Here is a 52,242-nt window from a genome sequence, read left to right as displayed (position 1 = left end):
CGCTACGACAAATACGCCACCACCTACCTCGGCGGTGTCCTCCTCGGCTGCATGATCATCCATCACCGCGTCCGCAGTTAGCAGACACGCTCTAGGCTGCGGCGCATGTCAACGGGGGCCGGGCGACTGGACGTCGCCCGGGTCCGCGGCCTTTTCCCGGGCCTGTCCGACGGCTTCGTGCACGCCGACGCACCCAGCGGGTCACTGGTCCCGGAGAGCGTGGTGCGCGCGGTCGCCCAGGCGATGCGGGTGCCGATCGCCAACCGCGGCGGGGTCTTCCCCTCCTCGGCGCGGGCCGAGCAGCTGGTGTCCGGTGCCCGCTCGGCGGTCGCCGACCTCGTGGGCGGGACGGCGGCGGGGGTGGTGCTGGGGCCCAGCATGACCACGCTGACCTACGCGATGGCTGGCGGCCCGGCGACGAGGTCGTGGTCAGCCGGCTGGACCACGACGCCAACGTTCGCCCGTGGATGCAGCTGGCCGCCGAGACCGGAGTGCTGGTGAAGTGGGCGGAGGTCGACATCGAGACCGGCGAGCTGCCGGCCTGGCAGTACGACGAGCTGCTCACCCCGCGCACCCGGCTGGTCGCGGTCACCGCGGCCAGCAACGCGATCGGCACCCGTCCCGACGTCGCGGCGATCGCCGAGCGGGCCCACCGGGTCGGTGCACTGGTCTACGTCGACGCGGTGCACGCGGCACCGCACGTCCTGCTGGACATGGGCGCGCTCGGCGCGGACTTCCTCGCCGTCTCGGCCTACAAGTGGTGCGGGCCGCACGTCGGCGCGGTGGTCGCCGACCCCGAGCTGCTGGCGGAGTTCCGGCCGCACAAGCTGGTGCCCGCCCCGGACCGGGTGCCCGACCGCTACGAGACGGGCGCCCCTCCCTTCGAGCTCTACGCCGGCGTCGCCGCCGCCGTGGAGCACCTGGCAGAGTTGTGTCCCGACGCGTCGGGCACCCGCCGCCAGCGGCTGGTCGCCTCGATGGCCACCGTCGGCCGGTACGAGGGGGAGCTGTTCGCCCGGCTGGACCGCGCGCTGCGCGCCATGCGGCACGTGCAGGTGCTCGGGTCGCCGCTGGACAGCACGCCGACGCTGTCGTTCACCGTCTCCCGGATGCGTCCCCGGCAGGTCGCGCGCGAGCTGGCCCGCCGCAAGGTCTGCGCCTGGGACGGCGACTACTACGCCCGCGAGCTGTTCGACGCGATCGGGGTCAACGAGACCGGCGGCGCCGTCCAGCTGGGGCTGATGCACTACAACACCGCCGACGAGGTGGACCACGTCGTCCAGTGCGTCGCCGACCTGGCCTGAAGAAGGACCTGGCTGCCCCCCACGACTCGCACGCTCGTCGCGGGGCCCTGCAGCCGGGCGGATGCAGCGGGGTTCTTCTTCAGTCCTCGGGGAGGAGGAGCACCTTGCCGATGTGGTCGCTGGCCTGGATCAGGGCGTGCGCCTCGCCGGCCCGCGACATCGGCAGCCGCCGGTCGACGATCGGCCGGACGACGCCCCGCTCGACGTCGGGCCACACGTCGTGCCGGACCGCCGCCACGATCTCGGCCTTGCCCCCCGGGCCGGTCGCCGGCCGCGAGCGCAGCGTGGTCGCCGCCACCGACGCCCGCTTGCGCATGAGCACCCCCAGGTCCAGCTCTGCCTTCGTGCCGCCCTGCATGCCGATGCCCACCAGCCGGCCGCCGGTGGCCAGCACATCGACGTTCCGGGCCAGGTACTTGGCGCCCATGATGTCCAGGACGACGTCCGCACCGTGCCCGTCGGTGGCCGTCCGCACCGCCTCGACGAAGTCCTCGTCCCGGTAGTTGACCAGCACCTCGGCGCCCAGCTCGCGGCAGAAGGCCAGCTTCTCCGCGCTGCCGGCGGTGGTGGCCACCCGGGCACCGGCCCGCACGGCGAGCTGGATGGCCATCGTGCCGATGCCGCTGCCGCCGCCGTGCACCAGGAAGACCTCACCGGCGCGCAGCCCGGCCAGCATGAAGACGTTGGACCAGACGGTGCAGGTGACCTCCGGCAGGGCGGCGGCGGTCGCCAGCTCCACACCGGCGGGTTTGGGCAGCAGCTGCCCGGCCGGGACGGCGACCCGCTCGGCGTACCCGCCGCCGGACAGCAGCGCGCACACCTCGTCGCCGACCGACCAGCCGGTCACGCCCGGCCCGACCTCGCTGATAACGCCGCTGCACTCCAGGCCCAGGACGTCGCTGGCGCCCGGCGGCGGCGGGTAATGGCCCTGCCGCTGGAGCAGGTCCGCCCGGTTGACCGCCGCGGCGACGACGTCCACGACGACCTCGCCGCGCTCGCAGACCGGATCGGGGACCTCCCCCCAGCCCAGGACGTCGGGACCGCCGGGTTCGCTGATCGTGACCGCACGCATGCCCCGACCTTAAGGCCCTCTCCAGGGCACCGCCCCGAGCTTGCGAGGGGTGGGGAGGAGAGGGTCCTTCACCCGAGCGCGGCGCCCATCTCGTGGCACAGCTCGGCCAGTGCCTGCGGAGCGGAACGGCACAGCCGCGGGAAGCTCAGGTACCCGTGCGGCATCCCGACGTACTGGGTGGTGCGCACGGGGACGCCGGCGGCGCGCAGCGTGTCGGCGTACCGCAGGCCGTCGTCCCGGATCGGGTCGTGCTCGGCCACCTGCACCAGCGCCGGCGGCAGACCGCGGTGGTCGGGAGCGTGCAGCGGGGAGGCGTAGGGCTGGTGGGGGTCCTGGCCGCCGAGGTAGTGGTCGCGGAAGGCGACGACGTCGTCCCGGGTCAGGATCGGCGCGTGCGCGTTCTCCTCGATCGACGGGCTGCCCAGGCCGAGGTCGGTCGCCGGGTAGAGCAGGGCCTGGAAGCCGATGACAGGTCCGGACCGGTCGCGGCTCATCAGGCTGACGACCGCGGCCAGGTTGCCTCCGGCGCTGTCGCCCATGACCGCCAGCCGGGATGGGTCGGCGCCCAGCTCTCCGGCCCGCCCGGCCAGGTCCACCAGTGCCGCGTAGCAGTCCTCGGCGGCGACCGGCCAGCGGTGCTCCGGGGCGAGCCGGTAGTCGACGGACACCACGACCGCCGGCAACGCAACCGCGACGTTGCTGCACAGCCAGTCCGCCGAATCCAGCGAGCCGATCGTCCAGCCACCGCCGTGGAAGTTGACCACCAGCGGCAGCGGCCCCGCGCCAGCCCCGTGCGGGCGGTAGACCCGCACCGGGAGCGGCCCCTCGGCGCCGGCCACGGTCTCGTCGGCCAGCTCCACGCCCCCGGCTACCGACCCGAAGACCAGGTCGGTCAGTGGGTTGTGGCCGACATGGTGCTGCTGGACGCGCGCGAGCCGGGTGTCGTCCATCCGCGCGATCGAGAAGCGACCGAACAGGCGGCCGGCCAACCGCACGCGCAGGTCGAGCCCGGCCCCTCCCCGGCGTGGCCTGAGCTTGCGAAGGACTCGGGGGAGGGGTCCTTTCTCAGGCACGGGCCTTGAGGTCCTTGCGCAGGATCTTTCCAGCGGCGGACTTCGGCACGGCATCGATGAACTCGACCAGCCGGATCTTCTTGTGCGGGGCGACCCGCTCGGCGATGAAGGACTTCACGCCGTCCCCGGTCAGCTCCGAGCCCGGCACGCGGACGACGAAGGCCTTGGGCAGCTCCTCGCCGCTGTCGCGCTCCAGCACACCGATGACGGCGGCGTCGGCGATCTCCGGGTGACCGAGCAGCACGGCCTCCAACTCGGCCGGGGCGACCTGGTAGCCCTTGTACTTGATGAGCTCCTTGACCCGGTCGACCACGGTGTAGCGGCCCTCGTCGTCGACGACCGCCACGTCGCCGGTGTGCAGCCAGCCCTCGGCGTCCAGGGTGTCGGCGGTGGCTTGTGCGTTGTTCAGGTAGCCGGACATCACCTGCGGTCCGCGGACCCACAGCTCGCCGCGCTCGCCGGAGCCGGCGTCCTCGCCCGTGGCCGGGTCGATCAGCCGGCACTCGGTGTTGGGGATCGCGTAGCCGACCGACCCCTTCGGGGTCGGGCCGGTGCCGGCCGGCTCGAGACCGACCTCGGGAGTGGTGTGCGAGACGGGGGAGAGCTCGGTCATCCCGTAGCCCTGGCCGACGGTGACGCCGCTGTCGGCGCCCTTGCGCAGCCGGTCCTGGGCGGCCTGGGCCAGCGACTCGTCCAGCGAAGCGGCGCCGGAGGTGATGCTCCGCAGGGAGGAGAGGTCGAAGGAGTCGACCAGCGGATGCTTGGCCAGCGCCAGCACGATCGGCGGAGCCACGAACGCCCGGGTGATCTTGTGGTCCTGGATGACCCGCAGGAACTGCTCGAGGTCGAAGCGCGGCAGGGTCACCACCGCGCCGCCCCACTGCAGGCCCTGGTTCATGAGCACGGTCAGGCCGTAGATGTGGAAGAACGGCAGGACGGCGATGATCCGTTCCTCGCCGTCGACCACCCCGGCCAGCGGACGCGACTGGCTGACGTTGGCCACCAGGTTGCGGTGGGTCAGCATCACGCCCTTGGGCAGCCCGGTGGTGCCGCTGGAGTAGGGCAGCGTGACCAGGTCGGTGGCCGGGTCGATGTCGATGGAGACCGAGGGGGCGTCGGAGCCGAGCAGGTCGAGCAGCGAGGCGTGCCCCTCGGCGCCGTCCAGGACGACGATCTCGTCGACCGGCTGCTTCTCCACCGCGGCCTGCGCCCGGTCCAGGAACATCGAGATGGTCACCAGCACCTTGGCGCCGGAGTCCTTCAGCTGGAAGGCGATCTCGTCGGGGGTGTACAGCGAGTTGATCGGGCTGGTCACGCAGCCGGCGGCGGCGATGCCGTGGAAGACCACCGGGTACCAGATGGTGTTGGGACACAGCACCGCGACGACGTCGCCCTTGCGCAGGCCGCGGGCGTGCAGCGCGGCGGCGAACCGGTCGACGTGGGCGGCCAACTGGCCGTGGGTGATCGTCTCGCCGGAGAGGCCGTCGATCAGTGCCGGGGCGTCGGCGCGGTCAGCGGCACCAGCCAGCACGAACTGCGGTACCGACAGCTCGGGGATCTCGACATCGGGATAGCGGCTGGCGAACGCCACGGTGGGTCCTCCTCGACTCGGTGGGGTGACGCCAGTCTCACACCCGGCGGAGGCCGCTAGCCATGCGGGTTACCAGTCAGTACCCGACCGGAGGACGGCGGTGCTCAGCGCGGCCACAGCACCGACTGGGTGCAGCGGAACAGCGCCATCGTCTTGCCGGTGGCCTCGTTGGTGACCACCGCGTCCCAGACCTGCGTCGTCCGGCCGGCGTGCACGTTGGTCGCGACGGCTGCGATGCGGCCCTCCCGGGCGGTGCCGAGGTGGTTGCTCTTGAGCTCGATGGTAGTGAAGCCGGTGGACCCCTCGGGCAGCAGGGCCCGGGTGGGCAGGCCGCAGCTGGTGTCGGCGAGGGCGACGACGGTGGCCGCGTGCAGGTAGCCGTTGGGGGCCAGCAGCTCCGAGCGGATGTCCAGGTGGGCGGTCAACCGGCCGGGCTCGTGGGTGTCGACGACGATGCCGAGCAGGCCCGGCAGCGTGCCCGGCAACATCGCGTTGAGCTCGTCGGCGGTGTGGAACCCGGTGTCAGCCATGCCGGGCAACCTATCGAGTGGGCGTCAGGGCGGTGCGGCGGTTGCCTACAGCCCGACGACGGTGCCCTCGCCGGTCGCGCTAGGCGGCGAAGCCCAGGTCGCCGACCGGTTGCCTGCCTCGAACGGTGGCGCCGCCGAGCAACTCCACCAGAACGCGCTGGCCCCGCTCGTCGCCACCGGGCATTCTACCGGCCCATGAGCGACCTGAAGGACGACCTGCTCGCCTACCTGCAGCGCGCCCGCGAGGTGGTGGTCTGGAAGCTGGAGGGCGCCTCCGAGCTCGACGTCCGCCGGCCCCTGACGCCCACCGGCACGAACCTGCTGGGCCTGGTCAAGCACCTGGCCGCAGTGGACGCCGGCTACCTGGGGGAGGTCTTCGGCCGGCCCTTCCCCGAGCGGCTGCCGTGGGCCGCGGACGACGCCGAGCCGGAGGCGGACATGTGGGCCACGGCCGAGGAGACGCGGGAGGAGATCGTCGCGCTCTACCGCCGGGTGTGGGCCCACGGCGACGCGACCGTCGCTGCGCTGGACCTGGACGCGACCGGCCTCGTGCCCTGGTGGCCCGCCGAGCGCCGGGAGCCGACGCTGCACCGGGTGCTCGTGCACCTGGTCGCGGAGACCCACCGGCACGCCGGCCACGCCGACATCGTGCGCGAGTTGGCCGACGGCGCCGTCGGCGCGCGGGAGGGGCTGTCGAACCTGGGCTCCGAGGACCCCGCCCACCGGGTCGAGCACCGGGCCCGGGTCCAGGCCGCAGCCGAGCAGGTCGACCGCCGGGGCTGACCGTCAGGCCCCGGCGCCACCTCGGCCGGCGCCGCGCGTTTGTGCAGTCATCGGGGTCTCGTCATCCGCTGAGACCCCGATGAGCGCACGACGACGGCTGGTCAGGCGAGCCCGCGGGTGGTGCGCAGTGGCGGCCGGTCGCCGCGGATCGCGGCCACCATGTCCAGCGTCTGCCGGGTCGCCAGCACGTCGTGGGCCCGGAACACCCGGGCGCCCAGCCAGGCGCTGACCGCGGTGGCCGCGAGGGTGCCGGTGAGCCGCTGGTCGAGCGGGACGTCGAGGGTCTCCCCGACGAAGTCCTTGTTCGACAGTGCCACCAGCACCGGCCAGCCCGTGGCGACCAGCTCGTCGAGGCGCCGGGTGGCCTCCAGGGAGTGCCGGGTGTTCTTGCCGAAGTCATGGCCGGGGTCGACCAGCACCCGTTCGGGGTCCACGCCGGCGTCCACGGCGGCCCTGGCGAGCGCCGTCGTCCGGGTGATGACGTCGGCCATCACGTCGGGGTAGCTGACCCGGTGCGGGCGGGTGCGCGGCGGCAGCCCGCCGGCGTGCGTGCAGACGATCCCGGCACCGGTCTGCGCGGCCACGGTGGCCAGCTCGGGGTCGACCCCGCCCCACGCGTCGTTGACCACGTCGGCGCCGGCGGTGAGCGCCTCCCGGGCCACCTCGGCCCGCCAGGTGTCGATGGAGATGGGCAGCTGCGGGTGGGCCGCGCGGATGGCGGCGACCAGGTCCACGGTGCGCCGGACCTCCTCCGCCGGCGAGACGTCCTCGCCCGGGGCGGCCTTGACCCCGCCGACGTCCACCATGTCCGCGCCTTCGGCGACCACCTGCCCCACCCGGGCCACCGCTGCGTCGAGCTCGTACGTCGCACCGCGGTCGTAGAAGGAGTCCGGGGTGCGGTTCACGATCGCCATCACGACCAGTCCGCCGTCCGGCACGTCGAGGGAACCCAGTCGCAGCACGAGGTCAGCCAAGCAGAGGGGCAGGATCACCCAGGTGACGACACCGCCGCAGTTCCCGCCCGCACCCGATCGGGTCGACCCGCCGTTCCGGGACGGCGAGCGGGCGGCGGTGGAGGCCTGGCTGGAGCTGCACCGGGCGACCCTGCTGGTCAAGTGCGCGGGGCTGACCGCCGAGCAGCTGGGCAGCCGGTCGGTGCCGCCGTCGACGATGAGCCTGCGTGGGCTGGTCCGGCACCTGACCGAGGTGGAGCGCGCCTGGTTCCGGCGCGTCCTCGACGGCCAGCAGGCGCCGCCGCTGTACTACGGCCTCGATGACGACGACGGCGACTTCGACGCGGTGGGCCGCGACACCGACCACCCGGACCCGGACACCGCCGTCGCCCGCGAGTTCGCCGTGTTCGCCCAGGAGCTCGAGGTCAGCCGGGCGCTGGCCGCCCAGCACGACTCCCTGGACGACGTCGGCGCCGGGCTGCGCCGCGGCCAGGCGGTGTCACTGCGCTGGATCTACCTGCACATGATCGAGGAGTACGCGCGGCACAACGGCCACGCCGACCTGCTGCGGGAGTGCATCGACGGCGTCACGGGGGAGTAGAGGACCCCGTCCTCCCCGAGTCGGCGGCCCCCTTGCAGGGTTCCGCCGCGAGCGTGCGAGTGGCGGGGGGCAAGGGGGTCCTTGAGCTAGCGAACGGCGCCGTCCGGCAGGACGGCGTGCACCCCCACGACCTGGTTCACCACCTGCGTCACGCGCAGGCTCACCACCGTGCTGGCCAGCGCCAGCGCGTCGGAGCGGCCGATGCCGTGCAGCGCGGCCAGCACGTCGAGCATGGCGTCCAGCGCGATCGCCATCGCCTCGTCCAGGTCGTCGGCGACGCCCATGGTCACCCAGCCGGCGGGGGTGTGGGCCACCGGCGTCCGCACCGGGGCGCCGAACAGGTCCGGCAGCACGTCCAGAGTGAGGTCGACGCGCTCCATCGGGCATTCGATCGCCGTCCCGGACACCTCGCCGTCGCCCTGCGCGGCGTGCCCGTCGCCGACCGACAGCAGCCCGCCGGGCACCGTCACCGGCAGGTAGAGCGTCGAGCCGGCGACCAGCTCGCGACAGTCCAGGTTTCCGCCGTGCCAGTAGGGCGGGGTGGTCGAGTGCCGCCCGGGCTCGGCCGGCGGCACGCCCATCACCCCCAGGAAGGGCCGCAGCGCGACGCTGTGCCCGGCCTGGTTACGGCCGATGGCGGCGGCGCCGTCCAGCGTCCAGCGGTGCACGACCGGCGCGGCCAGCACGCCCAGCCGCTCGTTGAGCGCGGTGGGCCGCAGCCCGCAGTACGTCGTCCCGAAGGCGCCGGGGACGACGTCGTCGATCCGGATGGTGAGCACCTGACCCGGCTCCGCGCCCCGGACGGCGACCGGCCCGGTGAGCGCGTGGCCGAAAGCACCGTCGTGCGCCGGGTGCCGCGGCCGGGCAGCGAGGCCCTCGGGGGTGTCCGGCCCGGTGTAGGGGCCGGTCGACCAGCCGGAGTCCAGCGTGCCGATGCGCACCGTCGTCCCCGGGTCGACGGTCAGTGCCGCCGGGAGGCCCGGGTCGAACCAGCCGTGCAGCGTCCGCTCGTCGGGCTCCAGGATCTCCATGACCCCATCTTGACGCCTGGGAGGGCGGACGGGCGCGGGTCAGACGAGCGCCTGGTTCACCAGCTGCCGCAGGTACGACCGGATCGGCAGCGTGCTCGAGGGCAGCAGCTGCGTGTAGAAGGTCACCGTCAGGTCCTCGACCGGGTCGACGTAGAACGCCGTCGACGCGGCGCCGCCCCAGCTGTAGTCGCCCACGCTGGCCACCGTGCCGTAGCGGGCCGGGTCGAGCACCATCGAGAAGCCCAGCCCGAAGCCGACGCCGCGCAGCGGGGACTCGGCGTACAGCGGCCGGCCGTAGGTCTCCAGGTCCACGCCGCCGGGCAGGTGGTTGCGCACCATGTGGGCCACGGTGCGGGAGCCGAGCACCCGGCCGGCGTCCGGGTCGTTCCGGACCGAACCGCCGCGACGCAGCATCTCGACGAACCGCAGGTAGCTCCCGGCGGTGGAGACCAGGCCGCCGCCGCCGGACAGGAACGCCGGCGTGGAGTGCGCGGCCTCCTCGAACGGTGCCGGCATCGGGACGACGCCCGGGCCGTACAGGCGGGCCAGGCTGTCGACGTCGTCGCCGGGCCGCAGCCCGAAGGACGTCTCGGTCATGCCGAGGGGTGCGAACACGCGTTCGGCGAACACCTCGTCCAGCGGCTTGCCGGCGATCACCTCGACCAGCCGGCCGAGCACGTCGGTGGACATCCCGTAGTTCCACTCGCTGCCCGGCTGGAACAGCAGTGGCATGGCGGCGAGCTGGCGGCTGACCTCGGCGTTGTCGGCGCCGGGCGGGGTGCCCCACTCGTAGCCGCGCAGCCGGTAGAGGGTGTCGACCGGGTGGGCGTGGTGGAAGCCGTAGGTGATGCCGGCGGTGTGGGTGAGCAGGTGCCAGACGCGGATCGGCTCGACCTGGGGGACGGTGACCGGCTTGAGCTCGGAGCCGGCGACGTAGACCGGGGTGTCGGCCCACTCCGGCAGCCAGCGGCTGATCGGGTCGCCCAGCTCGAAGGCGCCCTCCTCGTACAGCGACATCGCCGCCACGGAGGTCACCGCCTTGGTCATCGAGTAGATGCGCCAGCGGGTGTCGTCGGTGACGGGCCGGCCCGCCCCGACGTCGCGGTGCCCTCCCCGGCCGACGTGCACGAGCTGCCCGTGCCGGGCGACGGTGACGAGGAAGCCGGGCAGCTGCCCCTCGTCGACCCACCGGGCCAGCCGGCGGTCCAGCCGCTTCAGCCGGTCGGCGTCGAACCCGACCTCCGCAGGGTCGGTGGTCACGGACAGGTCGGTCAACACGTCAGTCACGGACACCCCCGAGTCGGTGGCCGGCTCCCCGATGAGCGGCGCCCCCGCCCGCATCCTGACACGGGGCCAGGAAGTGGACGGGGGCGCCGGGTGGTGCTCGGTGCTGGAACGGCCCGGCTGCAGGGCCCCGCTGCGCGCGGAGCGCGTCGTGGGGAGCAGCCGGGTCCTTCTTCAGTCGACCGGGACGGCGCTCGCGGCCTTCTTGAGGTTGGAACCGGCGGTCACCTTGACGGTGTTCGCCGCGGCGATCTCGAGCGACTCGCCGGTCTGCGGGTTGCGGCCGGTGCGGGCGGAGCGCTGGGTGCGCTCGACGGTCAGCAGGCCGGGGACGGCCACCTTCTCGCCGCGGGTGATCGCCTCGACCAGCTCCTCACGGAGGCCGTCGATCACGGAGTCGACGGTCGACGCGGGGACGTCGGCGCGCTTGGCGATGGCAGAGACGAGTTCGGCCTTGTTCATCGTGGTCCTCTTCCTGGAGTCTCGGGCGGTCTGCCCCGGTGCGGGGTGGACGCCGTTGGTCGTCGTGCCCGGCTTCGCACCGGGCACTCACCCTGGTCGTCCGGGAGCGGACGCCGGGGCCTCCACCGTGCCCCGTGGTGCTGACAGGAGCATCCCGCGGGGCCCGGTGGGCGGGTCTGGCCGACCACGTCGTCGACCAGGAACGCGGCGCACGCTGCCATGCCGACCCCCGTCCTGGCCAGCGCTGTCCCCGGATTCACGGGGTTTTCCGACCCGTTGGTCACAACCGTCACGTTCTGTGCACCCCGGGGGTCCGCCGCGCGACGTCGCCGCGGTCGACCTAGCGTGGGGCGCATGCCACAGCTCCCTGGGACCGATCTGACCGTCAGCGACCTCTGCCTGGGCGGCAACGTGTTCGGCTGGACGGCGGACGAGGCGACGTCCTTCGCGCTCCTGGACCGCTTCGTCGACGCCGTTCCCAGCACCCAGTCCCCGTTCGTCGACACCGCCGAGATGTACGGCAACGGCCTGTCCGAGCAGATCCTCGGCCGGTGGCTCACCGAGCGCGGCATGCACGACCGCGTGGTAGTGGCCACCAAGGCCTCACCGGGGGACAAGGAGCACCCGCTGTCCGCCCCGGAGGTCCGGGCCGCCGCGGAGCGTTCGCTGCGCAACCTGCAGACCGACACCATCGACCTCTACTACGCCCACTACGACGACGAGACCACGCCGCTGGAGGAGACGCTCACCGCCTTCGACGAGCTGGTGCAGGCCGGCAAGGTCCGCCACATCGCGGCGTCGAACTACTCGGCGAAGCGGGTGACCGAGGCGCTGGAGACGTCGCAGCGGCTGGGTGTCGCCCGGTACGTGGGGCTGCAGCCGCACTACAACCTGATGGAGCGAGGCGCCTACGAGGCCGAGTTGCGCGACGTCGTCGCCGAGCACGGGCTGGGGTCGATGCCCTACTTCGGGCTGGCGCGGGGCTTCCTCACCGGGAAGTACCGGGCGGGGGAGCAGATCGACTCGCCGCGGGCCAAGGGCGCGTCGCAGTACGTGGGGGAGAAGGGTGACCGGGTGCTGGCCGCGCTGGCCGAGGTGGCCGGCGCGCACGGCGGAACCGGTGCGGCGGTGGCGCTGCGGTGGTTGGCCGACCAGCCGACGGTGACCGCGCCGATCGCCAGCGGGCGCTCGGTCGACCAGCTGGCCGACCTGCTGCCGATGCTGGACCTGGTGCTCACCGACGAGGAGCGGCAGCTCCTCACCGACGCGAGCGCCTGAACCGGCAGCGACCCCGCCGGCGACTGTCGACGGGGTCCTTTCACACGCTGACCAGGGCGCCGCGCGCCGCCTGCACGAGCTCCGGTGGGACGGTGGCGAGGCCGTGGTCGGCGCTCGCGTGCGCAGCCACCAGGCTCGGCACGGCCGCCTCGTCGACAGCGGTGAAGTGGGCGGTGCAGCCGGGGACGACGTCCCCACAGGCGAAGGTCTTCATGTGGGCTCCTCATGAGCTCTACAGCTGCCGGGCCGCCGGTCGGTGGTCCGGGATGGTGCGACGCGGAGCGGGTCAGGGTTCCCGGGATCAGCGGGTCAGGCCTTGGCGGCGCTGGCCGAGGCCAGGTCCTCCACCCGCAGCAGGCCGAGCACCTCGCCGTTGCGGGCGGTGCACAACACTGGGTCGAAGCGCTGCGCCGGGGCGCGGGTCAGCGCGCGCTGCAGGGTCTCGGCGACCCCGGCCGACGGCGGGACCCGCAGGGTCACCGGCGCACGGTAGGCCTGCCCGGTGCGCAGGTCGCTGAGCACCAGTTCGGTGGGCATGTCCGTGCGGTCCAGGACGACGTAGGGCGCCGGGGCGCCGTCGTCGTCCCCGGCCTCGTGCTGGCGCACCGGCCGCAGCAGGCTCGCCACGCTCTCGGCCAGCGTGGCGCGGGCGACCTGGCCGCGGATCAGGTCGACCACCTGGGGGGTCAGCGTGGCGAAGCCCGGGCCGGGCCGGCCGAACAACCAGCCCTGGGCCAGCGGCACACCGAGCCGGGCGAAGGCGGCGAGCTCGCCGACGGTCTCGATTCCCTCGGCGAGCAACCAGGCGTCGATCCGGCTGCTGAACGCGCCGACCATCTCGGCCAGGGCCATCTTCACCGGGTCGTTGTCGATGCCGGCCACCAGGGACCGGTCCAGCTTGACCAGCTGCGGGCGCAGTTCGGCCAGCTGCTGCAGGCCCGACCAGCCGGAGCCCGCGTCGTCGATGGCGATCAGCGCACCGCGCCCGCGCAGCGCCGCCGTCTGCTCCCGCAGCACGGCGAGGTCATCGACCGGGCTGTGCTCGGTGAGCTCGATGACCACCCGGCGCAGCGTCGGCACGGCGGCGAGGGCGGCCATGACCGGGGCGCTGCCCAGCAGCTGTGGGCTGACGTTGATGGCCATGAACGTGTCGGCCGGCAGGTCCGGCAGTGCGGACAGCGCCCGGATGATGGCCAGCGCCTCCAGCTCCGCCCCGAGCCCCGCGTCGGCGGCCGCGGCGAACCAGACGTCGGGGGTGGCCGTGCCGGGGAAGCGGGCGAGCGCCTCGTACCCGGCGATGCCGGCCGACGCCACGTCGACGATCGGCTGGAAGACGACGGTCAGGTCGTCGGGATCGGCGAGCAGCGGACGGCAGTCCGGCAGGCTGATCGTGCGGGTGTCCAACATGACGTCCCATCGGTCGCCCGCCGTCCGGGCTTGACCTGCGGGCGCGCGGCTCACCCCGCGGGGTGAGCCGTCGCGCGGGGCACCTCCCCGCTGCGCCCGGCTGGCCGTGACAGCATGAGCGCAGATGGGACACGTCCGGCGTGGCCGGCCGACCGGAGGGGAGCCCGTGTCCGCGCTGCCCGCATCGAGCCCGGCCGAAACCGACGCGCTCGACGACCCGCACCGCGTCGCGTCCGCGCGGCGGCTGCTCCTCGAGGTCCCCGGCCCCGCCGCCTTCGACCGGCTGTCCGCCCTGGCCGCGCGGCTGGTCGGCGCCGACCATGCCAAGGTCACCCTCTTTCCCGACCATGACGTCGTCGTCGGCGGGTACGGCCTGCCGGACGGCGCCGTCGGCGGGCCGGCCCTGCTGACCGGCGCGCTGTCGGCCCTCATCGTCCGCCGCGGAGCGCCGCTCAACCTGCCCGAGGCGGCCCGTGACGAGCGGGTCGCGGGCCTGCCGGCCGTCACCTCCGGTGAGGTCGCGGCCTACCTCGGGGCGCCGCTCATCGCCGCCTCCGGCCACGTCGTCGGCGTGCTGGCCGTCTACGACCCGGTGCCGCGTGCCTGGTCGGCCGACGCCGGGGAGCTGCTTGAGCAGCTGGCGACCTCGGTGGTCGCCGAGCTCGAGCTGTCCGCCGCGCAGTCCGCGGTCGGCGCCTCCCTCGCCCGGTTGGAGGTGGCGCTGGAAGCGAGTTCGGTCGGGATCTGGGAGCGGGACCTGCGCACCGGCACCGTTCACTGGGACGAGCGCTGCGCGGCGATCTTCGGCATCGACGGTGCGGTCGAGCTGGCCTCGATGGAGCGGCTGCTCGGCCACGTCCACCCCGACGACCACGCGGCGGTGCAGGAGGCCATGCGGGTGGCCCTGGTCGAGCGCGGCGAGTACGCCGTCGAGGCGCGGGTCCTCCGGGTCGGCGGCGACGTGCGGTGGACGGTGTCGAGCGGCCGGGTGGTGACCGATTCGCGCGGGGAACCGGTCCGGGTGCTGGGCACGACCGTCGACGTCACGGACGCCCGGGACCAGGCCGCGCGTCGGCTGTCGTCCCTGCAGCGCACGACCGCGATCGCCGAGGTGGCCGCGGCCCTGGCCAGCGCGACCCGCATCGACCAGCTGGCCCACATCACACTGCGCGGTGCCGAGGTGCTGGGCGCGTCGACCGGTGCCCTCGCCGTCTTCGACCCGGGCTCCGGCGCGCTGCACGTGCACATGGGCCGCCGCTTGGCGGACATCGTCGAGGTGCGGGCGACCGAGGCGGGGGTCGAGGTCCCGGCCGACGGGGTCGAGATCCAGCTGGACGACGAGCTGCCCACCCAGTGGGTGGCCCGGCACGGCGAGCCGGTGCTGCTGGCCGATCCGGAGGAGGCGGCCGCCCGGTTCCCGCGGATGGCGGAGATGACCCGGCTGCTCGATGCCCACGCCCTCGCCGCCCTGCCGCTGCGGGTGGAGGGCCGGTTGCTGGGCAGCTTCGTGGCGGTGTGGGGCACCGAGCACCCGTTCGACGACGACGACGTCGAGGTGCTGGAGGCGTTGACGGCCCAGATCGCGCTGAGCGTCTCGCGGCTGCAGGCCGACGCCGAGCGCGACGCCGCGGTGGCGGCGATGGCAGCGGCCAACGCCCGGTTGCAGCTGCTCGCCGAGACCGGGCGGGTGCTGTCGGGAACGCCGGACATCACCGAGCAGATCAGCCAGCTGACCGAGCTCGTCGTCCCGGCGCTGGGCGACTGGTGCTGGGTGCTGGTGAACGACGAGCGCGGCCGGATGCGGGACATGGCCACCGGGCACCGCGACCCGAGCCGGGCGGCCGAGCTGGAGCGGTACGTGCGGGTCATGGTCGCCGAGATGACCGAGCATGCCGCGGCGCGGGTCGTCCTGCGCACCGGGCGCCCGCTGGTGCTGCCCTCGATGGACGCGGACTTCATCGCCCGCGCGCTGCCCGACCAGGCTGCCCGGGACGCACTGGAGGGGCTGGGGGCGTCAGCCGGGCTCGCCGTCCCGCTCATCTCCCGCGGGCAGACGCTGGGTGTGCTCGGGCTGTACACCGGCAGCGACCGCGGTCCGCACACCCAGGCCGAGATCGACACCGCGCTGGAGGTCGGTCGCCGCGCCGGGCTGGCGCTGCATCAGGCGCGGTTGTTCGGCCAGCAGCGCCAGCTCGCCGAGACGCTGCAGCGCAGCATGCTCACCGCCCCACCGGCGCCGGACCACTGCGAGATCGCCGTGCGGTACGTGCCCGCCGCCGCTGGCGCGGAGGTCGGCGGCGACTGGTACGACGCCTTCGTCCAGCCCGACGGCGGCACGGTGCTGGTGATCGGCGACGTCGTAGGGCACGACAGCCGGGCCGCCGCGTCGATGGGCCAGCTGCGGGGGCTGCTGCGCGGCATCGGGTACCACACCGGCGGCACGCCGGCCGAGGTGCTCACCGGGCTCGACCAGGCCGCCCGCGGGCTGGACCTGGACGCCATGGCCACGGCCGTGGTGGCCCGGCTGGAGCAGGACGACCCGGAGCTGCAGGAGGGGACCACCCGGGTGCGCTGGTCGAGCGCCGGGCACCCGCCGCCTGTCCTGCTGTCTCCCGACGGGAGTGTGACCCTGCTGGACGAGGACCGGCCGGACCTGCTGCTGGGCGTGGAGCCGGCCACCCCGCGCGTCGACCGGGTGGCCACGATCGCCCGCGGTGGCACGCTGCTGCTCTACACCGACGGGCTCGTCGAGCGACGCGACCGTGATCTCGACGCCGGGACCGACGAGCTGCGCCGGGTAGTGGGCGAGCTGGGCTACCTCCCGCTGCAGCAGATGTGCGACCGGTTGCTGGAGCGGATGTACCTGCCCGACACCGAGGACGACGTCGCTCTGCTCGCCGTCCGACTGCACCCGCAGGACGCCCCGCGGCCGCCGGAGGCCGGTCCGCAGCGGGTGCCCCCAGGCATCGGGCCCTCCCCGGCCGTGCACGACGAGGCGCCGGAGTTCCACTCCGCGGGTTGATCAGGGGCGCCGGCGCCGCTGGCGCCCGGGCCGACGCAGCAGCAGCCGGCTACGGGCCCGTTGCGGCAGGTCGACCGCGACCGGTGCTTCCCAGCCCCGCCACACCGACAGCACCCGCAGCCCGGCGACCAGCACGATCACCAGCACCGCGACCGGCAGCGGTGGCAGGGCCAGCGGGCCGGCCAGCACGGCCAGCGCACTGGCGCCCAGCAGTGCCGCGACGGCGTTGTACGGGCCGGGCTGCACGATGTCGGCCCGCTGGGCGAGCAGCACGTCGCGGATGACCGCGCCGCCCACCGCGGTCAGCGTGCCGATGAAGACCACCGAGGCGCTGGGCAGCTGCGCCAGTTGGGCCTTCTGCGCGCCGATGACGGTAAAGAAACCGAGGGTCAGCGCGTCCAGCACCACCAGCAGCCCGGTCAGCCGGGACAGCCAGCCGGAGAAGTAGAAGGTCACTGCCGCGGTGACCGCCACGGTGGGCAGGTACGCGGGGTTGGTGAGCGCCACCGGCGGGCCGTCGGCGAGCAGGACGTCGCGGATCAGCCCGCCGCCGAGGCCGCCGCTGACCGCCAGCAGCAGGACGCCGGAGACGGCGAACCCCTCCCGGGCCGCGAGCAGCCCGCCGGTGAGCGCGCCGACCACGATCGCGGCGAGGTCGACCGCCGCCGGCACCCGTAGCGTCTCGGCTGTTGCCGCCAGGAGCTCCACGGCGGACATCCTCCCGCCGATGACTTCGCCCGCCGGCGGCGGTCTTGCTTGTTGTGTGCACCGACGACGTCCGAGGCGAGCTCTAGCGGAGACCGGGACCGCGCCCGACGGGACGACCATCGCCTACCAGGTCACCGGCACGGCCCGGCGCTGGTGGTGGGGGCGTTCTGCGACCGGATCACCACCGCGGACCTGGCCGCGCTGCTCGCCGATGCGTTCACCGTGTACGAGTACGACCGCCGCGGCCGCGGCGCGAGCGGGAACACCGCTCGGCGCGCGCCGGAGCGTCAGGTCGAGGATCTGGCCGCCGTCATCGCCGCCACCGGGGGGACGCCGTACGTGTACGGCCACCCCTCCGGTGCGGTCATCGCCCTGGAGGCCGCGGCCGCCGGCGTCCCGACGCGGGCGCTGGTGGCATACGAACCGCCTACACCGCCGAGGACGACGCGGGTGGTGGGTCGGACGGCCTGCTGGAGCGGGTGCGAGCGCGGATCGAGGCGGGGGACCGGGACGGCGCCGCGGTCGCGTTCCTCACCGGCATCGGGACACCCGACCAGGTGGTGGCGATGATGCGGACCGGCGCGGGCTGGCCACGGATGTGCGAGCTGGCCCCGACGCTGGTCTACGACCTCACCCTGACCAACGGCGGGGTGGTGCCGGTCGAGCGGCTGGCACGCATCGCCGTCCCCACGCTGGTGCTGGCCGGCGGGCCAGCCCCCCGTGGGCCGCCCGGTCAGCGGCGGCCGTCGCCGCAGCCGTCCCCGGTGCCGCGGAAGTTCTTCGAGGCGGTGGCGGGCGGGGCCGGTCCCCGCTAGCTTGCGGGCACCCAGGCACGCCCGCGCCGGGCCCTGCGGAGCCCGCCGTCCCGTAGGAGATCGCCATGGCCGTACGCCGCCCGGACATCGAGGACGTCGCCGCGCTCGCCGACAGCTACGGAATGCACCCGAGCGAGGCCGACGTGGCGACGTACACGGCGCTGCTGGACGGCGCGCTGAGCTCCTACGACGCGGTCGAGGAGCTCTACGCCGACATCGCGCCGCAGGCGCCGGCAGGGCGGTCGGGGCAACGGCCCGACGACTCGGACAACCCGCTGGGCGCCTGGTACGTGCGCACCGAGATCGCCGGCGCAGCGGAGGGCCCGCTCGCCGGGCGGACGGTGGCGGTCAAGGACAACACCGCGGTGGCCGGCGTCCCGATGATGAACGGCTCGCGCACCCTCGAGGGCTTCGTGCCCAGCCGGGACGCCACCGTCGTCAGCCGGCTGCTGGCCGCCGGCGCGACGATCACCGGCAAGTCGGTGTGCGAGGACCTGTGCTTCTCCGGCGGCAGTCACACCTCGGCGACCGGACCGGTGCGCAATCCCTGGGATCCCAGCCGGACCACCGGCGGGAGCTCCAGCGGCAGCGCTGCCCTGGTCGCGGCCGGGGAGGTGGACCTCGGCCTGGGCGGAGACCAGGGCGGATCGATCCGGATGCCGGCGGCGTTCTGCGGCATCGTCGGGCACAAGCCGACGCACGGCCTGGTGCCCTACACCGGTGCCTTCCCGATCGAGGTGACCATCGACCACCTCGGCCCGATCACCCGCACGGTCGCCGACGCGGCGCTCGCCCTGGACGTGCTGGCCGGTCGGGACGGGTTGGACCCGCGGCAGCCGGCCGACCTGGTGCCCGGGCAGTACGCGGCCGCGCTCGGCGGGGACGTCGCCGGGCTGCGGGTGGGCGTGGTCGGTCAGGGCTTCGGCTGGGAGGGGCTGTCCGAGCCCGGCGTCGACGACACGGTGCGCGCGGCCGCCGCCCGGCTGGGGGAGCTGAGCATCGAGGTGGTCGACGTCGACCTGCCCTGGCACCGGCACGCCCTACACGTGTGGAACGTGATCGCCACCGACGGCGCCGCGGTGCAGATGGTCGAGGGCAACGGCTACGGGCACAACTGGGAGGGGCTCTACGACCCCGAGCTGGTCGAGTACTACGGGCGGCAGAGCCGGCAGGTCGCCGACCAGTGGTCCCCGACGGTGACTTTGGTGGCGCTGGCCGGTCGCTGGTCGGCGCAGCAGGAGCAGACCCGGCACTACGCGATGGCGCGCAACCTCGCCGTCGAGGTGCGGGCCCACTACGACGCGGCGCTGGCCGACGTGGACCTGCTGGTGATGCCGACCGTGCCCATGGTCGCCCCGCCGATTCCTACTGCGGACGACCCGCTCGAGGTCCGGGTCGCCCGGGCGCTGGAGATGATCGTGAATACCGCGCCGTTCGACGTCAGCGGCCACCCGGCGACCAGCGTCCCGGCCGGGCTCTCGCAGGGACTCCCGGTCGGGATGATGCTGGTCGGGAAGCGGTTCGCCGACGCGACCTGCCTGCGGGTCGCGGACGCGTTCGAGCAGCTGGTGGGCGGCTTCCCGGCCCCGCCGGCCGGCTGACTCGCTGATCTCCCGTGATCATCGGCGAGTGGCTGCTCCCGACGGCGTGTCGAGCAGCCACCCGCCGATGGTCAACGAGGGGGCGGCGTCCCCGCACCCTGCGGCGGGTGGGCGATCACCCGCGGCCGCTGCGGCTGGGCCGGCGTCCCTGGCGGGAGCCGGACCGCGCGCCGGGCCGGCTGTTCCGCCCGTGGTCGCGCCCACCGTCCCGGCCGCCGGTGCCCGCGCGGGGCGCGCCGCGGCCCGGACCGCCGAAGCTGCACGGCTTGCAGGTGGTGAACCACGGGGCGATCGCCCTCCCGCAGTCGGAGCAGGTGCCCGAGCGCTGCAGGGCGATGGCGCCGGGGAGCAGCTCGGTGATCGACTCCGCGCACTCCTCCTCGAGCCAGGCGGCGTCGTCGCTGGTCAGCCCGCCGACGCCGGGGAACTGCCGGAGCAGCGTCTGCGCGTCGCGGGCGGCGGCCGCGGCCTGCTCGAACTCCTCGACGGTGCCGTCGACCGGGACGTCGGGCAGCACGGTCTCCGGCGGAACGGGCAGGCCGATGGCGTGCTCCAGCGCGGCGCGGGCCAGCACCAGCCAGCGGGTGCGCCGCGGCGGGTTGTAGTCGATGGCCAGGTTGACCAGGCGCCAGACCGTGTCGAGGTCGCCGGCGGCACCGAGCGGGCCGCGCAGCAGCGGGAGCAGCGCCTGCACGCGCATCACCAGGGTGGTGACGTCATCGGCGGTCATCGCCTCGTCCCGGGTGGCGGCGCGGGCCCAGGCCGCCCAGCGGGTGAGCGCCTCCGGCAGGTCGACCGCCTCGTGGGCGCCCAGGTCGGCGAGCTCCGGCCGCAGCCGGGGCGCGCGCTTGGGCAGGTCGCTCACCGCGTCCCCGCGGGCCACCTCGGCGCCGGCCATCAGCAGCCCGGACGACGGCTTGAGCCCGGTGACGCCGATGAGGATGCCGACCTGGCCGTGCCCGGTGAGCCCGTAGCGACCGGCACGGCCGGCGATCTGGGCGGTCTCCCAGGTGCGCAGCGGACGCAGCTCGGTGCCGTCGAACTTCGTCGTCTCGGCGAACAGCACGGTGGTCGCCGGCACGTTGATCCCGTGCCCGATCACGTCGGTGGTGACCAGCACCTCCAGCTCGCCGCTGGTGAAGCGCTCGATGACCTCGCGTCGGGTGGCCGGCGGCAGCGCGCCGTAGAGGACGCCGACCTTGCCGGGCCGGTGCTGGTCCAGCTCCGCGGCCACGGCGTAGACGGCCTTGCGGGAGAAGGCGACGACGAGCGTCTGTGGCCGCACCGCGTCTGGGCGCACCGGGGCGCGCAGCACGTCGAGGCGGGACAGCCGCTTGTGGTTGACGACGGTGACGTGCTTTGCGTCGGCGACCAGCGGCTTGAGCAGCAGGTAGGCCTCGGCGGCGGAGATGAGGTGCATCTCCCGGTAGTCGCTGGTGAGCAGCAGGCGGGCCCAGTGGTGGCCGCGGTCGGGGTCGGCGACCCAGTGCGACTCGTCCAGGACGAGCATCTCGCCGCGCATGGGGGCCTTCTCCACCGTGCAGCACACGATGGGCGCCATCGGGTCGATCTCCTCCTCGCCGGTCGAGAGGCCGACCGTGCCGGGCGGGAGCTGCTCGGACAGCCGGGCGTACGCCTCGTGCGCCAGCTGCCGAAGCGGGGCGGCGTAGACGCCGGAACCGGTGCGGGCCAGGGCGAGCAGGGAGTCATACGTCTTGCCGGAGTTCGTGGGTCCGAGGTGGAAGACGACCTCCTCGGGGCGGGAGGCGCGCACCGGCAGGGAGGGGGCGGCGCCGTCGACCCAGATCTGCTGGGCGCGCTTCTCGTCGCGCGCGTCGGCGCGGTCGGCATCGCGAGCTGCGGACTCGCGTGCGGCGCTGCGCTCGCGGCGGCGGTCCGGGGACGGCGGGGGGACGGTCACAGGCAGGCAGTGTCCTTGGCTCGGGGTGCGGGTCGGGGGAGGTCCACGCAGCTCTCGCCGCGGACCATCACAGGGGAAACGCCGGTGCAGCCACGATCATGCCCGGTTGTGAGCACTGACCAGCTGTGCGGCCAATTGAGCAGTAGTTGTCCCTGGTTGAGTGATTGCGGATCTGGACTGGCTTCATCAACTGGCCAATCCCGCCGACTAACTGGACACATGTAAACACATCGCGATCTGATAACGCGGTGCACCATGGGCCCGGTGGCGCGTCGCTGGGCATGGGGTGAGTGGTCAGGTGCTCCCTGCATCGGCAGGCGGCTCTGGCCAACGGCACCCACCACCTCGTTGCAGCCGGCGTCGACGTGAATGGCGACCCGCGCTACCTGGTGACCGAGGTGCCCGTCTCCGGCGGCACCGCGGTCGTGACCGCCGCCGGCCTGGCGTACACCGGCTTCACCCCGCTGCCGTTCATCGGTGCCGGCGCGCTGGCCCTCCTGGCCGGTGCCGGCCTGCTCGTCGCCTCCCGGCGCCGCGCCAGCTGACACCAGCACCGCCAGCACCGTCGGCACTGAGCACCACCAGCACTGACCGGCTCCGGCCCCGATCCGCACCTGCGGGCCGGGGTCGGAGCCCGTCGTGGGGTGCGCGTTACCCTCGCAGCGCCAGGAGGGCTCGCCTAGTGGCCGATGGCGGCGGTCTTGAAAACCGCTAGGGGTTCACAGCTCCTCGTGGGTTCGAATCCCACGCCCTCCGCTCGCTCGTGACCGTGGCGGCATCCGCCGTCCACCGCGCTCCCGGTGACGTCGTCGGTGGAGGGTGGATCTCGTGTGGACGTGACGCTGTTGGTCGCCGGTGCTGTCGTCGTTCTCGGTGCGAGCTTCCTCGGCGGGGTCACCGGCTTCGGGTTCTCCCTCGTCTGCGCCCCGCTGCTGCTGCTCGCAGGGTTCGGGCTGGCCGACGTCGTCGTCATCAACCTGGTCATCGGTCTGGTGACGCGCCTGGCGGCCGCGGTGCGGCTGCACCACTCGGTCAATCGGCGTCGGTCCACCTACCTGGTACTCGGATCCCTTCCCGGACTGCTCCTCGGCTTTCTCACCCGCGACGTGATCGGCGGCGACGGGCTGAAGGCCGCCGCCGGGGGTGTGGCGGTCGCCGCGGCCGCCTACCTGATGTTCCGCCCCCCGGCTCCTCGCGCGGACCTGCCCGAGAGGGTGTCCCCGCTGTCCTCCGGCGCAGCCGGGATGCTGGGCGGCTTCCTCGGCATCACGACCTCGCTGAACGGCCCGCCGCCGGTGATCCTGCTCGCGCGGCAGAACGCGGAGCCCCGGGAGTTCGTCGCGGACCTGGCGGTGTACTTCATCTTCTGCAACGCGCTGGCCCTGGTCCTGATCGGCCTGGGTGGTGGGCTGTCGCTGAGTCGGGTCGGAGTGCTGCTGGCGTGCTGGCTGCCCGGCGCCCTGGTGGGGAACGCGGTGGGCCTGACCTACGGCTCCCGGTTGCCCGTCGCCCTCTTCCGCCGGCTGACCCTGGGCCTGGTCATGGTCACCGGGCTGATCACCGTCGCCACCTCCGTCGCCGGGTCGTGACGCCCCACCCAATGGGGTCGCCGGAAGCCCAGTTGCGCACAGCACGACCGCGGGATGTCGATCTCAGAACGGCGAGGACGATGAGGGGCCGCCATCCCCAGGCGGTCGCCCGCACGGCTGTCCCGATCATCCTGGTGTGCGCCGTCGTCCCGGCCGCCTTCACCACCTTCGGCCCCAACTCGGCCAGCGCCACCACTCGTGCGGCGACCTGGTTCAGCGTCCTCCTGCTGTTTGGTCCGGCCGCGGTCTTCGCCTTCGTCCCGCCCGGCTCGACCGCACCGATGCTCTGCTCGCTGGCCCTCGGCGGCGTCGTCCTGGTCGACGTCATGAACGTGGTCACCCAGGACCCGTCCGCTGCCGCCCAGGCGTTCCTCTCCTTCCCGGTGCTGTGGGCCGCCGCCCACCTGCGCCGGGGCGCCGTCTTCCTGGTGCTCGCCCTGTCGGTCGTGACCGACGCCGTTGTGCTGGGGCTCCTGCTGCCCTTCGCCGCGACGCTCACCGACTTCGCCCTCTCCGGCACCGTGCTGGTGGTGATCGCCGTGATGCTGGTCCGGGCCGCCGACGAGCAGAGGCGCCTCATCGCCCTGCTGCAACACCAGGCCGCGGTCGACTCGCTGACCGGCCTGGTGAATCGCCGGGTCCTGGACGCCGCCCTGGACCGCGCGATCAACCGGCCGGCCGGCGCCCAGGGCGCCGCCCTGCTGCTCGTCGACGTCGACTCCTTCAAGTCCATCAACGACCAGTACGGCCACCCGATCGGCGACGAGGCCCTGGTCCACGTCACCTCGGTGCTGCGCTCGGTCGTGCGCACCGGCGACGGGGTGCTCAGCCGGATGCGCGGCGACGAGCTCGCCGTCCTGCTGCCGGAGTGGTCGTCCGACGTCGCCGTCCGCCGGGCCGGGGAGGTCCGGCAGGCCGTGCGCGGCACCCCGCTCCAGCTGCCCGACGGCACCCTGCTGGCCATGTCGGTCAGCCTCGGCGTCGCCCACGCCCCGGCGCACGCCACCGGACTCGAGGAGCTGTACGCCGCGGCGGACGCCGCGCTCTACGCCGCCAAGCGCGGTGGGCGCGACCGGGTCGCGGTCGCGGCCGGCGGAGGTCAGCGCAGCCGGCGCGCAGCGCCGACCAGCGTGCGCGCGGTCAGCCGCCCGTCGGCCAGCCCCAGCGCGACGACATCGTCGAACACCCGCTGATCGGCCGCAGCCGCCCGGACGGCGGCGTCCATCACCGCCGGCCACCGGCTCAGCCGGGATGCCGTCCCCGACGCGCGCAGGTGCGCCCCGAGCCGGCGGCGCAGCAGCCGCCGGTGTACCGCGCCGGCCCGCGAGCCGTGCGCGGCCGCCGCGCCGGCCAACGCCCCGGACAGCACCGCGTAGAAGATGCCTTCCCCGGTCAGCGGGTTGATCAGCGACTGCGCATCACCGGCGAGCAGCACCCGTCCGTCGGGCAGCCGCGGCCGGCCGGTCGACAGCGGCAACCGGTGCGCGCGCAGCCCGCTCGGCTCGACGCCGGGCAGCAACCGGTGCAGCCCCTCGACCAGCTCTGCCCGGGTCACGCCGCCGGCGACCAGCTCGCCGTAGCCGACGTTGGCCCGGCCGTCGCCGAGCGGGAAGGACCAGGCGTAGGCCGGCCAGCGCAGTGGAGTGGTGGCGATGACCTGGACGCCGTCCTGGCCCGGCAGCTCGGGGGCGTAGCCGCGGATCGCCACGGCCAGCCGGTCGGGTGCGTTGACGCCCAGCCCGAGTGCCCGGCGGACGACGGACTCTGCGCCGTCGGCCCCCACCAGCACGCCGGCGGTGAAGCGGCCATCCACGTCCACGTGCGTGGGGCGCACGGTGACCCGCCGCACGGTGTGCCGCCGGAACCGCACGCCGCGGCCGAGGACCTGGTCCAGCAGCCGACCGTCCAGCACCGCGCGGGGCATCACGACGGCGGGGCGGTGCATGGCCCGCTCGACCGTCGTCCCGCCGGGGGAGGACAGCCGCAGTCGTGGCACGGCGGGGAAGCCGGCGGTCAGGGCCGCGGTGTCGAGGCCCAGCCCGGCCAGCACGTCGAGTGCTTCGGGGGCGATGCCGTCGCCGCAGACCTTGTCCCGGGGGAAGTCCGAACGGTCCAGCACCAGCACGCTGCTGGCCGGGGAGGAGCGGCGGACAGCGGCGGCGCACGCCGCACCGGCCGGGCCGCCACCGACCACGACGACATCGGCGTGCTCCACGGGCGTCACGGTAGGCGGGTTCAGCGGGCGGGCTGGGTCCACTTCCGGGCCGGGTGCTCGTAGCCGGCGACGAAGGCAAGCAGCTCCTCGGCGCTGTGCACCACGCCGAGCGCGTCCAGCCGGCGGGCGTCGAGGTAGCCGTCGTCGACCATCCGCCGCAGTTGGGCGAGCAGCGGCTGCCAGAAGCCGTCGACGTCCAGCAGCAGCGTGGGCTTGGCGTGCAGCCCGAGCATCCCCCAGGTCCAGGCCTCGAACAGCTCCTCCAGGGTGCCGGCGGCGCCAGGCAGCGCGACGAAGGCGTCGGAGAGCTCGGCCATCCGAGCCTTGCGCTCGTGCATGTCGGCGACGACCTCGAGGCGGGGCAGGCCTGGGTGGGCCAGCTCGTCGTCCACCAGGTGCTGGGGTATGACGCCGACGACCTCGCCGCCGGCGGCCAGCGCCGCGTCGGCGACGACGCCCATCAGGCCGACGTGGCCGCCGCCGTAGACGACGCCGGCGCCGGCCCGGGCGAGGTCCGCGGCGAAGGTGGCCGCGGCCTGCTGGTGGGCCGGCGGGCCGGCCTGGGACCCGGTGAAGACGGCGATGCGCACGGCGCCGACCTTAGGGAGCCCGGGCAGCGCGCCTCGCGGGGGGAGAGGCAAAGGATCCCTTCCACCCACTTTCCGCCCGAATACCGGGTGGAAAGGATCCTTTGCCTCAGGAGGGCGTCAGCCGCCGTAGGTGCGGAAGAGCAACTCGGCGATGCAGACCGGCTTCTCGCCGCCCTCGCGCTCGATCACCGTGGCGATCGTCAGCTGCAGGCCGCCGGCGACCTCCTCGACGTCCTTGAGCGTGGCGGTGAGCCGGATCTTCGAGCCGACCGGCACCGGTGAGGGGAACCGGACCTTGTTCAGGCCGTAGTTCACGCCCATCTTCGCGTCGCTGACGCTGAGCACCTGGGAGTACATGGGCACCACCAGCGACAGGGTCAGGTAGCCGTGCCCGATCGGGCCGCCGAAGGGGCTCTCGGCCTTGGCGCGATCCACGTCGACGTGGATCCACTGGTGGTCATCGGTGGCATCGGCGAAGGTGTTGACCCGGTCCTGGGTCACCTCGAACCAGTCGCTGGTACCGAGTTCGGTGCCCTTCAGGCCGGGCAGTTCAGCGATGGTGGCCGTCGTCCGCTTCGGTGCGGTCATAGGTTCTCCTCCGTCGGTGCGTACTGAGCGCGCAGGTCCGTCTTCCGGATCTTGCCAGTGGCCGACATGGGCAGTGCGCCGGCGGCGCAGCGGCCGGGAACCGGTGCCGCATCAGGAACCGGCGAGCCCCAGCGCCCGGACGGCGTTGTCCTTCATGATCAGCGGCCGGACCTCGTCGCGGATCTCGAGCTTGGCGAAGTCGGCGACCCACCGCTCGGGCGTGAGCAGCGGGTAGTCCGAGCCGAACAGCACCTTGGTCCTGAGCAGCGTGTTCGCCGCCCGGACGAGCTGTGGCGGGAAGTACTTCGGCGACCAGCCGGACAGGTCGATGTAGACGTTGGCCTTGTGCTGGGCGACCGAGATCGCGGCGTCCTGCCAGGGCACCGAGGGGTGCGCCATGATGACCGTCAGGCCCGGGAAGTCGGCGGCGACGTCGTCGAGCAGCATCGGGTCGGAGTAGCGCAGCTTGATGCCGCGTCCGCCGGGCAGCCCCGAGCCGATGCCGGTCTGGCCGGTGTGGAAGAGCGCCGGGACGCCGAGGCTCTCCAGCTCCGCCCACAGCGGGTAGTGCCGGCGGTCATTGGGCTCGAAGGCCTGGATCGACGGGTGGAACTTGAACCCGCGGACGCCGTGCTCCTCGACCAGCCGACGGGCCGCGCGAATGCCGGACACCCCACGGGCCGGGTCGATCGAGCCGAACGGGATGAGCACGTCGGGGTGTTGCGCCGCGGCCTCGGCGATCTCCTCGTTGGACAGCGTCGGGTGCCCGGTGGCCATCTCCGCGTCGACGGTGAACACGACCGCGGCCATCTGCTGGGCGCGGTAGTGCGCGGCGATCTCCGGCACGGTCGGGTGGTGCGGCTCGGCCTTGAAGTAGGCGGCCGCGGCCTCGAGCAGTTCGTCGTCCATCGACAGGTGGCCGTGCAGGTCGGCCTCCACGTGCACGTGGATATCGATGGCGACCAGTGAGTGGAGGTCCACGGGAACTCCTTCGTCCGCTGCGTCGGCCGGGTACTGGTCCTGGTTCAGCCGGCGAGCACGTCCCGGACGAAGCCGAGTTCCATGCTGCTGATGCACGCCGGGAAGGTCTCGAAGACCTGCGCCCGCTCGGGGGAGGCGGTGTAGGTGGCCTCGACCGCACGGAACTCGGCCTCGTCGCCGTCGTGCTCGACGGCCCAGGTGAAGGTGTCGGCGGCCTCATCGGCGTAGGCGAACAGCAGCCGGAAGCCGTACTGCTCCCGGACGGGACGCAGGGCCGGGAACCAGGCCAGGAAGTCGGCCATCCGGCCCGGCTCGACCTGGTAGCGGCGCAGCTGCACGGTGGTCACGCCGCCATCCTGCCCCGGCGGGATCCCGGGCGCGCCGTGCGGGATCCCCGCTTCCCAGGTCAGGACGACGGCGGCGCGTAGAACTGCAGGTCGTTGCCCTCGGAGTCCTGGAACGGCGCGATCCGGCCCCACGGGTGGTCGCTGATGCCGCCGGCGAACTCCACGCCCTTGCCCTTCAGCTCCTCGACCTCGGCCTCGATGTTCCCGTCGGGCTGGAAGGTGATCACTGCGCCGCCGTGCGAGTGCCCCGTCCCCTTCCGCGCGTTCAGCCCGATCATCAGCCCGTTGGCGTCGAACTCGCTCCAGTCCCCGGTCGCCTTCTGCTCGCTGAGGCCCAGGGTGTCCCGGTAGAACGCCCGCGCCCGGTCCATGTCGTCGACCGGGACCCACACACTCGCCACTCCGCTGGCCACGTCGCCGCTCCTCTGCCTCGATTGCGCTGCGCACGGCCCGTGCCCAGCCGGGGCCCCGGGCAATCACGCCGCCGAGAGGGCAGACTCGGGGCTGTACGCACCCGACAGCACGAGAGGACGGCACGTGGCCGACCGGACCTGGGGCTTCCGCACCCGCGCACTGCACGCCGGTGGCGCGCCCGACCCGACGACCGGCGCCCGGGCGGTGCCGATCTACCAGACGACGTCGTTCGTGTTCGAATCCGCCGACGACGCCGCCAACCTTTTCGCGCTGCAGAAGTACGGCAACGTCTACACCCGGATCGCCAACCCCACGGTGGCCGCCTTCGAGGAGCGGATCGCCTCACTGGAGGGTGGGCTGGGCGCGGTCGCCACGTCGTCCGGGCAGGCCGCGCAGTTCCTGACCTTCGCCGCGCTGGCCGGCGCCGGTGACCACATCGTCTCCTCGGCGTCCCTCTACGGCGGCACGATCACCCAGCTGAGCGTGACGCTGGGCCGCTTCGGCGTGCAGACGACCTTCGTCCGGGGTGGCGACCCGGCCGACTACGCCGCGGCCATCACCGATCGCACGAAGCTGGTCTTCGCCGAGGTGGTCGCCAATCCCGGCAGCGAGGTCGCCGACCTGGCCGGGCTGGCCGAGGTCGCGCACGCGGCCGGCGTCCCGCTGGTGGTCGACGCCACCACCGCCACGCCGTACCTGTGCCGGCCGATCGAGCACGGCGCGGACGTGGTGATCCACTCGGCGACCAAGTTCATCGGCGGCCACGGCACGACCCTCGGCGGCGTGGTCGTCGACTCGGGCACGTTCGACTGGGGCAACGGCCACTTCCCGACGATGACCGAACCGAGCGACTCCTACGGCGGCATCCGCTGGTGGGACAACTTCGGTGAGTACGGCTTCCTGACCAAGCTGCGGTCGGAGCAGCTGCGCGACATCGGCGCCGCTCTCTCCCCACTCAGCGCCTTCCTGCTGCTGCAGGGGGTGGAGACGTTGCCGCAGCGGATGCGCGAGCACGTGGCCAATGCCCGCCGGGTCGCCGAGTGGCTGGACGCCGACGACCGGGTGGCCTGGGTGCGCTACTCCGGCCTACCGGGCCAACCCGACCACGACCGGGCGCAGCGGTACCTGCCCGAGGGCCCGGGCGCCGTCTTCAGCTTCGGGGTCGTCGGCGGCCGGGACGCCGGCCGGCGGTTCATCGAGAACGTCGAGCTGTGCAGCCACCTGGCCAACATCGGCGACGCCCGCACGCTGGTCATCCACCCCGGCTCGACCACCCACGGGCAGTTGTCGGTCGAGCAGCTGGAGACCGGCGGGGTGTCGGCGGACCTGATCCGCATCTCGGTCGGGCTCGAGGACGTCGAGGACATCCTGTGGGACCTGGACCAGGCACTGACCGCAGCGACGAAGGAGCAGGCGTGAGGACGTGGCAGGGGCCCGGCGCCCGGGAACGGCAGCAGATCCTCGGCCGGACGAGGACGGTGGCCGTCGTCGGCGCCTCGGACAACCCGGCCCGGGCCAGCTTCTTCGTCGCCACCTACCTGCTGTCGACCACGCCGTACGAGATCTGGTTCGTGAACCCGCGGGCCACCGAGATCCTCGGCCGGCCGGTCTACCCGTCGCTGGCCGACCTGCCGGGCGTCCCCGACGTCGTCGACGTCTTCCGCAAGCCCGCCGACCTGCCCGCGGTGCTGGACGAGACCCTCGCCGCCGGCGCCCCCACCCTGTGGCTGCAGCTGGGGCTGTGGGACGAGGACGTCGCCGTCCGCGCCGAGGCCGCCGGTCTCGACGTCGTGATGGACCGCTGCCTGAAGATCGAGCACGCCCGCTTCGCCGGGGGTCTGCACTGGGCCGGCTTCGACACCGGGGTGATCAGCTCGCGCCGCACCCGCGGCCTGCCCACCACCCAGGCATAGGAAGCTCTCCACCCGGTATTGCGGCCCCGACCGCATGGAAAGGATCCTTTGCCTCAGCGCGCGGCGACCGACGGGTGGACGACGTGCGCCCTCGGTCACCGGCACTGGGGGCTGGCCGGCGCCGCCGGCCTCCTGCTGCACCGCCCCGCCCCGGACGGCGTCGAGGTCCTGCTGCAGCTGCGGGTGGAGTGGTCGCACCACGGCGGCACCTGGGGCACCCCCGGCGGCGCCCTGCACCCGGCGGAGGCGGCGGCGGACGGCGCGCTGCGCGAAGCGGGCGAGGAGCTGGGCCTGACCCGGGACGATGTCATCCTGGGGGCGGAGTCGATCGATGACCACGGCGGCTGGAGCTACACCACGGTGCTGGCCGCGCCGTCCGGGCTGCTGGACGCCGGGGAACTCGCGCTGAACCCGGAGAGCATCGCGGCCGGCTGGTTCCCGCTGTCCGCGCTGGCCGACGTCCCGCTGCACCCGGGCTTCGCCGCCAGCCTACTGACACTGGCGCCCCTCCTCACCTGACCGCGTCCGGCCAAAGTGGCCACTTTGGCCGCTCAGGGAGTGCGACGGTGACGGTGACCAGCCGGTGGTCGCCGACCGGCAGCACCCGGACGTCCGGCGCGGTCGCCGTCATGGGCCCGAACGTCAGCACGTGGTCGTACTGCAGGCGGGGGTTGCTGCCGGGATAGGTCGGCCCGGAGACCAGCCGGGTCGCGCCGGTCACCCGCTCGGGCACCGGTCCGGCGAGGTTGAGGTCGCCGGTCAGCAGCACCGGTCCGGGCAGCTCCCGTGCCCAGCGCCGCAGCCGCAGCAGCTGTCGGACGGCGGTGTGCGGGGCGAAGGACAGATGCGTGCCGACGACGGTGCACCCGTCCAGCTCGGCGGCCACCGCCAGCCGCGGCTCGTCCGGAAACCACCACCACCGGGCGCGGCCCGTTCGCGGGTCGGGGGCCCGGACCGGCAGCCGTGCCCGCCCGGTGCCCAGCGCCTGCACCGACCAGCGGCGCACCGGCCGGCGGGAGAACAGCGCGATGCCGTAGCGAGGGCCGGCGCCGGCGGCGTCGTCCGGACCGGTGAGCACCGGCGGATCGACCGGCTGCCAGCTGCGGAACGGGTCGGGGGTGCCGTCGACGGTCGCGGCGAACCGCCAGTCGCCGGCGCCCAGCGCAGCGGCCACCTCGGCCGGCTGGGACAGGCCGTGCGAACGGGGCTGGCCGACGTCGATCTCCTGGACGGCGAGGACGTCGACGTCCACGTCGGCCAGCGCGGCCCGCAGCGCCGCAGCGTCCACCGAGCGGCCCGTGCCGTCCCGCCCGGAGGCGAGGTTGAGCGTCCCGACCCGCATCGACCCGACGGTATCGGTCTCGACCACGTCATGAGAGCGCGAATTCGACCTCGGCGGCGGACGAAACATCGAGACCGGTCGCTCACCGACGTTCGGCGAAGAACCGGTACAGGCCGTACCCGCCTGCGAGTGCCGCGGAGATGGTCCAGACGGTGATGTGGGAATCCCGGTGAACTGCCGCTCGCGGTACAGCTGGCGCGCAGCGTGGGCCATTGCCGCGCCACCTCGACCCGACGGCGCGCACGCTGGGCACCCGCCGCTCGACATTGGCTGGGCGGCGACGGGATCGGTGGCCCGCTAGGTTCCCTTCCGTGAGCGCACGGGCGGACGTCTCGGAGATCTTCGACGCTGCTGCCTGGGCGGAGGTCGAGGGCTTCGAGCAGCTCACCGACCTGACCTACCACCGCGCGGTGGACGCCGGCGTCGTCCGCATCGCGCTGGACCGGCCGGAGGTGCGCAACGCCTTCCGCCCGCAGACGGTCGACCAGCTGCTCGCCGTCTTCGAGCACGCCCGGCTGTCCACCGACGTCGGCTGCGTGCTGTTGACGGGCAACGGCCCCAGCGAGAAGGACGGCGGCTGGGCCTTCTGCTCCGGCGGTGACCAGCGGGTCCGCGGCAGGTACGGCTACGAGGCCGGCGCCGGTGTGAGCGGGCGGCTGCACATCCTGGAGGTGCAGCGGCTGATCCGCTTCATGCCCAAGGTGGTCATCTGCGTCGTCCCCGGGTGGGCCGCCGGCGGCGGGCACAGCCTGCACGTCGTCTCCGACCTGACCCTGGCCAGCGCCGAGCACGCCCGGTTCAAGCAGACCGACGCCGACGTGGGCAGCTTCGACGGCGGCTTCGGCTCGGCCTACCTCGCCCGCCAGGTGGGGCAGAAGTTCGCCCGGGAGATCTTCTTCCTCGGCGAGGAGTACTCCGCCGCCGACGCGCAGGCCATGGGCATGGTGAACCGGGTGGTCCCGCACGCCGAGCTCGAGGCCACCGCGCTGGACTGGGGACGGCGGATCGTGGCCAAGAGCCCGACCGCCCAGCGGATGCTCAAGTACTCCTTCAACCTGATCGACGACGGGCTGGTCGGTCAGCAGCTGTTCGCCGGGGAGACCACCCGGCTGGCCTACATGGCCGAAGAGGCGGTGGAGGGCCGGGATTCCTTTCTGGAGAAGCGCGACCCGGACTTCTCCCGCTTCCCCTGGCACGTATAGGACCCCCGCGCCCCCCACCGCTCGCAGGCTCGCGGCGGGACCCGGCACGGGGGCCGACAGGACAGAGGAGGACAGCATGATCGTCGAGGTGGTGGGTGGTGCCGGGGCGGCGCCGGAGGTGCGGGTCTCGGACGTCGAGGACCTGGCGCACCTGCAGCTGGCCGTCGGTGCGCTGACCGAGGAGGAGGCCGATCAGGCGCTGCGTGATGCCGGGCTGGGCCGGCTGGCCGACGCGGACACCGGGTTCCTCGACATCGCGGCGCTGAAGGCGGCCGCCGGGCCGCAGGCCGCCGAGTGGGCCGGCCGGTTCGACGACATGGTCGAGTCCGCCCGCGGCAAGGGGTGGGTCGGGGACGACGGTGCCAGCCTGCAGGCCCACGTGGAGAGTGCCGCCAGCGGCTGAGTGTGCCGCGGGCCACGTTCCCCAGCACCTTCCCGTGCGGTAGCCGGTTGTCATCAACAGGTCCGTTGGGCACGATTGCACGGTGACGACCCCCGGCCAGACCGAGCGCAGCGCTGCGACCCGACCACCCGGCCGGCCACTGTCCGCCGAGTTGTCCGACCAACTGGTGTCCGTCGCCGTCGACATCCTGGCCGACGAGGGCTGGGGGCGGCTGAACAGCGACCGCATCGCCGCCCGCGCCCGCGCAGGCAAGGCGGGCATCTACCGCCGCTGGCCCACCATGGCCGCGTTGGCGCGGCACGCGCTGAGCTGCACCAGCCTGGTGCGCACTCCGGAGGACCACGGCTCGCTGCGCGCGGACCTGGCCGCTCTGCTCGAGCCCTGGACCCGGCCGCTGGAGCGCGCGGAGCGCGCCGCCGCGAGCCTGGTGGGCGCCGCCCGGCACGACGAGGAGCTGCGCGCCGGGCTGGAGGAGGCGCTGGTGCGCCCGCTGGCCGGCGCCGTCCGCGAGCTCGCCGGACGGGAGGCCGCCCGCGGCCGGGAGCTGTCCCACCAACGCGTCGCGCTGCTCGGCTCGGTGCTGCAGGCGTTGTGGTGGCAGCGCTACACGGCGTTCGAGGACGCCCCGGTGTCCGCGATCCAGGTCGACCAGCTGGTGGCCGATGTCCTGCTGCCGATCACCGACGCCGACCCGGTGACCCACCGGCGCTGACGGCCAGGGACCGACGTGGTCGGGCCGGGCGGCGAGTGCATCCCGTGCGGCGGGGCGGGAGCCGTCGATGTCGGCAGGGGTGTCGGCACGGAGGCCGCACCCGCGCCAACGCGGTCGTGGCGGCGGGGGCCGGGTGGGGGCGGCTGCGCGGCCGCCGGGAGAGTCGGGTAGTGAGAAGGGGTGCCCGCGCCGGCGGGGCCCCCGCGGCGTGGCACACCGATGCGAGACCGAGCCACGGAGGACGACGTGAAGACACGAGGCGCAGTGCTGCGCGGCCCCGGCGACTGGGAGGTCGTGGACCTCGACCTGCAGGAGCCGGGACCCGGCCAGGTGCAGGTCGCGATGGCGTACGCCGGGCTGTGCCACTCCGACGAGCACCTGCGCTTCGCCAGCCAGCGGTACCCGATCGTCGGCGGCCACGAGGGTGCGGGTGTCGTCGAGGCCGTCGGTGCCGGCGTGACCACGGTCAAGCCCGGTGACCACGTCGTTACCTCGTTCCTCCCCGCCTGCGGGCACTGCCGCTGGTGCGCCTCGGGCCGGTCCAACCTGTGCGACCTGGGCGCCACGATCGGCACCGGTCAGCTCCCCGGCGGCGACTGGCCGTTCCGGCTGGACGGCGAGGAGCTGGGCGGGTTCTGCATGGTCGGCGCCTTCGCCGAGCACTCGGTGCTGTCCGAGTTCTCCTGCGTGAAGATCGAGGACCACTACCCGTTGGACGTCGCGGCCCTGCTGGCCTGCAGCGTGCCCACCGGCTGGGGCTCGGCGGTCAACGCGGGCCCGGTCCGCCCGGGCGACGTCGTCGTGGTGGTCGGCACGGGCGGGGTGGGTTGCAACGCCGTCCAGGGCGCGGCCAGCGTCGGCGCTCAGCACGTCATAGCCGTCGACCCGGTGGCCTTCCGCCGCGAGTTCGCCCAGACGCTGGGCGCGACGCACGCCGTCGCCAGCACGCAGGAGGCCGCCGGGCTGGCCAAGCAGCTGTCCCGCGGCACCGGTGCCGACGTCGTCATCGTCACCAGCGGCGTCACCAGCACCGACATCATCGGCGGGGCGTACAGCTGCCTGGGCAAGGGCGGCTCCATGGTGCTCACCGGCCTGGCCGACGAGATGATGGAGATGACGCTGGCCCTGCCGGCCAACATCACCACCCTCTACGAGCAGAAGATCCAGGGCGCCCTCTACGGGATGTGCAACGCCTACCGCGACATCCCGCGGCTGCTCCGCCTCTACGAGGAGGGCAAGCTTAAGCTCGAGGAGCTGATCACCAAGCGGTACTCGCTCGATGAGGTCAACCAGGGCTACCAGGACCAGCGCGACGGCACGATCATCCGCGGGGTCCTGCAGCACCGGAGCTGATTCCCTGAGGGGCCAAAATGGCCATATTGGCCCCTCAGGTGCGGGTGATCGCGGGCTCGACTGGGCAGCTCCGAGTCATGGCAGAACCCACGATCGCCGTCCTGGACGTCGACGGCACCCTCGTCGACTCGAACTACCAGCACGCGCTTGGCTGGTACCGGGCGTTGCGCTCCCTGGGGGAGACGTTCCCCATCTGGCGCATCCACCGGCTGATCGGGATGGGCGGCGACCAGCTGGTCATCGCCCTGGGCGGCCAGGATCTGGAGGACCGGATCGGCGAGGAGGCGCGCGAGCGGCAGGGCAAGGAGGTGGACGCACTGATCGGTGAGGTCGCCGCGCTGCCCGGCGCCCGCGACCTGCTGCTGGCCATCAAGGAACGTGGCCACCGGCTGGTGCTGGCCAGCTCCGGCCAGCCGCGGCACGTCGAGGTCGCCCTGGACCTGCTCGACGCCCGGGACATCGCCGACGCCGTGACCTCCGCCGAGGACGCCGAGGCGACCAAGCCGGCCCCGGACCTCCTGCAGGTGGCGCTGCAGAAGTTGGGCGCCCCGGCCGACGCCGACAGCGTGCTGGTCGGGGACTCGGTGTGGGACGTGGAGGCGGCGAAGAGCGCCGGGATGCCGGCGATCGTCGTCCGGTCCGGCGGCTTCGGGGACGACGAGCTGACCGGGGCCGGTGCGGTGGCGCTCTACGACACACCGGGTGACCTCGCCGCGGCGCTGGACGAGACTGCCCTCGCCTGAGGAGCACGGGGTCGGCGGTGGTTCACCACCGGCCTCAGCGTTCTCCGACGGATCGGCCGACGACCCCGGCCCGCAGCGAGGTGTACTCGGCGACGGTGCACAGCGGCGGCCGCTCGTCGACCGCGACCGGGGTGCTGGTCGGCACGAAGCCGGTGCCGTCGTGAGCGAACTGGGTGAGCAACCCGCCGGGCTCCAGACGGCGCAGCCCCGGCCGGCCCCGCCCGGCGCGGGCAAGCACGGTCGACACGATCTGGCCGGCCATCCTCCCCAGGGCCTCGTCGGTCTGGTGGGAGTGCCGGCGGGTGCCCAGGTCGACCTGGGCCAGCCCGCTCAGGCCGCACTCGTGCAGCAGGTCGACCAGCAGCCCGACCTCCACGCCGTAGCCGGAGACGAAGGGCACCTGCTCCAGCGCCGTCCGCCGTCCGGCGTACTCGCCGCCCAGCGGCTGGACGAACCCGGCCAGCTCCGGCCACAGCGCGTTGAGCAGTGGGCGGGCGGTGAGCTCGGTGACCCGGCCTCCGCCGGCCGGACGGTGCTCGCCGTCGAGCGTGAGCGGCCGGGTGTAGCAGCCCTTGACGTAGTCGACCCGCGGATCGCTCAGCAGCGGGGTGAGCAGCCCCGGGACGTAGTGGCTGACGTCGCCGAGCAGGTCGGCGTCCAGAAACACGACCAGGTCGCCGCTGGTCGCGGCCAGCGACTTCCAGAGCGCGTCGCCCTTGCCGGGCCGGCTGCCGCGGGAGGGAAGCACGTCGGCGGCGGCCACCACCTCGGCGCCGGCGGCGCGGGCGACGGCCGCGGTGTCGTCGGTGGAGTCGGAGTCCACGACGAGCAGCTCGTCGACGAGCGGAACGTCGGCCATCCAGCGGTGGACCAGGTCGGCGACCAGGACGCCGACGGTCGTCTCCTCGTCGCGGGCCGGGAGCACGACGCTGATGCGGTGCCCGCCGCGGCGTTTGGCCAGCAGCAGGGCGTCGACGTCCAGCTCGGTGAGGGAGGTGGCCGACGTGGTGCGGTGCTCGAACCAGGCGCGGGCGTCAGGTCGCATGTGCCCACTGTCGGGCACCAGGTGCCGGCGGCGCACGCGTGCGTGATGCCGTTCACAGAAACGTCACGTCCCGGGGGCCTGCCCGGCGGCCGAAGTGGCCAGTCCGCCGCTGCCCGCTCCGTTGCACGCCTTTCGGCGGCGTTGCAGGTGGTGCAGCCCGTCCAACGCGGCAGTCGAGCGTGCAATGCGGACCGGCCCGCCGTGGGGCACGGGCGTCAGGCCGTGGCCGACACCGGTACGTCGACGGTGCTGTCGGTCGGGACGTCGCCCACCGGCTCGGGGTGGCCCAGGTCGGTGAGCCAGCCGCGCAGCACCCGGTGCAGGTGTTCGGCGCCGACGATCTCCCCCGGGGCGGCGAAGGACCGCGGATACAGCAGGAACCCGTGCTGCTGCGGCCCGCCGAGCCCACCGTGCGAGCCCACGTGCGGCTCGAAGGGGGAGGCCTCGTCGGTCGCCGGGTCGTACCGGCTGTTGACGACGACGTCGGCGCAGTGCGGGAACGACGAGTACCGGGCGACCAGGGCCGCGGCGTGCTCACCGTAGGGCGTCAGCGGGTCCTCGCCGATGACCACGCCGGACTCCAGCCGGTGCAGCCCGTCGCGGCCGAGCACGACCGGGCCGACCTCCGCGGACTGCACCAGCAGGAACCCGACGCCGGCGTGGTCGACCAGCGTGGGCAGCAGGTCCGGCCAGTGGCGCTCGATCGTCTCCAGCGGCACCCGGCCGGGCAGGTCGGCGAAGGAGATCGTGGCCATGTGGCCCGAGACTGTGGCCACCACGCCGGGCGCGACCCGAGCGGCCTGACCGTGGTCCCCGGCCGGGGTGGCGGGGGAGGGGATTTCCGGGCGCTCGACCCGGTCGCGCAGCCGGCGGGCGATCAGCCCACCGCGGGAGGTGGCCTCGGCCAGCGCCGAGGTCACCTGCCAGCCCTCGGCGGGACGGCGGCTGTCGCGGTCGGCCGCGTGTCGCCGGCCGAACAGCCCACGCCGGGACGGCGCTGTTCCCGGGGCGCCGCACAGCCGGCCGACCAGCTGCGGAAAGGATTCCCCGAACCGGGCGGTGAACGCCTCGCCCTGGGTCTGCCCGTGGTCGGACAGGCACACCAGGTGGTAGCGGCGCGGCGCCAGCTGGGTGGCCCGCGCGAGCCGGCCGATCTGCTGGTCGATGCTGCGCAGCACCCCGAGGGTGTCGAACCGCTCGATGCCGGAGTGGTGCGCGACCTCGTCGTAGCCGACGAAGTCGGCGTAGACGACCGGACGCCCGGCCAGCATGTCCTCGAGGATCGCGTTGACCACGATGTCCCGGACGATCACCGTGGTGCCCGGACGGGCCAGCGGGTACAGGCCCCCTCGGTTGACCCGCGGTCGGACGTCGGCCCGCCGCTGCCGGGCCGCGGCGGTCAGCTCCCGGTAGATGTCGGCCAGCGAGGCGCCGAGGGTGCGCAGCGCGTTGACCGGGTTGGCGAAGTAGGCGTAGTAGCCGGCGCCGATCCGGTCGCGGCCGCGGCGCTCGCGGCGTGATCCGCGCGCGACGACGACCGCCAGCGAGCTCATGGTCAGCGACACGTGCGGGGCGTCGCCGGTGAACAGGTTGCCGCGCCCCGCGCCGTCGCCGGCGAGCAGTCCGCGGCCGTCGGAGTGCCGGCGTTCGACCTCGGCGGCGTCCTCGGGGGAGGAGACGGTGACGACCTTGTCGCGGTCCTTCTCGTACCAGCGGAAGCCCGGCACGTCGTGGTTGCTGCCCTGCAGGATGCCGCTCTGGCTGGCCCCGGTCTGGGAGCTCCAGTCGGTGTGCCAGGCGGTCAGCGCGTGGCTGTCGGCGCGCAGCCAGGCGGCCAGGGTGGGCATCGAGCCGTCGCGGACCGCGCGCTGGGCGACCGAGTGGCCCAGGCCGTCGATCTGCAGGAACAGCACCCCCGGCGGGCAGTCGGCGACGTCGGTGCCCGGCGCGCGGCGGCGGGCCCGGCGGAAGAACAGCTCGTCCTCGTTGACGGCCAGCACGCTGCTGATCACCGCGGCGACGCCGGCCATCGCCACCGCCACGACGACGGAGGTCCGGAAGCTGTGCACCTGCACGCCGGGGATGGCGTAGAAGACGGCGAGCACCCCGGCGCCCATGAGCAGGAACCCGCCCAGCCCGAGGGTGAAGAAGGTGATCGGCAGCGCGACCCGGATGACCAGCGGCCAGACCACCGCGGTCAGCACGCCCAGCAGCAGCGCCGCCACCGGGGGCTGCCACCACGAGCGCATGGCGAAGCCGGACAGCCAGCTGTCGAGCAGGTGCAGGGCCAGCGTGGCCACGGACCAGGTGAGCAGCAGCCGGGCGAGCGTCCGGCCGCTGCGCAGCACCCGGCCGCCGGAGACGACCTCGTTCACGGCCGCTCACACTCCGCCGGCGACGGATCCGCTTTCGGCGCCGAAAGCGGGGGCACCGCAGGAGCGGCGGAGCGCCGGCGGTGCGCGGACACCAGGTTCAGGACGACGCCCACCAGCAGCACCAGCACCGTGGCGATCAGCGTGGCCAGCAGCGGGGAGTCGAAGATGCCGCCGCTGACCACGCCGAGCAGCGCGTAGGCCACCGCCCACACCAGGCCGGCGGCGAGGGAGGCGGGCAGCAGCCGGCGCCACGGGTAGGCGAGTGCCCCGGCGGCGAGCAGCACCGGGATGCGGCCGGCGGGCAGCAGCCGGCCGGTGACGATGATCTGCCAGCCGTGCCGGCGGAACTGCCCGCGCACCTCGTCGATCCGCTCGGCGTGCTGCCCACGGGCGACCCACCGGACGGCGGCCGGCCCGCCGAAGCGGGAGACGCTGAAGGTGACCATGTCCCCGACGAAGGCTCCCAGCGCGGCCACCAGCACGACCAGCGGGAGCGACAGGTGGTCGGTGGTGGTGGCGACCGCGGCGGCCGCGCCGACGACGGCGCCGGTGGGCACCACGGGGACGACCGAGCCGAGCAGGACGCCGCCGAAGAGCACGGGATAGCCGAGCGAGCTGCCGTCGGTCCAGGAGAGGGCGAGCGCGTCGACCGTCACGTCGTCCCCACCGGGTCCGTCGGGCGCTCGACGGCCGGCAGCTGCACCCGTTCGCCGGGCGCGGTCAGTGCCACCGCGGCGCCGGACCGGCCGGCGGCCACCGCGGCGGCGAAGGTGCGCGGCGGCTCGGTGAGCAGCGCGCGCATCCGGGCCCGCCACGGCGTGGGCAGGGTGGTCAGCCCACCGACGGCCAGCGTGCCCCAGTGCACCGGGACGACGACCCGCGGCCGCAGCAGCGCGACGGCCTCGGCGGCGCGGAGCGGGTCGAGGTGCCCGGGCCCCAGCGAGGTTCCCCACCCCCAGACCGGCAGCACGGCGACGTCCACGGGGCCGAGTGAGACCATCCCGTGGAACAGGTCGGTGTCGCCGGCAAGGTAGACCGACGTGCCCTCGCCGCTGAGCAGGTGCCCGACGGCCGGAGCCTGCGGGCCGTGGGTGAAACGCGGACCCCACCGATGCCCACTGTGCACGGCCGGGGTGGCCGTCACGGTGAGCGCGCCGTCGGTGAGGCTCTCCCCGGGCGCGAGCTCCTCGACGGCGGAGAAGCCGTGCCGGCGGAGCCACCCGCCCGCGCCGCGGGGGACGACGATCGGGATGCGGCGGCCCAGCCGGCGCAGCGAGGGCAGGTGCAGGTGGTCGTTGTGCAGGTGCGAGACCACGACCAGGTCGACGCCGGCCCAGCTGGCCGGCTCCGGCGGCGCGACGACGCGGCGCAGCGGCCCGAGCCCCCGGGTGAGCAGCGGGTCGGTCAGCACCGTCCGGCCGGCCAACTCGACGCGGACGGTCGAGTGGCCGAGGAAGTGCAGCTCGCACCTCCATCGGGGAACCGGACCACCTTCGGTGGGTTCCTCCGACGGGTTGGTCACCCGGCCAGTATCGGCGCTGGGCACGGTGCCGGGGCGTTCAGGACACCGCGACGGCGGCGACCGGCGTGCGGCGCAGCACGGCGGCCACCTCGCCGGCGTCGAGGTCGCTGGGCAGCACCGGCCCGCCGATCGCCACCAGCCCCTGGGCGTGGATGGCGGTGAACATCTCCCGACTGGCGGTCGCGGTGGCCACGGTGCGGACGTCGAAGCTCGTGGCGCTGCGGTGGATGGCCGACAGCACCAGCAGGGCGCGTTCGGTGTCCCCGGGCTGGGCGAGGTCGCGGACGTCGACCATCACGATGTCAAGCGGCACCCGGGCCAGCAGGGCCCACATGGTCGAGCCCATCCCGTAGTCGGTGAGGGCAAGCTGGACACCGGCCTCGTGCACCACGTGCAGCGCGGGGATCAGCGCCGCCGAGGAGGTCTGCAGCACCTCCTCGGTGAAGGTCAGGATGAGCCGGGCGGGCGCCATGCCGGCCTCGGCGAGGGCCGCGGTGACCTCGCCGGCCAGCTCGTCGGCGTGCACGTACCCGGCGGGCAGGTCCACGCACAGCAGCAGGATGTCGCTGAACGCGGCGATCTCGGCGCAGGCCCGGCGCAGCAGCCACTGCTGCAGGAGCCCGGTGTGTCCCTGCCGCTCGGCGGCGGCCCACAGCTCGGCCGCGCGCAGCGTGCCCAGCTCCCGGTGCACCCAGACGGGGGTCGCGCAGGCGGCGGCGTAGACGCCGGTGTCGCCGTTGACGATGAGGTCGTAGCGCAGCTGGACGTCGCCGTCCCCGAGCGCTCCCGCGACGTCGCTGGTGGCCGTGGCCAGGCGGAGCCGGTCGTTGGAGTGCACCCGCCAGCATCCCTTGCCGGCCTGCTTGGCCGTGCGCAGCGCACCGTCGGCCTCCCGGAAGGCCAGCTGGCCGCCGCCCGGACGGACCCGGGTCAGCCCGACGCTCGCGCCGACGGAGAAGGTCCACCCGCCGACCCGGTAGGGCTGGGCGAGCAGGTCGACGACGCGCTCGGCGGTCTCGACGGCGGCCTCCTGCGTGCCGGCGATCAGGACGGCGAACTCGTCGCCACCCAGCCGGGCGACCAGGTCGTCGGCGCGCATGAGCCCCTGCAGCCGGCGGGCGACCTCGACCAGCAGCAGGTCGCCGGCCTCGTGCCCGACCGAGTCGTTGACGGCTTTGAACCCGTCGAGGTCGAGCACCAGCAGGCAGCGCTCGCCGGTGGAGACCGACAGCGCGGCCATCTCCTGGAACAGCATGGCGCGGTTGGGCAGCCGGGTGAGGTGGTCGGTGAAGGCCATCCGCTCCAGCTCGCGCTCGCGGCGGCGCCGGGTGGTCACGTCGCGCAGGTGCAGCACGCGGCGGCCGCTGCCGGGGCGTTCGTGGTGGGTGACCTCCAGGTCGCGCGGCTCCCCGGTGGGTGGCCGCACGCGCAGCTGCAGGGCGGGGGCGACGTCGCCGACGGTCGCCGTGAGCTCGTCGCGGACCCGGGCGCGGTCTTCGGCGTGCAGCAGGTCCAGCAGCACCGGATGCGGGTCGAGTTCGGGGACGATGCCCAGCAGGGTGCGGGCGGCCGGGGAGGTGAACTCCAGCCGGAACTCGTCGTCCACGATCGCGACGCCGTCCGAGCTGGCCTCGACCAGCCCGCGGAAGTCGGCCTCGCTGCGCAGCAGGTCCTCCGACATCCGGCCGGTGTCGCGGATCCGCACCAGCATGCGCAGCAGCAGCAGCAGGATCACCGCGGCGGAGCAGCCGATGGCGCCGCTGGACAGGGGCAGGTCCAGCACCAGCGCGGCGACCAGCGTGGCGGGCACCCCGACCAGCGCGCCGGAGACGATGACCAGGCCGGCGCGGGTGACGGCCGGGGCGGTGGCGGCCGGGGAGGTGTCGGCGGTGTCGGTCGGGGCGAGCCGGACGGCGAGGACGCCGGCGATCAGCGTCAGGACGGTGGCGACGTCGGCGGCCCCGACGACGACCGCGGCGGGTTGGAAGACCAGCACCGCGAGCAGCGCCGATCCCAGCCCCTGGAACCCGGTCATCACGATCATCGCCGTCGCAGAGCGGCGGACGGCGCGGGTGGTGACGGTGCACAGCGCGCCGGCCAGGCCGAGGGCCGCGGCCGGGTAGATGCCGTAGCCGACAACCAGGGCCACCCGGTCCGGGCTCAGCGAGCCGGACCGCACGGCGGGGGAGAGCACCAGCACGTCGACGACGACGACCAGCGCCACGGTGACCAGGACGCCGTCCAGGGCGAGCACCGGCCAGCGGGCGGCGCTGCGGCGGCCGGCGAGGAGGGCGCAGCAGACGGTCGGACCGGCCACCGCGAGCAGCAGCAGGACGTCGCCGACGCCGGAGCGGCCGAAGGCCCCGCCCACGCCGGCGCCGGTGAGCAGGCTGGCGCTGGTGAACAGCACCCCGCTGACGACCAGCGGCCGCCAGGGCCGCCGGGCGGCGGGGGTCATCGCCCGGATCAGCCGGGCCACCCGCCAGGTCGCCCAGCCGGCGGCCGCGGCCAGCACCAGGTTGTCCCACTGCGGAAGGCTGTCGCCGGGGGAGAACGGCAGGGTGGCGCCGATGCCGGCCAGGCTGACGGCGAGGACGACCAGCAGCTCACGGATCCCGCGGCGACTGCTGTGCTCGTAGCGGGAGCTCGCACGCTCGCTCACGTGGCACCGCTGCGCGGACGGAGCGGGGCGGCGGCGCGGGCCGGTTCATCAAGGGCGCCGTCGTCGACCGGCAGCCGGCGGGTGAGCTTCTCGGGGGCTAGCGGGCGGGACAGCAGGAAGCCCTGGATGAAGCGGTGGCCCATGTCGCGCAGCAGTTGCAGCTCGGCCTGGGTCTCCACGCCCTCCACGACCACCGACAGGCCCAGGCTGGTGCCCAGGTGCAGCACCGAGCTGCACAGCGCCCGGCGCTGCGGATCGGTCTCGACGTCGGCGAGGAACTGCCGGTCCATCTTGAGCACGTCGATGGGCAGGCCGACCAGGTAGGCCAGCGACGACCAGCCGGTGCCGAAGTCGTCCACGGCGATCCGGACGCCGAGCCCGCGCAGCGCGGCGAGGTCGGTGGTCACGTGGTCGTCGTCCAGCAGCACCGATTCGGTGATCTCCAGGATCAGCCGGTCGGCGGCCAGCCCGCTGGACTCCAGCGCGGCCAGCACGTCGGAGACCAGCTCGCCGCTGCGGACGTGCCGGGCGGAGACGTTGACCGCGACGCCCAGGTCGTGGTGCGGGAGCGCGACGATCGTGGCCGTCGCCCGGTTCAGCACCCAGCGGCCCAGCTCGGTGATCAGCGCGGACTCCTCGGCCAGCGGCACGAACTCCGCGGGGGAGACCTCGCCGTAGATCGGGTGGCTCCAGCGCAGCAGCGCCTCGACCGAGACGGTGCGGTGCAACGCCAGGTCGATGACCGGCTGGTACTGCAGGTGCAGCTGGCCGTCGTCCAGGGCGTGGACCAGGTCGGCGCGCAGCGCGTCCTCCCGGTCCTGGGTGATCCGCAGCGCGTCGGAGTGGCGGCGCACCCGGCCCGGGCCCGCGGCGCGGGCGCTGCGCAGGGCGAGGTCGCCGCGGCGCAGCGCCTCACCGGCGTCCACGTCGCGGTAGAGCGGGCTGACGCCGGCGGCGGCGGTGAGCCGGACGGTGCCCTGTGCGGTGGGAAGCGGCTCGACGGCGGCGACCAGCCGGGCGGCGACGATTTCGGCGTCGGCGACGGTGCCGTTGACCAGGACGGCGAACTCGCTGACCGCCGCGCGGGCGAGCCAGTCGTCGCCGCGCAGCACCCGGGACATGCGGCTGGTGAGCTCGCGGAGCACCTCGCCGGAGTCGCCCTCGGGCAGCCCGTCGACCCCGAGCACGACCAGCGACGTGGACGTCGCCGACGGGTGGCGCAGCGTGGCACCCAGCCGAAGGGTCAGCGCCGAGCGGCTGGGCAGCCCGGTGCCGGGGTCGACGGTGCTGAACGAGCTCAGGTGGGACTCGGCGGCCGGTGCAGGCGTCGCGGGGGTCACGTCGCGGCAGTAGAGGACCAGCGCGCCGACGTCCGGGTCGCTGCGCAGGTCGCGGATGCGGGCCTGGATGAGCCGGTAGCGACCGTCGACGTGGCGGATCCGGGCGGTGCGGGTCTTGTTGTCGGCGTCGCCGGTCGAGGGGGCGGCGGACAGCGTGCCGAGCAGGCCCGGGGCGTCGTCGGGGTGCACGGACTCGGCGATGGTCAGGCCGATGGTGCGCACCGGGTCCAGCCCGAGCAGCTCGGTGATCGTGGGGGAGGCCCAGCGCACTCGTAGCTCCTCGTCGAGGATCACCACCGGGTCGGCGCTGCCGCGGACGAGGGTGCGGAAGTAGGCCTCGCTGCGCAGCAGTTCGCTGGTCAGCCGTTGCTGGGTGCGCCAGGACACCGTCTGGTGGGCCAGCAGGGCCACGAGCCCGGCCATGCCGAGCGAGGTGCCGACGATGGTGAGCCGGCCGGTCAGCGGGACGCTGAGCAGCAGCAGCGAGCCACCGATCAGCGCGGTGGCGTGCGGCAGCAGCGCGCCGACGGTCGAGCCACCGGGCAAGCTGTCGATCTGTGGCGAGCGGGGGCAGGGCCAGTCCAGTCGGCAGGCGATGGGCAGCAGGCCCAGGCCGAGGACGCTGGCCCCGCAGGCCAGGTACTGCAGCGGGCCCGGGCGGGTGGCGACCGAGGAGAGGGCGCCGGCCAGCGCCGTGGTGACCGAGCTGGCGAACAGCAGCCAGCCGACCCGGCGCTGCTGCGGCCCGGTGACGGCGATCAGGACCAGGGTGAAGCCGGTACCGACCGCGACGCTGGTCAGCAGGGCGAACAGCGCCACGGTCTCCGACATCGCCAGGGCGGCGTGCCCGCCGATGGTGATGCGGTAGATGGTGTGCACGGTCAGCAGGTCGGCGACGACGAAGAGGGTCAGCATCGTGGCCATCTGAGCGCGGGCCGCCCGCAGCGAGGTGCGGTCGAGCATCCGGAGGATCGCCACGACGACCAGCAACTGGCCGGGGACGCTGCCCAGCGCGGTCTGGCCCCACGGCAGGGCGATGGCCGCGACAGCGGCACCGCCGGCCCCCACGGCCACCGAGGCGGCGTACCAACGCCAGCCTGCGGGGTGGGCGCTGCGCCGGGCGGCGAGCGCCAGGAGTACGACCGTCGCCGCGGCGGCCATGAAGTCCAGCGTGACGGTCGCGGGAACGGCGAACGGACCGGGCAGCAGACCGCAGGCGACCGTGAGGACCGTGGCGAGGAGGACCAGCGCGAGGGGACGGCGCACGCCCGGGATGGCCGTGCCGCTCGGGGGAACGGACACGGCGCGCGCCGGGGCGGCGGCGAGGGGTCCAGTGGTCACAGGTCAGTTGTCGGGCGGAACACACGCGGGCTGCACCGGTGAAGCGACCGGTGTCACCCGAAGGAGGAGTCCGACCCGGGCACGGCGGTGCGCGCGGAGCGGGTCACCAGCGGAGTGGGCGCTTGGCGCGGGAGTCCGCCGTGCGGCAGGCACGGCAGTGCCCCCACGTCACGATGCGCAGCGGGCTGCTCGGCTCACCGCACTCGGGGCACTCGACCACCTCCCCGACCTGGGCAGCGGTGATCTCCGAGGAGCGCTCGGCGTGGACGGCCTCGTCGCCGCCGCACGTGCAGCCGAGATGGCCGTGGGTGCAGGTACCAACCTCGTTGATGATGGGGTGCCTCCTGGGTCGTTGCCCCCAACGCTACTCTGCTGCACCAGCCCCCAGGGCCCGTCACTGGCTGGACGACGTCCCGCCCAACGGTGGACAACGGCGGGTTCGGTGCTGCCATGATGAGCTGATGTGGCGACGGACGAGACGTCTGCGCCCCGCACCGGGCGGCCGCGCGACCTGGTCGATGGCCGTCGCCGCCGCCCTCGCGGTGGGCTCACTGGCCGGCTGCTCCTCCGAGGCCTCCCCGGCCTCCCAGGCCTCCGACCGTGGGCCGGACCCGGACACCGGTGCGGCCGCCGTCCCGCTGCCGCGCGCGGACCACGTCATGGTGGTCATCTTCGAGAACACCGACGCCCAGGACGCCCTCGGCACCGACCGGGCCCCGTTCCTGACGTCGGTGGCCACTTCCGGCACACAGTTCCGGGATGCGCACGGGGTGACGCACCCGAGCCAGCCGAACTACCTCGCGATGTTCTCGGGGTCGATGCAGGGTGTCAGCGACGACCATTGCCCGGTGGAGCTGACCGGGGAGAACCTTGCCAGCCAGCTGGCCGCTGCGGGCCAGTCGTTCGTCGGCTACTCCGAAGACCTGCCCGCGCCCGGTTTCCGGGGGTGCCACGCGCCCGACTACGCCCGCAAGCACAATCCCTGGGCAGATTATGCAGACCTCCCCGCGTCGGTGAACCAGCCACTGACCGCTATGCCGACTGACTTCGCCGAGCTGCCGACGGTCTCCTTCGTCGTGCCCAACCTGTGCAACGACATGCACAACTGCGACGTGTCCGTGGGCGATGCCTGGGCCGCGGACCACCTCGGGCCCTACCTGGACTGGGCGACGGACCACAACAGCCTGCTCATCGTCACCTTCGACGAGGACGACGGCAGCGTGACCAACCACATCGCGACCCTGGTCACCGGTGCCGGGGTGCTGCCGGTGAGCAGCCAGCAGTACATCGACCACTACTCGTTGCTGCGCACGCTCGAGGACATGTACGGCCTCGAGCCGCTCGGTGAGGCGGCGGCAGCCCAGCCCTTCGTGGGGATCTCCGCAGGCAGCGGCGGCTGAGGCGGGGAAGCACCCCGGACGACCCAGGAGGAGGACGTCGGTGAGGCCGTTCGGGGAGCAGAGCCGCAGCGTCGACCTGCCGATGCCGACTCATCGACGGCCGGCGACGACCGGCAGGACACCCGGCCTGCCGACGAACCCGGTGAGCCCGCAGGCCGACAGCGTGCTCACCGCGCAGACCAGCGTGCTCAACGTCGAGGCGCTGAGCGAGTTCGACCCGCAGACCGGCCAGTCCGGCGCGGACAAGCAATTCCGCTGGCTAATGTCGTCGGGCGTCTGCAAGCACTGCACGCACGCCGGCTGTCTGGACGTCTGCCCCACCGGTGCGCTGTTCCGCACCGAGTTCGGCACCGTCGTCGTCCAGAGCGACATCTGCAACGGTTGCGGCTACTGCGTGTGCCGGCCTGCCCGTACGGCGTCATCGACCAGCGCACGGACGACGGCCGGGTCTTCAAGTGCACGATGTCCTACGCCCGGCTGACCGACGGGCTGCAGCCGGCGTGCGCGACGGCCTGCCCGACCCAGTCGATCCAGTTCGGGAACCTCGACGAGCTGCAGGCCCGGGCCGACGCCCGACTGGCGACCCTGCAGGGCCAGGGCGTGGAAACCGCGCGGCTCTACGGCCGGGACACCGACGACGGCGTCGGCGGTGCGGGCGCGTTCTTCCTGCTGCTCGACGAGCCGGAGGTCTGCGGCCTGCCGCAGGTCATCGGCGCGCTGGGGGAGTTCACCCAGCGCCCGCAGCTGACGAAGGTCGCGCACTTCGCCGCCGCAGGCGGGGCGTTGGCGTCGGTGGGGCTGCTGATCGTCGACCCTGGGCCGGCCGATGCGGTTCCTGCTCATGCTGCGGGTGTTCCAGCCGACGTCGCCGCTGTCGGTGGGCTCCTACATCCTGTCGCCGTTCAGCGCGCTGACCATGTCGACGGCGGGGCTGCACGCGCTGCCGTGATCCCGCCGGTGCGGGCGCTGAAGGTGGCCCGCTTCATCCCGGCCTGCGCAAGGGCGGCGCAGTGGCTGCCGCGGTCTTCGGCCCGATGACCACCTACACCGCGGTGCTGCTGGCCAACACGGCCTCACCGAGCTGGCACGAGCCGCACGACGAGCTGCCGTTCCTGTTCGTCGGGTCGGCGCCGGCCGCCGGCGGCGGGATCACGATGGCGCCGTCGCCGGTGGCCGAGGCCGGGTCGTCGCGGAAGGTGGCCGTGGTCGGGGCGGCGATCGAGCTGGCCGCGGCGCACCGGGTCGAGCACGGCCACGGGATCGTCAGCGAGCCCTACCACATCGGCCGGGCCGGGACGCTGCTGCGGGCCGCGAAGGCCTGCACCATGGGCGGCGTCGGGCTGATCCTGCTGGCCGGCCGGACGCGCGTCGGCGATCGTCAGCGGGGCGCTGCTGGCGGCGGGCTCGGCGCTGACCCGGATCGGCGTCTTCGACGCCGGCATGGCCAGCGCCAAGGACCCGAAGTGCACCGTCATCCCGCAGCGCGCGCGGCTGGCGGCCCGCCAGGCCGAGGCGGCCGAGCGGGCGGCGGCCGGCGGGGCGCCGGACGATGGGCTGGCGCGGTCGGTCACCCGCTGACGCGGCACCACGGGTCCTGGCCGTCTTCCGTGTGCTTGTGGAGGCGTCAGAGGCGACCCGGGACTGACCTGACTGCTGTGGTGCCGACAGTGGTTGTCGTGACCGGAGGCGCCTGGCCAGGGCCTTGCTGAGAGTCGCGGCGAAGCCCGGGTGCAGCGCCTCGGTGGACATGACGGGAGGTTCGACCTGTAGCCGTTGTTGTAGGGATCCGCGCTGGGTGCACTGCCATGGGTCGGGTGCGGCGGATGTGGTGACGCACGGCGGTTTCTAGACGAGGTCCCCGCGTGGAGGCGGGCCACGGTTAGGGTCCGGGGCATGCGGGGGGACTGGGACTGGAGCGTCCGCCGCGGTGGGCGATCGCCGTTTTCGCGATGCTGGTAGTGGCCAACGTGGTGCTCTTCCTGCTCACGCGGGAGCGGGACGCGGGCGCGTCGGTGGGTGAGGCGGACACGCAGATGTCGGTGAGCACCGGGGCGGTGACGTCGGCGCCGCCGACCCCTGCATCCGCGGCGCCGACCTCGGCCCCTGGCGTGTTGGCCGTCTACGGCGATGGATACGCCGCCGGCAACGAGGAAGGTGGCCTGGGTGCCGCAGGCTGGCCGGTCCTCGTCGCGGCGAGGACGGGCATGACCCTGTCGCTGCACGCGGTGCCCCAAGCCGGCTACGTCTCCGTCGGCTCGACCGGACAGGACTACGCCGGACTCGTCGAGACCGCACCGGTGCCCGACGCCGCGGTGACCCTGGTGGTCGGCAGCCGGAACGACCGCTCCGCCGACGCCGCAGAGGTCCTGGCGCAGGTCCAACAGGTGGTCAACGACGTCCGCGCCGCCGCCCCGTCGACCATCGTCGTGGTGGTCGGCCCTGTCTGGAGCGACGGGGAGCCGCCGGCCGACGTGCTCGACGACCGGGATGCCGTCAAGACCGCCGCGACAGCCGCGGGAGTCGCCTTCGTCGACCCGATCGCCCGGAACTGGTTCGCGCAGCCGACTGGCCTGATCAGCTCCGACGGTGTGTCGCCCACCGACGCCGGGCACGCCCACCTGGCCGACCTGATCACCCCGTGGGTGACCGCCGCGCTCAGCCAGCAGCAATAAAAGCGGCTCCGCCGGAACTCGGCGCTGAATCCTGGAGCACCAATCGGGCACACGCGTCTCTGCCGCCACAGACGCCGCTGGACGTGACAAGTCGGTGAGGTCCCATCGGCGTGGCGACCCAGCGTGGGGCACGACCAACGAACGTCGAAGGGTCTGAATGGTCTACGGCACTGCGACCGGCACTGCGACCGGAACTGCGGACCCGCAACGGACGACCCGCCGGTCCCGGGGCGCACACCGGCTGTCGGGGGTGGCCGCCGGGGAGGCCACCGACAGGCCGGGACGGCAGCTCCCGTACGTCCCGGCGCTCGATGGTCTCCGCGCCGTCGCCGTGCTGGTCGTCATGGCGTCGCACACCACGCTGCCGGTACGCGGCGGCAGTGTGGGTGTCGATGTCTTCTTCGCCCTTTCCGGCTTCCTCATCACGTCGCTGCTCCTGCGCGAGCACCAGCACACGGGGCGGATCGCCCTGAGGGCGTTCCTGCTGCGCCGGCTGCTGCGTCTCTACCCAGCGCTGCTGGCACTGGCCGCTGCATTGACCTTGTACGCGTTGCTGACGCCGCACCCTGTGCGCGGCCCGGAGACGCTCGCCGGCGTGTTCCCCGCACTGTTGTACGTCGGCAACTGGGTTCGTGCCCTCGACGGTCTGGGGCACCTCGGACTGCTGGAACACACCTGGTCGCTGGCAGTGGAGGAGCAGTTCTACCTGCTCTGGCCGTTGGTGCTCTGGGCGACGCTCGCACTCACCCGCCGGCTGGCCGCGGTGGCGGTTGTGGCGGTGACCGGCTCGGTTGCGTCGCTGGTCGTCCGGCTGTTCCTCACTCACGACGCCAACTCCTATGGCCGGATCGCCAATGGGCTGGACACCCAGGCCGACAATCTGCTGGCCGGCTGCGCGGCGGCGGTGCTCGTCGCGTGCACCGCGCGCTCAGCGCTCGGTGCGACCGTGGTGCGCCGGGCGAGCGCCTGGCTGGTCGGCCCGAGCGCCCTGCTGCTCACCATCGCGGCGCTGTACTGGCCACATCACGGCGACACCGACCTGCTGCGTGCAGCGATGACAGGTCTGGCCGTTGCCGCCGGCGTACTCGTCACCCACGTGTACGTGGCCCGGGAGGGCCGACTCGCCCGGCTGCTGAGTTGGGCCCCGATCACCTATACCGGGCGGCGGTCCCACGGCCTCTACCTGATGCACTACCCGGCGTTCGTCGTGCTCTTCAACCTGGGGCTGCAGCTCGGCGGCTGGCGCACGCTGGCGCTCGGCTTCGGTACCTCCTTGCTGGCCGAGTTGTCGTACCGGTACGTCGAGCGCCCGTTCCTCCGGCTCAAGGACCGGATCGGCCCGGCCTGACTGGGAAGCCGGTCCCCTCCGCCGGCTCACCTCGACGGGGCCGCGGCGGCGGGACCGGCGGCAGACGGACGATCCGCAGGGTCTGCTCGGCCGGGGGGGCGTCGGCCGGGGGAACCGGCGCCAGGACGGCTAACACCATCGACAGCGCACCGGCGATCTCCCCGACGACGCGGTCGTGCAGCTCCGGCGGCCCCTCGATCGGATCTTCGATGTCCAGGTGGGCCAACCGTCCCCTGGCCGAGCGCCGGGCCGCCGCGAGGTGCGCGGCGAAGACCTGGCCGCGCTCGACTGGCCCGGAGCCGTCCAGGACGCCCTCGGGCAGCGTGGCGCTCAGCAGCGCGGCCTCCCGCAGGGTGAACACCTTGTGCATCGCCCGGGGGCTAGAGCGTGTCTGCTAACTGCGGACGCGGTGATGGATGATCATGCAGCCGAGGAGGACACCGCCGAGGTAGGTGGTGGCGTATTTGTCGTAGCGGGTGGCGATAGCGCGCCACTGCTTGAGCCGGCCGAACCCGCGTTCGACGGTGTTGCGGTCCTTGTAGAGCTCGGCATCGCAGGCCGGTGGTCGCCCACCGGCCGAGCCCTTGGCCTTGCGGCGTGCGATCTGGTCGCTGCGTTCGGGAATCGTGTGAGCGATCTTCTTCGCCCGCAGGTGCGCCCGCGTACTGGGATGGGAGTACGCCTTGTCCGCCAGCAGCCGGAACGCGCC

The 52,242-nt window shown here is 73.8% G+C and carries 54 protein-coding genes and 1 tRNA gene; 27 read left to right on the top strand and 28 right to left on the bottom strand.

Annotation, left to right across the window (positions count from 1 at the left end; genetic code table 11):
• Nucleotides 1–105 precede the first annotated feature (105 nt).
• Together BLW04_RS28595 and BLW04_RS16575 are read left to right on the top strand one after the other, a co-directional pair.
• Nucleotides 106–501: a hypothetical protein gene (locus BLW04_RS28595; protein ID WP_254781698.1), complete on the top strand. Its 396-nt coding sequence runs from the start codon at nucleotides 106–108 to the stop codon at nucleotides 499–501.
• Nucleotides 426–1,304, top strand: coding sequence for an aminotransferase class V-fold PLP-dependent enzyme (locus BLW04_RS16575; protein WP_254781696.1), 879 nt, complete (start codon nucleotides 426–428; stop codon nucleotides 1,302–1,304). Before BLW04_RS28595 ends, BLW04_RS16575 begins: the two co-directional genes overlap by 76 nt.
• 79 nt (nucleotides 1,305–1,383) lie before the next feature.
• Here BLW04_RS16575 and BLW04_RS16570 read toward each other — a convergent pair whose 3' ends face one another.
• The 4 genes from BLW04_RS16570 to BLW04_RS16555 form a co-directional block, all read right to left on the bottom strand.
• Entirely contained in the window at nucleotides 1,384–2,376 is a 993-nt protein-coding gene (locus tag BLW04_RS16570) for an NAD(P)H-quinone oxidoreductase (RefSeq protein ID WP_091543526.1), read from the bottom strand.
• Between the two features lie 68 nt (nucleotides 2,377–2,444).
• Nucleotides 2,445–3,326 (bottom strand): alpha/beta hydrolase, encoded by an 882-nt coding sequence (locus tag BLW04_RS16565; RefSeq protein ID WP_139306873.1) that lies wholly within the window; start codon nucleotides 3,324–3,326, stop codon nucleotides 2,445–2,447.
• Nucleotides 3,327–3,441: 115 nt separating this feature from the next.
• The gene (locus tag BLW04_RS16560; RefSeq protein WP_091543520.1) at nucleotides 3,442–5,040 is read right to left on the bottom strand and encodes an AMP-binding protein; all 1,599 of its coding nucleotides are present in this window, start codon (nucleotides 5,038–5,040) and stop codon (nucleotides 3,442–3,444) included.
• Nucleotides 5,041–5,144: 104 nt separating this feature from the next.
• Nucleotides 5,145–5,570 (bottom strand): PaaI family thioesterase, encoded by a 426-nt coding sequence (locus BLW04_RS16555; protein WP_091543515.1) that lies wholly within the window; start codon nucleotides 5,568–5,570, stop codon nucleotides 5,145–5,147.
• 195 nt (nucleotides 5,571–5,765) lie between these two features.
• Here BLW04_RS16555 and BLW04_RS16550 point away from each other — a divergent pair, with 195 nt between their 5' ends.
• Nucleotides 5,766–6,353 carry a DinB family protein gene (locus BLW04_RS16550; protein ID WP_091543511.1) on the top strand — a complete coding sequence of 196 codons (588 nt, stop codon included), beginning with the start codon at nucleotides 5,766–5,768 and terminating at the stop codon, nucleotides 6,351–6,353.
• Between the two features lie 101 nt (nucleotides 6,354–6,454).
• Here the strand turns inward: BLW04_RS16550 and folP are convergent, their stop codons facing one another.
• Complete coding sequence (folP, locus tag BLW04_RS16545; RefSeq protein ID WP_254781694.1) at nucleotides 6,455–7,327, bottom strand: dihydropteroate synthase; 873 nt, start codon at nucleotides 7,325–7,327, stop codon at nucleotides 6,455–6,457.
• Nucleotides 7,328–7,349: 22 nt separating this feature from the next.
• Here folP and BLW04_RS16540 point away from each other — a divergent pair, with 22 nt between their 5' ends.
• On the top strand, nucleotides 7,350–7,907 hold the full coding sequence (locus BLW04_RS16540) for a DinB family protein (RefSeq protein WP_091543508.1): 558 nt from the start codon (nucleotides 7,350–7,352) through the stop codon (nucleotides 7,905–7,907).
• Nucleotides 7,908–7,993: 86 nt separating this feature from the next.
• On the opposite strand, the gene BLW04_RS16535 is transcribed toward BLW04_RS16540, so the two are convergent.
• The 3 genes from BLW04_RS16535 to BLW04_RS16525 all read right to left on the bottom strand — a co-directional run bounded on the left by BLW04_RS16535 (nucleotide 7,994) and on the right by BLW04_RS16525 (nucleotide 10,684).
• A complete protein-coding gene (locus BLW04_RS16535; protein ID WP_091543505.1) occupies nucleotides 7,994–8,938 on the bottom strand; it encodes an acetamidase/formamidase family protein in 945 nt (314 codons plus the stop codon).
• 39 nt (nucleotides 8,939–8,977) lie between these two features.
• On the bottom strand, nucleotides 8,978–10,225 hold the full coding sequence (locus tag BLW04_RS16530) for a serine hydrolase domain-containing protein (protein WP_254781692.1): 1,248 nt from the start codon (nucleotides 10,223–10,225) through the stop codon (nucleotides 8,978–8,980).
• A gap of 171 nt (nucleotides 10,226–10,396) precedes the next feature.
• Nucleotides 10,397–10,684: an HU family DNA-binding protein gene (locus tag BLW04_RS16525; RefSeq protein ID WP_091543502.1), complete on the bottom strand. Its 288-nt coding sequence runs from the start codon at nucleotides 10,682–10,684 to the stop codon at nucleotides 10,397–10,399.
• 354 nt (nucleotides 10,685–11,038) lie between these two features.
• On the opposite strand from BLW04_RS16525, the gene BLW04_RS16520 reads away from it, so the two are divergent.
• Nucleotides 11,039–11,962: an aldo/keto reductase gene (locus tag BLW04_RS16520; protein ID WP_091543499.1), complete on the top strand. Its 924-nt coding sequence runs from the start codon at nucleotides 11,039–11,041 to the stop codon at nucleotides 11,960–11,962.
• 40 nt (nucleotides 11,963–12,002) lie between these two features.
• Here BLW04_RS16520 and BLW04_RS16515 read toward each other — a convergent pair whose 3' ends face one another.
• Nucleotides 12,003–12,176: a DUF1059 domain-containing protein gene (locus tag BLW04_RS16515; RefSeq protein WP_091543496.1), complete on the bottom strand. Its 174-nt coding sequence runs from the start codon at nucleotides 12,174–12,176 to the stop codon at nucleotides 12,003–12,005.
• A gap of 95 nt (nucleotides 12,177–12,271) precedes the next feature.
• The gene (locus tag BLW04_RS16510) at nucleotides 12,272–13,369 is read right to left on the bottom strand and encodes an EAL domain-containing protein (RefSeq protein WP_091543492.1); all 1,098 of its coding nucleotides are present in this window, start codon (nucleotides 13,367–13,369) and stop codon (nucleotides 12,272–12,274) included.
• Nucleotides 13,370–13,535: 166 nt separating this feature from the next.
• Here BLW04_RS16510 and BLW04_RS16505 point away from each other — a divergent pair, with 166 nt between their 5' ends.
• Nucleotides 13,536–16,391, top strand: a complete 2,856-nt coding sequence (locus BLW04_RS16505; RefSeq protein WP_254781691.1) for a SpoIIE family protein phosphatase — start codon at nucleotides 13,536–13,538, stop codon at nucleotides 16,389–16,391.
• On the opposite strand, the gene BLW04_RS16500 is transcribed toward BLW04_RS16505, so the two are convergent.
• Complete coding sequence (locus tag BLW04_RS16500) at nucleotides 16,392–17,099, bottom strand: trimeric intracellular cation channel family protein (protein WP_091543488.1); 708 nt, start codon at nucleotides 17,097–17,099, stop codon at nucleotides 16,392–16,394. It abuts the gene before it with no gap.
• A 153-nt stretch (nucleotides 17,100–17,252) separates the two neighbouring features.
• Here BLW04_RS16500 and BLW04_RS29705 point away from each other — a divergent pair, with 153 nt between their 5' ends.
• The 3 genes from BLW04_RS29705 (at nucleotide 17,253) to BLW04_RS16485 (ending at nucleotide 19,515) form a co-directional block, all read left to right on the top strand.
• Nucleotides 17,253–17,669 (top strand): alpha/beta fold hydrolase, encoded by a 417-nt coding sequence (locus BLW04_RS29705; protein ID WP_371327798.1) that lies wholly within the window; start codon nucleotides 17,253–17,255, stop codon nucleotides 17,667–17,669.
• Complete coding sequence (locus BLW04_RS16490; RefSeq protein WP_175484092.1) at nucleotides 17,579–17,914, top strand: hypothetical protein; 336 nt, start codon at nucleotides 17,579–17,581, stop codon at nucleotides 17,912–17,914. Before BLW04_RS29705 ends, BLW04_RS16490 begins: the two co-directional genes overlap by 91 nt.
• 65 nt (nucleotides 17,915–17,979) lie before the next feature.
• Nucleotides 17,980–19,515: an amidase gene (locus BLW04_RS16485; RefSeq protein WP_091543478.1), complete on the top strand. Its 1,536-nt coding sequence runs from the start codon at nucleotides 17,980–17,982 to the stop codon at nucleotides 19,513–19,515.
• Between the two features lie 115 nt (nucleotides 19,516–19,630).
• Here the strand turns inward: BLW04_RS16485 and BLW04_RS16480 are convergent, their stop codons facing one another.
• Entirely contained in the window at nucleotides 19,631–21,436 is a 1,806-nt protein-coding gene (locus tag BLW04_RS16480) for a helicase-related protein (protein WP_091543476.1), read from the bottom strand.
• 290 nt (nucleotides 21,437–21,726) lie between these two features.
• Here BLW04_RS16480 and BLW04_RS16475 point away from each other — a divergent pair, with 290 nt between their 5' ends.
• The 4 genes from BLW04_RS16475 (at nucleotide 21,727) to BLW04_RS29330 (ending at nucleotide 24,218) form a co-directional block, all read left to right on the top strand.
• Complete coding sequence (locus BLW04_RS16475; protein ID WP_091543474.1) at nucleotides 21,727–21,981, top strand: hypothetical protein; 255 nt, start codon at nucleotides 21,727–21,729, stop codon at nucleotides 21,979–21,981.
• Between the two features lie 123 nt (nucleotides 21,982–22,104).
• Nucleotides 22,105–22,192: transfer RNA gene (locus BLW04_RS16470), tRNA-Ser, on the top strand.
• Nucleotides 22,193–22,272: 80 nt separating this feature from the next.
• Nucleotides 22,273–23,025 carry a TSUP family transporter gene (locus BLW04_RS16465; protein ID WP_175484096.1) on the top strand — a complete coding sequence of 251 codons (753 nt, stop codon included), beginning with the start codon at nucleotides 22,273–22,275 and terminating at the stop codon, nucleotides 23,023–23,025.
• A gap of 80 nt (nucleotides 23,026–23,105) precedes the next feature.
• Entirely contained in the window at nucleotides 23,106–24,218 is a 1,113-nt protein-coding gene (locus BLW04_RS29330; RefSeq protein WP_305777662.1) for a GGDEF domain-containing protein, read from the top strand.
• On the opposite strand, the gene BLW04_RS16455 is transcribed toward BLW04_RS29330, so the two are convergent.
• The 6 genes from BLW04_RS16455 to BLW04_RS16430 all read right to left on the bottom strand — a co-directional run bounded on the left by BLW04_RS16455 (nucleotide 24,125) and on the right by BLW04_RS16430 (nucleotide 28,159).
• A complete protein-coding gene (locus BLW04_RS16455; protein ID WP_091543539.1) occupies nucleotides 24,125–25,240 on the bottom strand; it encodes an NAD(P)/FAD-dependent oxidoreductase in 1,116 nt (371 codons plus the stop codon). The genes BLW04_RS29330 and BLW04_RS16455 overlap by 94 nt on opposite strands.
• Nucleotides 25,241–25,260: 20 nt before the next feature.
• Entirely contained in the window at nucleotides 25,261–25,830 is a 570-nt protein-coding gene (locus tag BLW04_RS16450) for an LOG family protein (protein WP_091543468.1), read from the bottom strand.
• A gap of 117 nt (nucleotides 25,831–25,947) precedes the next feature.
• Nucleotides 25,948–26,418 (bottom strand): MaoC family dehydratase, encoded by a 471-nt coding sequence (locus tag BLW04_RS16445; protein WP_091543465.1) that lies wholly within the window; start codon nucleotides 26,416–26,418, stop codon nucleotides 25,948–25,950.
• 111 nt (nucleotides 26,419–26,529) lie between these two features.
• Nucleotides 26,530–27,399 carry an amidohydrolase family protein gene (locus BLW04_RS16440; RefSeq protein WP_091543462.1) on the bottom strand — a complete coding sequence of 290 codons (870 nt, stop codon included), beginning with the start codon at nucleotides 27,397–27,399 and terminating at the stop codon, nucleotides 26,530–26,532.
• Between the two features lie 44 nt (nucleotides 27,400–27,443).
• Nucleotides 27,444–27,746, bottom strand: a complete 303-nt coding sequence (locus BLW04_RS16435; RefSeq protein WP_091543460.1) for an NIPSNAP family protein — start codon at nucleotides 27,744–27,746, stop codon at nucleotides 27,444–27,446.
• Between the two features lie 59 nt (nucleotides 27,747–27,805).
• Complete coding sequence (locus BLW04_RS16430; protein WP_254781689.1) at nucleotides 27,806–28,159, bottom strand: VOC family protein; 354 nt, start codon at nucleotides 28,157–28,159, stop codon at nucleotides 27,806–27,808.
• Between the two features lie 124 nt (nucleotides 28,160–28,283).
• On the opposite strand from BLW04_RS16430, the gene BLW04_RS16425 reads away from it, so the two are divergent.
• Genes BLW04_RS16425 through BLW04_RS16415 form a run of 3 tightly spaced genes read left to right on the top strand, consistent with a single transcriptional unit; the run spans nucleotide 28,284 to nucleotide 30,592 of the window.
• Nucleotides 28,284–29,579: an O-acetylhomoserine aminocarboxypropyltransferase/cysteine synthase family protein gene (locus BLW04_RS16425; RefSeq protein WP_091543456.1), complete on the top strand. Its 1,296-nt coding sequence runs from the start codon at nucleotides 28,284–28,286 to the stop codon at nucleotides 29,577–29,579.
• On the top strand, nucleotides 29,576–30,073 hold the full coding sequence (locus tag BLW04_RS16420) for a CoA-binding protein (protein ID WP_091543452.1): 498 nt from the start codon (nucleotides 29,576–29,578) through the stop codon (nucleotides 30,071–30,073). The genes BLW04_RS16425 and BLW04_RS16420 overlap by 4 nt, the downstream gene beginning before the upstream one ends.
• A gap of 48 nt (nucleotides 30,074–30,121) precedes the next feature.
• On the top strand, nucleotides 30,122–30,592 hold the full coding sequence (locus tag BLW04_RS16415) for an NUDIX domain-containing protein (RefSeq protein ID WP_091543450.1): 471 nt from the start codon (nucleotides 30,122–30,124) through the stop codon (nucleotides 30,590–30,592).
• Here BLW04_RS16415 and BLW04_RS16410 read toward each other — a convergent pair.
• Nucleotides 30,585–31,442, bottom strand: a complete 858-nt coding sequence (locus BLW04_RS16410) for an endonuclease/exonuclease/phosphatase family protein (RefSeq protein WP_254781688.1) — start codon at nucleotides 31,440–31,442, stop codon at nucleotides 30,585–30,587. The two genes, BLW04_RS16415 and BLW04_RS16410, sit on opposite strands and share 8 nt — an antisense overlap.
• 284 nt (nucleotides 31,443–31,726) lie before the next feature.
• On the opposite strand from BLW04_RS16410, the gene BLW04_RS16405 reads away from it, so the two are divergent.
• From BLW04_RS16405 to BLW04_RS16385, 5 genes are all read left to right on the top strand, one after another.
• Nucleotides 31,727–32,617, top strand: coding sequence for a 1,4-dihydroxy-2-naphthoyl-CoA synthase (locus tag BLW04_RS16405; RefSeq protein WP_091543448.1), 891 nt, complete (start codon nucleotides 31,727–31,729; stop codon nucleotides 32,615–32,617).
• A gap of 76 nt (nucleotides 32,618–32,693) precedes the next feature.
• Nucleotides 32,694–33,020 (top strand): hypothetical protein, encoded by a 327-nt coding sequence (locus BLW04_RS16400; RefSeq protein WP_091543445.1) that lies wholly within the window; start codon nucleotides 32,694–32,696, stop codon nucleotides 33,018–33,020.
• 82 nt (nucleotides 33,021–33,102) lie between these two features.
• Nucleotides 33,103–33,732, top strand: coding sequence for a TetR-like C-terminal domain-containing protein (locus BLW04_RS16395; protein WP_254781687.1), 630 nt, complete (start codon nucleotides 33,103–33,105; stop codon nucleotides 33,730–33,732).
• A gap of 246 nt (nucleotides 33,733–33,978) precedes the next feature.
• Nucleotides 33,979–35,085 (top strand): NDMA-dependent alcohol dehydrogenase, encoded by a 1,107-nt coding sequence (locus tag BLW04_RS16390; RefSeq protein ID WP_175484095.1) that lies wholly within the window; start codon nucleotides 33,979–33,981, stop codon nucleotides 35,083–35,085.
• 77 nt (nucleotides 35,086–35,162) lie between these two features.
• Nucleotides 35,163–35,828, top strand: coding sequence for an HAD family hydrolase (locus BLW04_RS16385; protein ID WP_091543437.1), 666 nt, complete (start codon nucleotides 35,163–35,165; stop codon nucleotides 35,826–35,828).
• A 34-nt stretch (nucleotides 35,829–35,862) separates the two neighbouring features.
• On the opposite strand, the gene BLW04_RS16380 is transcribed toward BLW04_RS16385, so the two are convergent.
• From BLW04_RS16380 to BLW04_RS16355, 6 genes are all read right to left on the bottom strand, one after another.
• Nucleotides 35,863–36,873, bottom strand: a complete 1,011-nt coding sequence (locus BLW04_RS16380) for a glucosyl-3-phosphoglycerate synthase (protein ID WP_091543533.1) — start codon at nucleotides 36,871–36,873, stop codon at nucleotides 35,863–35,865.
• Between the two features lie 215 nt (nucleotides 36,874–37,088).
• Complete coding sequence (locus BLW04_RS16375) at nucleotides 37,089–39,248, bottom strand: phage holin family protein (RefSeq protein ID WP_091543435.1); 2,160 nt, start codon at nucleotides 39,246–39,248, stop codon at nucleotides 37,089–37,091.
• Nucleotides 39,245–39,904 (bottom strand): DedA family protein, encoded by a 660-nt coding sequence (locus BLW04_RS16370; RefSeq protein WP_091543433.1) that lies wholly within the window; start codon nucleotides 39,902–39,904, stop codon nucleotides 39,245–39,247. Before BLW04_RS16370 ends, BLW04_RS16375 begins: the two co-directional genes overlap by 4 nt.
• Entirely contained in the window at nucleotides 39,901–40,770 is an 870-nt protein-coding gene (locus tag BLW04_RS16365) for an MBL fold metallo-hydrolase (protein ID WP_254781686.1), read from the bottom strand. Before BLW04_RS16365 ends, BLW04_RS16370 begins: the two co-directional genes overlap by 4 nt.
• A gap of 37 nt (nucleotides 40,771–40,807) precedes the next feature.
• Nucleotides 40,808–43,432 (bottom strand): diguanylate cyclase domain-containing protein, encoded by a 2,625-nt coding sequence (locus tag BLW04_RS16360; RefSeq protein ID WP_091543430.1) that lies wholly within the window; start codon nucleotides 43,430–43,432, stop codon nucleotides 40,808–40,810.
• The gene (locus BLW04_RS16355; protein ID WP_091543427.1) at nucleotides 43,429–46,113 is read right to left on the bottom strand and encodes a putative bifunctional diguanylate cyclase/phosphodiesterase; all 2,685 of its coding nucleotides are present in this window, start codon (nucleotides 46,111–46,113) and stop codon (nucleotides 43,429–43,431) included. The genes BLW04_RS16360 and BLW04_RS16355 overlap by 4 nt, the downstream gene beginning before the upstream one ends.
• Nucleotides 46,114–46,574: 461 nt before the next feature.
• On the opposite strand from BLW04_RS16355, the gene BLW04_RS16350 reads away from it, so the two are divergent.
• The 3 genes from BLW04_RS16350 to BLW04_RS28585 are packed head-to-tail and all read left to right on the top strand — an operon-like array spanning nucleotide 46,575 to nucleotide 48,551.
• A complete protein-coding gene (locus tag BLW04_RS16350) occupies nucleotides 46,575–47,513 on the top strand; it encodes an alkaline phosphatase family protein (protein WP_217631083.1) in 939 nt (312 codons plus the stop codon).
• A gap of 40 nt (nucleotides 47,514–47,553) precedes the next feature.
• The gene (locus BLW04_RS16345) at nucleotides 47,554–47,994 is read left to right on the top strand and encodes a 4Fe-4S dicluster domain-containing protein (protein ID WP_254781684.1); all 441 of its coding nucleotides are present in this window, start codon (nucleotides 47,554–47,556) and stop codon (nucleotides 47,992–47,994) included.
• The gene (locus BLW04_RS28585) at nucleotides 47,910–48,551 is read left to right on the top strand and encodes a 4Fe-4S dicluster domain-containing protein (RefSeq protein ID WP_254781682.1); all 642 of its coding nucleotides are present in this window, start codon (nucleotides 47,910–47,912) and stop codon (nucleotides 48,549–48,551) included. Before BLW04_RS16345 ends, BLW04_RS28585 begins: the two co-directional genes overlap by 85 nt.
• A 35-nt stretch (nucleotides 48,552–48,586) precedes the next feature.
• Here the strand turns inward: BLW04_RS28585 and BLW04_RS16340 are convergent, their stop codons facing one another.
• Nucleotides 48,587–48,967: a hypothetical protein gene (locus BLW04_RS16340; protein WP_139306871.1), complete on the bottom strand. Its 381-nt coding sequence runs from the start codon at nucleotides 48,965–48,967 to the stop codon at nucleotides 48,587–48,589.
• Between BLW04_RS16340 and BLW04_RS26830 the strand changes: the two genes are divergently transcribed.
• The 3 genes from BLW04_RS26830 (at nucleotide 48,954) to BLW04_RS16330 (ending at nucleotide 51,533) form a co-directional block, all read left to right on the top strand.
• Nucleotides 48,954–49,091 carry a hypothetical protein gene (locus tag BLW04_RS26830; protein ID WP_175484094.1) on the top strand — a complete coding sequence of 46 codons (138 nt, stop codon included), beginning with the start codon at nucleotides 48,954–48,956 and terminating at the stop codon, nucleotides 49,089–49,091. The genes BLW04_RS16340 and BLW04_RS26830 overlap by 14 nt on opposite strands.
• Before the next feature lie 371 nt (nucleotides 49,092–49,462).
• Nucleotides 49,463–50,185 carry an SGNH/GDSL hydrolase family protein gene (locus BLW04_RS16335; protein WP_091543419.1) on the top strand — a complete coding sequence of 241 codons (723 nt, stop codon included), beginning with the start codon at nucleotides 49,463–49,465 and terminating at the stop codon, nucleotides 50,183–50,185.
• Nucleotides 50,186–50,435: 250 nt separating this feature from the next.
• Complete coding sequence (locus BLW04_RS16330; protein WP_175484093.1) at nucleotides 50,436–51,533, top strand: acyltransferase family protein; 1,098 nt, start codon at nucleotides 50,436–50,438, stop codon at nucleotides 51,531–51,533.
• Here BLW04_RS16330 and BLW04_RS16325 read toward each other — a convergent pair.
• Nucleotides 51,508–51,903 carry a hypothetical protein gene (locus BLW04_RS16325; protein ID WP_091543412.1) on the bottom strand — a complete coding sequence of 132 codons (396 nt, stop codon included), beginning with the start codon at nucleotides 51,901–51,903 and terminating at the stop codon, nucleotides 51,508–51,510. The genes BLW04_RS16330 and BLW04_RS16325 overlap by 26 nt on opposite strands.
• Nucleotides 51,904–51,927: 24 nt before the next feature.
• The coding region (locus BLW04_RS16320; RefSeq protein WP_139306822.1) for a transposase at nucleotides 51,928–52,242 on the bottom strand (315 nt) is incomplete at its 5' end.

Origin of the sequence: Modestobacter sp. DSM 44400, from assembly GCF_900107175.1 — a bacterium.
Lineage (GTDB): Bacteria > Actinomycetota > Actinomycetes > Mycobacteriales > Geodermatophilaceae > Modestobacter.
This window is presented reverse-complemented; position numbering and strand designations above follow the sequence as displayed.

Coding starts and splice junctions, on each gene's coding strand:
- BLW04_RS28595 (WP_254781698.1), top strand. CDS start 106: ATGTCAACGGGGGCCGGGCGACTGGACGTCGCCCGGGTCCGCGGCCTT.
- BLW04_RS16570 (WP_091543526.1), bottom strand. CDS start 2,376: ATGCGTGCGGTCACGATCAGCGAACCCGGCGGTCCCGACGTCCTGGGC.
- BLW04_RS16565 (WP_139306873.1), bottom strand. CDS start 3,326: ATGGACGACACCCGGCTCGCGCGCGTCCAGCAGCACCATGTCGGCCAC.
- BLW04_RS16555 (WP_091543515.1), bottom strand. CDS start 5,570: ATGGCTGACACCGGGTTCCACACCGCCGACGAGCTCAACGCGATGTTG.
- BLW04_RS16550 (WP_091543511.1), top strand. CDS start 5,766: ATGAGCGACCTGAAGGACGACCTGCTCGCCTACCTGCAGCGCGCCCGC.
- BLW04_RS16535 (WP_091543505.1), bottom strand. CDS start 8,938: ATGGAGATCCTGGAGCCCGACGAGCGGACGCTGCACGGCTGGTTCGAC.
- BLW04_RS16525 (WP_091543502.1), bottom strand. CDS start 10,684: ATGAACAAGGCCGAACTCGTCTCTGCCATCGCCAAGCGCGCCGACGTC.
- BLW04_RS16520 (WP_091543499.1), top strand. CDS start 11,039: ATGCCACAGCTCCCTGGGACCGATCTGACCGTCAGCGACCTCTGCCTG.
- BLW04_RS16515 (WP_091543496.1), bottom strand. CDS start 12,176: ATGAAGACCTTCGCCTGTGGGGACGTCGTCCCCGGCTGCACCGCCCAC.
- BLW04_RS16510 (WP_091543492.1), bottom strand. CDS start 13,369: ATGTTGGACACCCGCACGATCAGCCTGCCGGACTGCCGTCCGCTGCTC.
- BLW04_RS16485 (WP_091543478.1), top strand. CDS start 17,980: ATGGCCGTACGCCGCCCGGACATCGAGGACGTCGCCGCGCTCGCCGAC.
- BLW04_RS29330 (WP_305777662.1), top strand. CDS start 23,106: ATGAGGGGCCGCCATCCCCAGGCGGTCGCCCGCACGGCTGTCCCGATC.
- BLW04_RS16445 (WP_091543465.1), bottom strand. CDS start 26,418: ATGACCGCACCGAAGCGGACGACGGCCACCATCGCTGAACTGCCCGGC.
- BLW04_RS16400 (WP_091543445.1), top strand. CDS start 32,694: ATGATCGTCGAGGTGGTGGGTGGTGCCGGGGCGGCGCCGGAGGTGCGG.
- BLW04_RS16385 (WP_091543437.1), top strand. CDS start 35,163: ATGGCAGAACCCACGATCGCCGTCCTGGACGTCGACGGCACCCTCGTC.
- BLW04_RS16380 (WP_091543533.1), bottom strand. CDS start 36,873: ATGCGACCTGACGCCCGCGCCTGGTTCGAGCACCGCACCACGTCGGCC.
- BLW04_RS16350 (WP_217631083.1), top strand. CDS start 46,575: ATGTGGCGACGGACGAGACGTCTGCGCCCCGCACCGGGCGGCCGCGCG.
- BLW04_RS26830 (WP_175484094.1), top strand. CDS start 48,954: ATGGCCAGCGCCAAGGACCCGAAGTGCACCGTCATCCCGCAGCGCGCG.
- BLW04_RS16335 (WP_091543419.1), top strand. CDS start 49,463: ATGCTGGTAGTGGCCAACGTGGTGCTCTTCCTGCTCACGCGGGAGCGG.
- BLW04_RS16325 (WP_091543412.1), bottom strand. CDS start 51,903: ATGCACAAGGTGTTCACCCTGCGGGAGGCCGCGCTGCTGAGCGCCACG.